We start from the raw sequence: 57,671 nt of genomic DNA, 5'->3' as shown, positions 1-57,671 counted from the left end.
TGCCGCTGCCAGTGTGCAGCCGGTGCCATGGTCGTTCTTCGTTTCGATCCGCGGCATAGCGAACTCCTGAACGGCCTGACCATCGAAGAGAAGATCCACACTCTCTTCCCCGCCACCGTGACCGCCTTTGATCAACACCGCGCGCGCGCCAAGCTTCACGATCAGTTCTGCCTGCTTCAACATGGCGTCTCGATCTTTGGCAATAGCGGTGCCGGTGAGCAGCGCCGCCTCGGGAAGGTTCGGCGTGGCAAGCGTCGACTGCGGCAACAATTCCGTGCGAAGGGTTTCGATCGCGCCTTCCTGAAGCAGCCGGTCTCCCGAGGTCGCCACCATGACCGGGTCGAGAACTACAGGCTGGGGTTGCTCACGAAGCTTTGCCGATATGGTTAGGATCGTGTCGATGCGCGATACCATGCCGATCTTGATAGCGTTGATGTCGAGATCGGAGAAGACCGCATCCATCTGTGCGGCAATCATCGTCGCGGAGATGTCTTCAACCGCACTGACACCCCTGGTGTTCTGGGCGGTGATGGCGGTAATGACGCTTGCACCATAGGCGCCAAGCGCCGAAAACGCCTTGAGATCCGCCTGAATGCCGGCGCCTCCGCCGCTGTCGGAGCCGGCGATGGTCAGAGCGATGGCCGTCATGATCGTGCTCCCACTGCGTTATCCACGGCTTTGCGAAAATCGTCTGTGGCGGCGGCGATATCGACGGCGTGAAACAGACCGGAGATCAATGCGACGCCGTCGGCCCCCGCCGCGATCACGTCTGGTACACGCGCAAGCGTAATGCCGGCAATGGCGCCGACGGGTAGATCCGGTCGCTCCTTTCGCAGGAAATCTCTCAGGCGCCCCAGTCCCTCAAGGCCCACGGGGGAATCTGGATTGAGTTTTGACGTGGTTTCGAAGACGCCGCCAATGCAGGCATAGTCTGCGGGCGCTTCGGCGACCTGACGGGCATCGGTCATCGCCTTCACAGTGAGGCCAATGATGGCGTTCTGACCGAGAAGCCGTCTTGCCGTTGTTGCATCCATATCGTCCGCCCCGAGGTGAACGCCATCCGCACCGCTTGCCAGCGCCACATCCACACGGTCGTTGATCACTAGCGGCACGCCCGTTCCGCGCAGCGTCTCTACGATGGTTATGGCTTGTTCGATCATCTGGCGTGTGGACGACGTCTTGTCACGATACTGTATGATCGTTGCGCCATGTCGTGCCGCCACTGCGGCCAGTTGCGAAAGAGGCGCGACGTCGGTGAGAGAGGCATCGACGATGGCATTAAGCCGGTAATCAATCTTCGTCATGTTCGATCCTGGCATGGGAGAGAATATCTTCGCGCGTCAGATTGAACAGCGCGTCCAGAAAGGCGACCTCGAACGATCCTGGCCCGTTTGCGTGTCTCGCGGCCATCTGCGCGGAAACGCCCGTTATGGTGAGCGCCGATGCCGCCGCCAGCATGACGTCCTCCTCTACGGCCATGAAGGCCGCGATGACGCCACCGGAAAGGCAGCCTGTTCCTGTCACCTTCGCCATCAAGGTGTGACCGTTGACGATCCGAATCTTGCGGTCTGCGTCACTCAAGCGATCGACCGCCCCGGTCTGAATGCGTAACGCGCCGTCAATATCCCCAATGACCGCCATTTCCGCCGCATTACCCCGCACGATGGAGGGGGACTGGCCGCTCAGCTCCCGTGCAAAATCCAAACGTGATGGAGAGTAGTCGCAGTGGACCGGATCTATGATCCAGGGCTTGCCGTGGCGATTGGCGATCTCCACGGCCATACGAATGACCTTGCGGCGGGCCGCGTCCAGTGTCCCCAGATTGATCGTCAACGCGTGGGTCTTGACGACGAAGCTTTCGATTTCCTCCTCGGAAGAGGTCATGGAGGGGATACCGCCAATCGCTGTGATGCCGTCCGCAGTGAACTTCTGGACCACCGTATTCATAAGGCAGTGAACACGCGGTCTGTGCTCCCGCACGCGGCTCAGGAGTTGCGCCGCTTGCTCCGCAGTGGGGATATTTGCCTTCAACAGTTCATCTCCAGATACGCATTTTGCGGATCCGGATAAACTGCGCGCATGGAAAGAAAGCTGTGCCTGGCGGCGACCGTTCCGTTCCTACGCCGGTATTAACCGGATCAGGTTCAAGGGTCCGGCTCAGCGCCGTCTCAGCATCGTTCGATGCTCCCCTCGGAATGGATCAAGCTAAATGAGAAAAGCGATGGCGTGTCAAGATTTTTGAGAGAGGCGCGTATGGCTCCTATTCCGATGCTGCCGCTTTGAACTTCGTGATTATTATCGCGTTGAACGATCTGGTAGAATAAGCTGCCACCTGAGTGAACGGTTGGCGTCGGCGTGATGTTGAAGAGCTTGGACAGCATGTGCATGGAATATCCGCAAGATGTCTGACTGGTCCTGGGCCTCATTGCGTCAGAAATATCTGACCTTTCCAACACTGCTGCGATCAATCCCGGTGGGTGTCGTCGTTGCGGCCGGTATCCTTGCCACGAGTTGGACCCATGACCTTTTGAGCGACCACTACGATATGGTGGTGCATACCTACGAAGCCATCGATACCACGAAAGATGTGTTGATTGCGCTCGACGACGCCGAAACGGGGCAAAGGGGATATCTTGTCAGTGGCGACAAGCGCTACCTTGCCCCATACGAAAAGGCGATGGAGCGCCTCCACTTGCTCCAAAATCAATTGATGACACGCATATCGGACAATTCCGGGCAGGTCGCCCGGGTCAAAGCGATGGATCAGCTGATCGAGAAGAAGCTTGAGGAGCTCAAGCATTCCATATCGCTCTACGACGACGTGGGCGCCGATGCCGCCCGTACCAATGAGATCGGCTATATGGCAGTCGGTACGATGGATCGTATTCGAGACGTCATCGGCGAAATCACTGTTACGGAGCATACGCTGCTGGACACGCGTCATGCCGAAGTCGAGGCAGACGAGTTCCGCATTCGGGTGGTGGCGATCATCGTGGGCCTGGCGTCTTTTCTGACCCGCGCGGTGGTGGAAATGTATCTTGCGCGGCGATATTCGAAAGCGCCGTAGCGCGCACACGGTTGCGAGATGGGGCAGGCATGCTTATCCCCCCGCCATGCCAGGAATCTGATTGACGGTGATCATCTGGCGGATCGTGCGGTCCGCAACGCGATCGGCTCGGGCTTTTGATTCCTGCTCGTCTTCCGGAAACGCGTAAGTCATGTAAGAGAGCGAGGTTTCCAGATCATTGTTGTTGTGGCCGAGGATGGCAGCGAAATAGCTGTTCTTCGTCACATTGGCAGGGGCGAAGTTGCGATAGGCGATTTCGGCATAGAGGTGGCGCAGGCCATACGGCTTGGGTGGCTCTTCTTTCGGCCAGATGTCTTCGAATTTCGCAATCATCGCATCGCGCAGCGGTAGCCGGGCATCACTTGAGAAGTCGTCGATCGTCATGCCGAACCATAGCTTTCCCTCGCTGCTGTCTCTCAGACGGTGATAGGCATCGAGAACGATCTTCGATTGCTCCAGCACCGGGATCTCATAGGTAACGCCGAATTTGGTGCCTTCGCCTTGCTTCGTCTTCGCTTGGCCGTTGAACAAAACGCTCCATTTGGAAATGCCGTTTCCATAGGGTGCAGGCATCAACTGGGCCTGGGTAAAGACTTCGAACGGACGTCGCCCGGTGGTGCCGATCAGGCCGATGCCGATCGTCAACGCATCCTCGGAATGTAGATAGCGTCTGCAGCGTCTCATCACTTCGGAATAGTGTTCGAAGGTTACAAGCGAGCCGTGCTTCGTGGCGATCTTGGCCATCTTGGCTTTGCGGGCTTCATCGTAAAGCTGAGGCGATCCGGCTGCGATGCGCAGCATGGGATGTTGCTCACCGAATGCCTCACGGATGGCGTTTCGATATTTCGTGATGTAGGAAATTACCGTTGCCTGCGTTCGGTCGGCCATGGCATCCATTTCCCGGTCCCATAGCGCCTGCATCTCTTCCTTGCTGCTGACGCCGTTGATGGCGGAGATGAAGTCCGAAACCCGCAGTAGGAAACGAGGTTTGCGCCCTGCGGTATTGTGCTCGGCCCGCTCGATTTTCTCCACGATGGACATCGCCACGCCGCTTTGCGGATAATCGCCACGCTGGATGAACGTATCGAGACGCTCGCGCAGTTTTTTCATGTTGCAAATAGCGAGCGGCGTCGTCTTCGGTCCGAAAGCGTCTTTCAACGCATAGCGATATTTGACGATGTAAAGCTCGAGCGTCTTGGCCGTTCTGCCATTCTCGAAATGAAATCGAACCTCGTCGTCCCAAAGCCTGCCGATCTTCTTGGTATCGAAGCTGCCATCGTCATTTCGCGTCGTTTTAATCTTCTCGACGAACTCCGCGATGCGGTCGACAAGGATTGGCGTTTTCGTTTTTCTTTTTTCGGTGGCGGGCATACGATTCTCTCCCCTAATCTGTCTGGGATAGAAAATATATAAATTTGAAGCAAGCTATGAAATATGATGATTGATAACAATCCGTGCTCACGAGAATGGCTCGACTGGTGATTTTGCGGGCTGCGTAAACCAGCGCGGGCCGCTCGCGGCCATGTAAATATGGTCCTCCAGGCGGATGCCGAACCTCTGCGGGTAGACGAGCATGGGCTCGTTTGAAAAGCACATGCCCTCTTCCAAGACCTGCATATTTCCACGCACGATATAGGGTGCCTCGTGGATTTCCAGGCCCAAGCCGTGTCCTGCGCGGTGTGGTAGTCCGGGAAGGGCGTAGTCGGGTCCAAGGCCGTGTCTGGAAAGGACTGCCCGTGCCGCATGATCGAGGGTTTCGCAAGCGCTTCCAAGCTGAGCGGCGTCGAAAACCGCCTGCTGTGCCTCTCGCTCGATTGCCCAGGCATGGGCGAAATCGGCATCCGCATCGTCCAGAACATAAGTGCGGGTCAGATCGGAATGGTAGCCATCGATCCGCGTTCCGGTATCGACCAGAATGGCGTCACCCGCCTGAAGAATCTGCTCGCCGTCAGCGCCATGGGGTAGCGATGTGGCCTGTCCGAATGACACGATGCAGAAAGAAGAGCCGCCTTCGCCGCCAAGCGCGCGGTGCTGCTCATCGATGAAGCGTACTATATCGGATGCCCGCACGCCGGGCCTCATCATGGCATGAGCGCGCTTTTGCACCTCCAGCGTCAGGTTCATCGCGTAATCTATAATGGCGATCTCGGCCGCAGATTTCTTCAATCGAAGGCTGCGGATAACGGGCGCGCCATCGACAAGACGCTGTTGTCCGACTTGGGCGGCGAGGCTGTGATAGATGAAAAGCGGTAGAGCGTCGTCCAGCGCAATAAGGCCGGACGAACCAGCAAGTCTTGCGACCAGTGCTGCCGGGCTGTCTTCCTCCTGCCAGATATGAATATCTCCCTCAATATGAGGCAGGGTATCAACGCGGCTCTTTTCGAAGCCGGGAACGATATAGTGCAATGCATCCGAAGTGATTACCGCGCCCAGCAGTCGCTCGCTTTGATGCCAAACGAGACCGGTGAAATAGCGCAGGCTTTCCGTCGAGCCGAGAAGGACCGCGCTGAGATGCTGCTCCTGCATTTTTTCTCGCAGGCGCTGGAGCCGATCCTGACGTTCGGCATTCGAAATGGCGGCGGGCTTATTGGCAATCTGCATTGTTACACACTTCGGTTGCTTTGCCTGAATGCGCGTCACCATCAATGAGACAGCGCATACGCCTCAGGTCATTGTCACGTCCATGCGTTTTGCAAACAACTCATCTGCTTGGTGCGGCATGGCTTCGAGCGTCTTTTGGATCTACGCACCCTGAGTTCCCGAAAATCGATTTCGATTCTCGGGCTGGTGCTATCTCAAGCAATACAAAGGCTGCACACTGTATTCAACATGTCGACAGCAATAGCGCGCGCGTTATTTTTGCAGCCGCTGTTTCAGTGAAGCGACGATCTTGCGGGTCAGAGCTTCGTAATCCTCGTCGAAGTGGTGCCCGCCTTCGATGGCGATCAGTTCGATCCCCTTGTCCTTCAGAGCAGGGCAGGCGCTTTCGTCATCTTCCGTGCCGTAGACGCACTGAACAATCTTGGGATTGATCTTGGCAATGTCGTTGACGGGATCTTCGGCGCCATCGGACGACACGCCAAGCCATCCGCCAACGGAAATCTCATAGGAGACTTCGTGGGAGAGCGACAGGAGGCTCATCTGCACCACGCGAGACTTCTCCTTCTCGGGCAATTGATTGTAGGTGGCGGGCAGGATGTCCGCGCCGAAGGAGTAGCCGATCAGAATGACGTTGTTGACTTTCCACTCTTTCCGATAGGTATCAATAATTCGCGCAAGGTCGTCGGCGACGTCCTGAGGCTTCTTCTGTGACCAGAAGTAGCGAAGCGAGTCGACACCGACGACGGGTATGCCGTCTTGCTGAAGAAAGTCACCGACGTCCTTGTCGATATCGCGCCAGCCGCCATCGCCGGAATAAACTATCGCCATCGTATCCATGGAAGGCTTGGCTTCGAGAATGGTCAGTGGCAGTCCAAGTGGGCTGTCTGAGTTTCCTGCTGCGTCTACGCGGTCCTGCAGCGTCCGCACGAGAGCGGTCGTGGCATCGTCCTTCACGTCCTTGACGTCGATGTCCTCGTGATCCTTCACGAGGCTGTCGACATGCGCACGGCCCTTTTGATCGGCACTGGGCGTGAAAAGCACGCTGACGGGCGCTGGAAGCGGACCATCCGTCAGCCCATAGATCGTGCGCTCGCCGTCCTTATCCTTGGTGGCAGGGGTGCAAAGGATCTTTTTCAGCGGAATGCTGGCCACTGGGTCGACGGCCACGCCCTCGCCAATGGTTGCGGCCGGGCTCTGTGCGATCATCGCCAGCACCAGCGCGCCGCCATCACCTGCGCCTGCCAGGATGGGAAGGCTGTAGTTCGATACGCCTGCCTTGCGCTGGATTTCCTGCGCCAGTTGCTCGATGTCGGAGATCATATAGACGCAATCGTCTTCATCTGCCTCGAGCGATTTGATATATTCCGGGAAATCGATGCCGACGACGGCGGCACCTTTTTCGAGAAGGGCGTCTGCCTCCTTCTGCGTGTTCTCATCCCAGCCATTCGCGCCCGACACCAGAAAGATGGTGGAGGTGATGTCGCCATCGGGCAGCAGAATATGATCGGCCGGGATCATGCCCGTCTCATATTTTTGAGCGTCCTGCGCCGGCGCCTGAGTGGGCAGTAGAACTGCCGCTGTGAGCAATGCGCCTGTGAGGCGTTTCAAAAATCTCATTTACCGATCACTCCTCTCACGCCGCCGCTGATGAGAACCGTTGCGTCCATCAATGCCAGAGCGGCGCTGGTGCCGTTCGAGACGGCAACATATCGTGGCTCCCATTTGGGATGAAATTTAGACTTGAAGGCGCGCAATCCCTTGAAGTTGTAAAAGCGTTCGCCGTGCTCGAACAGAGTGCCGCCGATGCGATCCCAGACGGGAGCCGCGTCGCGCTTGGACATGCCGGATAGCGGCGCCATGCCCAGATTGAAATGGGAGTAACCCTGCTCGCGCATGTGTTCGATGATGCTGACAAAAAGGAAATCCATGGAGCCGCGCGGCGCATCGGGTGCAAAGCGCATGAGATCCACCGTCACCTCGCTTTTGGTGTCGGTCATCAGAATATTGGCGAAAGCGGTGATCTTGCCGTCCTTGTGCAGCACCGCGACAGGTTGTGAAAGTACATAGTCGCGTTCGAACGATCCGAGCGAGAAGGTCTTTTCGCGGGTGTTGTGATGCTCCAGCCAGGAGTCGGAAACGTGCTTCAATTCGTCGTAGATCGCCGGGACGTCGGGCGTATCGACAACGGAGAAGCTGAGCCCATCACGGGCGCCACGGCTAAGAGACTGGCGAAGATTGGCAAGCTTGCCGCCTTTCAGTTCGAAGCGCTTGAGGTCGATCATGGCGAGCTCACCGAGCTTGAAGGCCCGCAGGCCCGCATCGGTGCAATAGGGTAGCGAAACGGACGAGATCTGATAAAAGACCGCCCGGCCGCCGCTGGCTCGCACGGTTTCGACGAATTGCCAGATCAGATCGGAAAACTCGCTTTCATCTCCGACAGGATCGGCGAGCGCGATCCAGGATCGGCCCCGAATACCATACATGATGAAGGCATTGCCCTTTTCCGAGAACATGATGTGCTTGTCGCCCATGCGCACGAGATTGGCGTCCGCCACATCCTGTTTGGCAACGATTGCCGTGGCTTTCTCAATATCCTCTGGCTTGATCTCCTCGGGCCGATAGGTCACGGGGCGCAACAGGCTGAAGATGGCGATGGTGGAGGATGCAAGGACCAGGCCTAGAACGGCGCGCAGTCCGCGGGGTGCCTCTTCGGAAAACTCGAATTGCCACCACAATGTCTGGCTGTAATCCGTGTCTCGATAGACGAACAGCAGAATGGTTGCGGCACCGGCGACGATCACCGCCATCGCCGCAATCCATGTGGGTCCGAGCGCCTGGCGCAGAAGCGAGGCGTGGCGGGTAAAGGCGCGCATGTTGAAAACCAGCGCGACGATGAAAATGCCAAGGAAGATCGCTTCGAAAATGGCAATCGCCTTGATCAGCGAAAGGAACAGGCCGCCCGCCGCGGCCACAAGTGCCACCCACCACGCGCCGTCCAGTCGCTGGCTCAAGCCGCGTGATGCAACGACGAGACCAAGACCCAGAATGCTGGAGAGAAAGTGCGCGGCTTCGATAATGGGAAGCGGCACGAAGTTGGACAGGAAATCCAGGTTGCTGTTCGGTGTCGGCGTCACAGAGGAGAAGATCAGCATCGCGCCGAGGATCAAGGCGAAGGCCGAAAGAAGCGATGGCGCCAGGCGTCCGGCCAGATTGCCGATGTCGGCCATCACCGGCTTGGCGGCGAATTGCTTCATCTCGGTGACCAGCATCAGGATGATGGCGAAGAGCAGCGGCAGCACATGATAGATCATGCGATATAGGACGAGGCCACCCAGCAACTGATCAAGGCTGATGGCGTTGCCAAGACCCGCGACCATCACCGCCTCGAAAACGCCGAGACCTGCCGGCACGTGGCTGAGGACACCGAGACCTACGGCGGTGGCGTAGATGGCAAAGAAGCTTGGCCAGCCGACATTGGTTTCGGGAAGCAGCACATAGAGCACGGACGCAGACGCTGCGATATCGAGAGCCGAGACAAGAAACTGGCGCGATGATGTGCGGCTGTCTGGAAGGCGAAGCTTGAGTTGTCTGATCTGAACGACGCGACCGTTGCGACCGACATACATCAGCGTGGCGAGAACGAGGATGACGATGACCGCAGCACCGCGCAGCCAGATTGCGTCTACGTCCATGATGCTGGCCACCCGTGGCGCTACGATCAGGGTTGCAAGCGCGCTAACGGAGAGGAGGCCAAGGCCGAAGGAAAGGGTGACGAAGGCGATCACGCGTGCGATATCGCTTGGCGTCAATCCCATGCGCGTGTAGGCGCGAAAGCGGATCGCGCCACCACTCAAGGGACCGAAACCAGCGGTATTGCCGACGGCGTAAGCGATGAAGGCTGTGGCGATCACCGAAGGTTTTTTCAAACGCTTGCCGATAAATTCTATCGCATTCAGATCATAGCAGATCAGCGCGGCAAAGCTTAGCGCGGTGAACAGAACGGCCAGAAACGCCGACTTCCATCTCGTGTCGAGTAGGGCGATGACGATGTCATCATAGCGCACCTCGGATGTCAGGCGGTATATCGTTACCGTCATCATGACGAAGACAGCGATGACGGCGAGCGACGTCAGATGGGGTTTGTAGCGTTCGAAAAAACCGGAAAGGCCGGCTTCAGCCTCTCCAATCGCCGTAACGTCGTTCTTCTCAGTCATTTACTATTCCACGTGAGCGGGGCTTTGTGTGCCAAACACAGGATTATGACAGTAATTCGTTGTGGTTTCACAATTACGAAGATTCGTAATACTCTTGAGATTATCTACAGTATGATCATTGGCTAAAATTGGCGCTAGAACACTCGTTCAAGCACCCCAGCTTTGCTCCAATACCCTCAGCCAGTTTCCGTGGCCGATTTTTTCGAGCGATGGCTGGTCGTAGCCTGCCTTGCGCAACTCATCGATGAGCAGCTGTAGATCCGACGCGTCGCGCATGGCGGCTGGAATGGTGGTTCCGTCGAAATCGGAGCCCAGCGCCACATGATCGATGCCGATCCGCTCGACGATATAGTCTACGTGACGGACCAGTTCGCGAATGTCGGTATCCGGATTCTTGATGCCATCCTGACGTAGGAAGAGCACGCCGAAATTGATCCCTACCAGACCCCCGGTATCACGAATGGCGTCGAGCTGGCGGTCGGTCAGGTTGCGGCTGTGGTTGCACAGCGCGTGGGCATTCGAGTGGGAGGCGACCAGCGGCGCATCGGACAATTTGGCAATGTCCCAAAATCCCTGCTCATTCATGTGGGACAGATCGATCATCACCTTGAGTTCGTTACAGGTCTTGACGAGACGTCGTCCCGCTTCCGTCAGCCCTGGGCCGATATCCGGGGAGGATGGGAAGCGGAAGGGAACGCCATAGGCAAAGATGTTTGGTCTGCTCCAGACGGGACCGAGCGTGCGCAGGCCAGCCTGGTGAAGAACATAAAGCGCCTCCAGGTCGGCATCGAAGGCTTCGACACCTTCGATATGGAAGACGGAGGCGAAAGCACCGTGTCCAATCGCGCCCCGAATATCGGCCGCGCTGCGGCAGACTTTCAAGCCGCCTTTCGACTGCGCCTCGACGCGAAACAGCAGGCCAGCCATCGCGAGTGTCGTGGCAAGTGCCGTCTGCTGAGTCGGCGCCAGTAAATCGCCATTGGCATCCGTGCCGCGGGGCGAGGGAATGTAGATGGCGCAAAGTCCGCCGGCCAATCCGCCTTTTTTGGCCTTGGGAAGGTCGATATGTCCCATACTGTCGCCTTCGATGAAGCGCGCTTCCGGATTTTGATAACCGGAGAGTTTCAATCGAAGCAGAACGTCATTATGCCCATCGAAGACAGGCAGGACGGTTTGGTCGGTCATGGGATCGCTTTCAACTGATGTCATCGTGTCCTGCTCTATCTCTGAGGACGGGGCAAAAGCAATGCAAGAATGGTGTTCGTTACACGGCACCAGGAAGAGGGTAAAAGCGATGCCAACGACAACAGGCAGAAGTGCAGGCGCGACAAACTCAACGGGCAGCAACGAGATGGACTGGAGTGCCGCTTCAAAAATCGCTGCGGATTTCGTTTCTCGCTGGGGCAGGGACGAGCCGGGAGGATGCATCGTCGGTTTCGATCTTTTAGGCATTCGTTTCGCCCATTCGGGTGGGCTTGAAAGTCTCGCGACGTTCGCTCCTTTTTCACCTGAAACGGTCGTGCGCTACGCTTCGCTGACCAAACATGTCTTCTGTGCCATGGTGCTTTCCCATGCAGACGTGATCGGCCTTGACGATCCTCTCGGGAAACATATGGAGGAGCTTCAACCTCCGCTGCGCGACGTGACGGTTGGGCAGGCGCTCGATATGAGCGCAGGCTTGCCGGACGTGCGCGAATGTCTCTCCTTGCTTGGCCTGTCTGTTTACAACGCAACCGACGCGAGATCGCTTCTGGCTTATGTGGCGCGCCAGAGGCGATTGAATTTTCCAGCGGGCAGCGAGGTCTCCTATTCGAACACGGGATACAGGCTGGTCGAAGAAGCATTGGTGCGCAAGGGTTTGCATTTTGACAATTTCGTCCGAGATCGTATCGCGGCACCCTTGGACGTTTCGCTCGTCGCACCCGAAGTATGGAACGATCCCGTGCGCGGCCTTGCGCCGGGATACTGGAAATCAAAAGCAGGTTGGCAGCTTTCCGCCGCCGGCCTCCATCTCTCCGCCTCCGGCAGTCTGGCCGGAAATGCCAGGTCTCTGGTCACATGGCTGCGTTGCCTGTTGAAGGGCGAGCATGGGTTCGCCGACGTACTCGGTCAACTCTCTGCTTTCCGCCTGCTTGGCGATGGCAGATTCAGCGAATACGGCCTTGGCCTGCGCTGGACGCATCTCGGCAACCGTCGCTTCGTCGGCCATGGCGGATCGCATCCCGGATACAAGAGTTATTTTCTGCTCGATCCTCAGAATGGTACCGGCTTTGTCGTGCTCTCCAATCGTGAAGACACCAACGGTTTCAAGATTGCACTCGAAAGCATGGCGGCGCTGACGGGATTGCCGCTGCCAAAGCCCGCGACGTATTTGCCGGACGGCCTCTACGTCACTCGGTCCGGGCCTTGGTGGCTGGAGATCAAAGGCAGCACCTGCAGTTTTCTCGATGCGGAAGAAACGCTCTATGACGATGGTGATGGATGGGTCTCGTCCCACTCAGCGTCATCGCCAATTCGTCTTCGGTCTGATGACGCGTCACTCGTGGGAGAGGTCGGCCATGCGACCCGACGGTTCCTGCCCATCGCGCCCGATGAAAAGGATCAGGCAAAGCTCGATGGACGCTGGCGCTCAGACGAAGGCGCGGAATTTGAGATTGTCGCAGGTACGCTCCTTATGGGCATCGGCCCGCTTCGCCAAAGGATGAAACTGACCACCCTTGGAAACGGGCGCTATCTGTTCACTCTTAACGATGGTCCCTGGACGAAGCGCGTCTGCCTCCACATGCTCAGTGACGACCATGTGGAGCTTGTGACCAGCCGCGCGCGAATGATAGAGTATCGGCGGGCGACTGGACCGGTCCGCTAGCTTTCAACGGACGTGCGGCTATCTCCGAAGATTGTGAAGCCAAGGCCAGGATCATCGCAGACATCGCACCGTAAAGAGTGACCCTGCCGATGCCATGCGCTAGCGCCTCTTGCGCCAGCGCGACGGACACGCCGTGGTTTTCGGTGATGGCTAGGTTTCCTGCCGATATCAAATCCGAAATGATCCCCAGCATGGCGTCCGAGGGTGCCTTGGGAAGTGCCTCCAGGACGTAGCCGGAGATGCTGCTCGACAAGATCAGGCCCATCAGCGCAACGTTGATGGATAGCGAGATCATTCGGGCGCTCATATCCATGCCCGAGGCCATCCCGCTGCGTTCCGGTGGCACTGCTGTTGTTGCCGTGTTGGTGACGGGCGTATTGGTGAGACCCAGCCCGATGCCGGCCAAGGCGCAATCAAGCAGCAAAATCACCCAACTTGCATACTCGCTGCTGATCACCAACACCAAGAGCATGAACCCCACACTGATGATGAGGAGGCCGAGCGGTATCACAAACTTCGGCCCCCGGTGAAGCAGTAGCCTTTCGGCAAGCGGCGGAGGCACGTCCGCCGTCACCGCGGCGCTCTCCGCTGGCCTTGCGGTGGTGGCATTCCCCCTGCCGGTTGGCAACGCCCGAAATGATCGAGATAGGCCAAGCGCTCGGTCTGCCGCCCAATCCCTCGCTATCGATCATGCTGCACTCCTCGCTCACCGACGCCAAAACGCGCGAGACATTGCGTGCAATCACGGCGGCCTTCAGTGAGCATCGCAAATCGAGCAACGCACGCATCAGCTGTGTGAGCGCTTGATCTTTTGAAGAATAGGCTAGTTCGCGACGGGAATGCCCGCAGCAAGCTGCTCATGGATATAGATTTCGAGCAGTTTGCCGCTAACCGGGCCCGTTTCGCCCGTGCCGATTTTCTCGCCATCAAGCCGAACCACCGGAGTTACAAAGCTGGTCGCGGAGGTCACAAACGCTTCCGAAGCGGATTTGGCCTCTTGCGGCGTAAAGGCGCGCTCTTCTACGACGAGTTCGGCCTCTCTGGCCAGGTGGAGGATTGAGCCGCGTGTGATCCCATGCAGCAGCGCGTTCGACAAGTCACGCGTGACCAAAACGCCTTCCTGCGTGACGATGTGAAAATTTGCGGAGCTCGCCTCGGTTATGTGGCCGTTTTCGACGAAGAGCACGTCGTCATAGCCTTCCCGGTTGGCTTCTGTCTTGCGAAGCGACGAATAGAGAAGCTGCACGGTCTTGATCTGCCTGTCGGACCATCGGCCCTCAGCCACGGTCTTGACGGAAAGTCCCGTCTTCCATTTCGGATTGTCCAGCACCTTCTTTTTCTGGGTGAACATGACAAAGGTCGGCTCCATCGTTTCGGGGAAGACGAAGTCGCGATCCTGGACGCCTCGGGAAATTTGCAGGTAGATGAGCCCATCTTCGACGCCGTTGCGTCGTGCGATCTGCTTGTGCAGTTCCAGCAAGTCCTCTTCTGCAACCGGCATGGCGATACCAAGCGCACCAAGCGAACGCTTCAGTCGCGCTACGTGGCCCGGATAATCGACAAGCTTGCCTTGAATGACCGCCGTCACTTCGTAAATGGCATCCGCGAAGAGGAAGCCGCGATCAAAGATCGACACTTTCGCCTCACCTTCCGCAAACCATGCGCCATTTAAGTAAACCGTTCTATCCATGATTCCGCCTCTGTATGCCTACCAGCTTTCCAATTCTGTCTGGCACTGCGGAGGGCAGGATGCAAGCCTGGCAAAGACGTCGGACTGGTTCCTGGAGACTGGCGCACGACATAACGTCGCTGACACAATTATGTATTTTCGTTCTAGAGTTGATCTTCGTCTATTGGCAGCGGTGCACCGCACTAGTCGCCGAGACGACCGTTTATCCCGGAATCGCGCGCAACACATCATTTGACCGCCGCTCCAAGCCGAATTGGACTAATGTGAATACTTGATTTGAACCTAAGATGCCCAGTGCTGCAAGCATACTACTCGTTGATCGTGAGAAGGCCGCAACTTTACTTGTGCAAGTCGATCACGCTAAAATTCGTCTATGTAATCATGGCAACTTCGGATTGGCGTTACATTTGCTTTCTCTAAAAAACAGCAAGCATAATACCATGCCAATAACTCACAGCGAGATGTATATTGTGCGTTGCAATAAACAAGAAATAAGATATTGAATTTCAATTAACTGGATTTACTCGCCGATATGAGGGGATAATATGCGCATAGTAATGGTTGGATCGGGTTATGTGGGCCTTGTTTCTGGCGCTTGCTTTGCAGATTTCGGACATGACGTCATCTGTGTCGATAAGGCGGCGGAAAAGATCGAAGCTCTGAACAACGGCGCCATTCCAATCTTTGAGCCGGGTCTCGATGCGCTGGTTGCCACGAATGTGGAGGCAGGCCGCCTCTCCTTTACTACTGAGCTCGACTCTGCCGTTGCCGATGCGGATGTAGTCTTCATCGCCGTCGGTACGCCGTCACGTCGCGGTGATGGTCACGCCGACCTCGGTTATGTCTATGCAGCAGCCCGCGAGATCGCTCTGTCGATTAAAGGCTTCACGGTAATCGTGACCAAGTCGACCGTTCCTGTGGGTACGGGTGACGAGGTCGAGCGCATCGTTCGCGAGGCAAACCCAAGCGCAGATTTCGCTGTGGTGTCCAATCCTGAATTCCTTCGCGAAGGTGCCGCAATCGACGACTTCAAGCGTCCCGATCGTATCGTCGTTGGCCATTCCGATGAGCGCGCCAAGGCGGTCATGACCGAAGTTTACCGTCCGCTTTACCTCAACCAGTCTCCGTTGCTGTTCACTTCGCGTCGTACGTCCGAATTGATCAAGTATGCAGCGAACGGTTTCCTTGCGATGAAAATCACCTTCATCAACGAAATCGCCGATCTATGTGAAAAGGTGGGCGCCGATGTTCAGGATGTGTCGCGCGGTATTGGACTGGATGGTCGTATCGGCTCGAAGTTCCTCCACGCCGGTCCCGGTTACGGCGGCTCCTGCTTCCCCAAGGACACTCTGGCACTGGCGAAGACCGCTCAGGACTATGAAGCGCCCGTGCGACTGATCGAAACAACGATTGCGATCAACGACAACCGAAAGCGCGCCATGGGCCGCAAGGTTATTGCAGCCGTCGGTGGCGATGTGCGGGGCAAGAAGGTTGCGGTACTCGGTCTTACCTTCAAGCCAAATACCGACGACATGCGTGACAGCCCGGCAATTGCTGTTGTCCAGACCTTGAAGGATGCTGGCGCTATCGTTTCTGGCTACGATCCCGAGGGCATGGAAAATGCCAAGCCTATGCTAGATATCGAATTTGCCCAGGGCCCGTACCAGGCGGCTGAAGGCGCAGATGTCGTCGTTCTGGTAACGGAATGGAACCAGTTCCGCGCATTGGATCTCGACCGCTTGAAGTCGCTGATGAAGAGCCCGGTTTTGGTCGATCTGCGAAATGTCTACCGTGCAGCCGAAGTCGAGGCGCACGGCTTTACCTATTCCGGCGTAGGCAAGGGCGCGTAATCACGGCAAAGCAGGGGGTGGAGAGCCCATCCCCTGTATTTCGACATATCGATGCCCGATGGAATTTTGCTCCAACGCCCATGATGGGCTGAAAGAACAATCTCCAAAATGAAGCGTCTGTACCAGTCATTCTTGGTTTTGTTTGGAAGTGTTACGATAGCGGCGACGGCGCAGAATTTCGACAGCCAAAAACACCCCTTAAAGATTGTCGCATTTGGCACCTCCCTAACCGCGCGAGGCGGCTGGCAAGGTCCTCTGGCTGAAAAGCTTTCCGCCTGTCTCGGCTGGTCTGCTACGGTCGAAATGGTTGCCAAAAGTGGTGCGCCATCGTCCTGGGGACTTGAGCATACCTCAGAGGTGATCCGTCTGAAGCCGGACGTGGTTCTTGTCGAATTTTACGCCAACGATGCTGCTCTCAATCGCTTCACCTCCGTTTCAACGAGCGGCGATACGATCGGCGCCATTTTCTCTTCACTTCGGCGCGGTCTGCCAGATGCGAGGATCATCATGCAGATCATGAACCCTGTATCGGGAATGGCCGGAATGGCCCGTCCCTATTTCAGCCTCTACATCGACGCCCATATCCGGCAGGCGAAGGCAAATGGTGTCGAGATCATAGATCATCGAAGCCGATGGATGTCGCTGTCTCAGAATGAGCTGGCGAAAGCGATACCGGACGGCCTTCATCCCTCACCCAAAGCCGCGACGTCCATCATGGTCGGGCCGCTCGCTGAGAAAATTGGCGGAGTAAACTGCTCGTCATAAGATGTCGTGCTGGCAAGACTTGAGCTGACTTGCTTGGGACAGTCTGCAAAAACAAGAAGGAAGCGTGTCACCACATTATCTCCGTTGTCCCTAAATTCTTTGTTGTTACATAAAATGATGATAGAGATTGACGTAATTGGTGCGTAACAGGTGGAAGATGACGACCAGACGCAAGTTGCTTCTTGGCATTTCAGGTTTCGTCTCTGCCGGCATAGTCCTGCGCAGCACGAGCCCGGCCATTGCAGCAGCGGATCGTTTAAAGCTTTCCGAAGAGGCGTGGCGGCAACGTCTCGATCCGGATGTTTTTGATGTGATGCGCAACAAGGCCACGGAAAGTCCCGGGTCGAGTGCTCTCCTTTCGGAGGTCGGCAACGGCGTATTCGCCTGCGCTGCATGCGACGCGCCATTATTTCCATCTCACCGTAAATTCGACGCAGGGTCTGGTTGGCCAACGTTCCTCGCTGCTGTTCCGGGTGCGGTGACAGAAGCAAGCATTGGTTCCCAACGGGAAGTAAGCTGCTCTCGCTGCGACGGTCATCTGGGTTATGTCTTCAGTGATGGACCCAAGCCAGCCGGTCTTCGTTACTGCATCAACGGTATTGCAATGAGGTTTTCTGCAGGAGTCAGAATGTCGTCCGAGGTATGACGGCCTTCATGACTTTACGCTGGAATTGTTATATCGCTTTTTCAATTACGTTATTCCCATCGTGCTCATCTGGCCTTCTAAGGATAGTTCGCAATGAAGATTCAAGTTCGCAAGCTGCTGGTCGCGTTCGCTTTCACCAGTCTGGCAGGCACAGTCGTGGCGTCGGCCGCCGATCTGGTGACCTCGCACCCCCATTACCGCGAATTGCCGCGTAAATCTTATGCTTATCAGCCGGCACCCCGTACGGCCTATTATGTTCGGGAGTGTTCGGTTCTCGTCGTCAGCGGACGCGATGGCAGCAGGTATACCGATATCTGCCATCCCGTGGTCAATATGTCGCCATTGTCTCCGGTCGTACCCGGTTCCGGACACTATGAAGGCGGAACTATCGTTTCGTTTCGTGCGCAGTAGAGCACGGCTTCAAATCTCCCGCTAGCTTTTCTGCTGCAAGACCACGCAGTGGGCTCCACCACGAGCCGTTCTGATCAAGCTCCTGTTCTCGAAGGCTTCTGCCATGAATGACATACTGAAGAAGCGCGTGCGTGGAGATGTGGTCGCGCACCAGTCCATTAAGGGGCCGTTCACTCAAGGGTTGCGCTATCAAGACTTTTCAGATGTCGAAATAATAGATGTGTCTCTGTCGGACGCGCCGGACGCCGAACAGGGGTTTCGGTTCCACGGTGCTCGCCATCCGCCGTCTTTGAAGGTTGAAAACCAGCTTTTCAACCTGATCATGCGTGGATGCACAGTGGAACGCGTCGGCGGAGATGGGATTTATGCAACCGGGGTCAATGGTGCATTGATCGAGAATTGCAAGGTTGTGGTGAGCAGTGGAAAAGTCGCCGATGGTTGTCAATTCGCCTATCAGAATGATGATCGTTTCATCAGTCGCGATGTCTGGCTGAGAGGAAATATTTTCACTTACGCGACGGACACGGAATCAGCCAAGGGCGCTCTGGTGTGCGCCGAGACCGAAAATTACAAAGCTGAATACTGCCTGTTGGAAGGGCATAACTTCGCCTACTCATCGATCGGCAATAATGCCATGACCCGTAGCTGCCTCATGCGGACCGGCGAGATGAACAACTATTCTTTCGGCTATGGCGTCGGCAGTTTTTCTCATCTTCATGACCATCATCTATATGATTGCTTCATTGAAAATGCCCGCCGAGCTGTTGCGATCACCGGCTTCAAGGATAAGGATATGGTGCTTGACGGCATCACGGGCGCTCAGCGCGGAGGTATGGTCATCCATGACAATATTCTGTCTGGCTGCGATATTGGCTTTTTCGCAGATCGGCCTTGGTCGGGGTCGGTTTATCGAAACATTTTCATGAAGTGCAAAGAGCCTGTCGTCATTCGAGCGTTCGGCACCCAGGTGGTGACTTCCAATGCAAGGCGTGGTCAGGTGATGGGGCCGATCTACACCAATGACGGTTCGTTTCTCTGCACGGAGGTTCCTGAGATCAAGCGGTCCGAGAACGGCGTTCTGAGCGTCACCGGGGGGCGCTGGAGCTCGCAACCGGAGCAAGTGAGCTACATCTGGCGTGAAAGCGGTATCGATCTCATGGTTCCGCAAACGCCGACCTTCAAGCCGGACAAGGCAGGAGAATATTCCTGCGTCGTTCTCGCCCGCGCCGGGTCGAACTGGATGCTTGCGGTTGCTGAAGCATCCTGGCCGAAAGATGGCTTCATTCCGAGATCCTGGAAAGACGGCAATCTGACATGGGGCAATCGCTATCACATCATTCATTGATCTTTAGCGGTTCCGGCCAGACCCGGATCGCGATTTTTCAGCGTCGCTCACGCGCCTCGGTTGCCTGTCTCACCACATAAATCGCTGTGAGGTGTTGCTCGACATGCGTTAAGCAGCCCGATCAGGATGCATCTTGCTTGGTCCGGCTCTTGTCATGGACGTATCCGAGAGAAACCAGCATATCGTCTATTTCCACCTCGCTTATGGTGGTGTGATTGTTTCCGCCCGCTCTGCGCCAGAGCCGCTCCCTGATCAACGCCTTTTCCGTGGCAGAGAGTTCTTCGTTCAGGTCTGCGGTCAGATGCTGCAGCTTTTTCTGCCGCCAAAGAAGAACAACGATGAGCATCAGCTGCACTGTGACGATCGCGCTCGCTGCGAGAAGCAGCTCATCTTTGCTCAACTGAAGCATTTGCGCGATGCCGTCACCCCAAGTGTCTGCGACGCTTTGGGTAAATTTTGTCCACGCAACATGCAGGAATTCTAAAGTATCCACAGGGCACCTTGCTGGCTTAACCGGGCGATATTCACTTCACTCGGTGTACTCTTTAATAGAGATAAATGTCATTAATAGTTAACGTCAAATCAACAATTGACATATTAAATTCTTTTGCAAAAAGAAGTTCATTACCTTTATAAAGCAAGGAATTATCGTCTTCGTAGCATTGCGCGGGCAGGTAGCCTGGGGTGAATTCTCCGGTTCAACTTGGAGATGGCGAAAATTGACGCATGCTATCATGGTTAATGCCCGAAAGTTAATCTATACGCGCCACACTGTTGCCAGACTACAACAAGCTTTCATCTGCCGAGAGATATAAGCATTGGATAGAAAATAGTTGGGTGGATTTTTTTACCGATTTGAGCGATTGGTGCAGAAGTAGACGGGGACGGATGTAGTGAGAGCCGAAAAAAGACAGATAATAGCTTTGGCGTTATCGATGATCGCCTTGAGCGGTTGCACGAGTACTCCTCAGTCGGGGCCCGGGTATAGAGCGGTTGAATCCAGTGCTGCAGTCACCGTTTCTGCTGCCAATAAAACCGTCGGTATCGATTACGCGCTGGTCGATATCAACAAGGCAGTCCTTGCCTACGCCAGCGAAACGCGGGCGCTCGCGAGTTTTGGCAGCTTTGGCGCGGCAAGCAATGTCATTCCCAATATTTCGCTGGGTGTGGGCGATGTTGTGCAAGTGTCCATTTTCGAATCGCAGCCGGGTGGATTGTTTATTCCTGCAGATGCGGGAAGCCGACCGGGCAACTTCGTAACACTACCGTCGCAGACCATTGGTCGGAACGGGTACATCAGTGTTCCCTACGCCGGCCTTGTGCGGGCCGCAGGACGTCAAACGATCGATCTGCAGCGGGATATCGAAAAAACGTTGGCCAATCGTGCGATCGAGCCACAGGTTCTCATCAACAAGGTCTCTTCCAGATCGGCCCGTGTGGCTGTGTTGGGAGACGTGAAGGCGCCGGCAAAGGTCGAGTTGAGCGAAGGCGGGGATCGCATCCTCGACGTCATTTCCCAAGCTGGCGGTCTGAATGCGCCAGGTTCGGAAACCTACGTCACGCTGCAGCGCAAGGGACGCTCTGCAACGGTGCTTTATGAGCGCCTCGTCAATACCCCAAGCGAGAACGTATTCGTCGCGCCCGACGATACGATCATCGTCGATCGGGAGCGTCGGACCTATTTGGCCTTCGGCGCATCCGGCCTGAACGGTCGCTTCGATTTCGAAGAAACCGACCTGACGCTCGGCGAGGCGCTTGGCAAGGCGGGCGGACTACTCGACTCCCGTGCAAACCCGGCACAGGTGCTGCTGTATCGCGTCGTGCCGAAACAGTTCCTGCAACGCTTGAGCGTCAACGTCGACAAATTCCCGTCCGACATGGTGCCGGTTGTGTTCCGTGCGAACCTGCGTGACCCTTCCGCATTCTTCGCGGTTCAGAAATTCCCGATGCAGGACAAGGATGTGATCTACGTCTCGAACTCGGATTCTGTCGAGATCATCAAGTTCCTCAACTTGCTTAACTCCGTAACGTCAACCGTGTCAGGTGTGGCGGGTGATGCTGCATCCACGAAGACAAGTGTTCAGCGTCTGAACTAATTTCAGTTCAGACTGCCTTGAGACAAAACGACTTTTGCAGGCTGCCGCGTTGCGGCCTCCTGCTCCACGCACCACAAGAGGTCAGCAGTTGCTCCACAATCGTAATTTATCGAACGATTTTCGTGAGGAAAGTGGCGAGAAAAGCGCGTTGAGCGACGTTCTCGACATTGACGCGCTGATCAGTGCTGCACGTCGCCAATGGCACGTGGTCGTGCTTTGCGGCGCGATCGCAAGTGTGCTTGGACTGATCTTCGTCTTCACCGCGACCCCGTATTACACATCGACAGTCAATGTCCTGATCGATCGAAACAACAGTCAGGTCGTGGAGCAGATGTCGACCATCGGCACTGTTCCGGATGACGAGACCTCCATTCTGAGCCAGGTCGAGCTGCTGCAATCCGACACAATCGCTCTTGCAGTGGTCGACAAGTTGAACCTGACGAACGACCCAGACTTTAATCGCTCCGGTTTTTCACTGGTTGCGACCATTCGCCAGACGCTGCGTGCGATCGGCTCGTTGTTTTCCAGTGATGGCGCTTCTGACGCTCAAAGCACGGATGCCGCACGGCTTGCAGCTGCCGCCCAGCTTAAGGCCAACCTGAATGTCTCGCGCGTGGGCAAAACCTACGTGTTGGAGATCGATTATCAATCGCCTTCTGCCGAACTTGCGGCCAAGATTGCAAACGCTATCGGTGACGCCTACCTCGTCGACAAGTTGAGCTCGAAATACGACGCGACCCGCCGGGCGAGCGATTGGCTTCAGGACCGCATTGCGGAACTGCGGCAAGACTCTCTGAACGCGGATCTTGCAGTTCAAAAGTTTAGAGCTGCCCATGGTCTCGTTTCGGTCGGCGATCAGCTTGTTACCGATCAGCAATTGGGAGAATTGAATACCGCTCTTCTGACGGCGGAATCCGATACCGCTAAGGCCCGCGCCCGGCTTGATCGCATTCAAGAGATCATTGCTAGCGGCCAAACAGATGCGATCGTGACCGACGTTCTGGGCAATTCCATTTCCACCGATCTGCGCAAGAAATATCTCGATGCCTCCAAGGTTGAGGCTGACATTTCAAGTCGTCTCGGGCCCGATCACGTCCAGGCTGTCCGGCTACGGCGCGAGATGAACGAATATAAGCGCCTTATGTTCGAAGAGTTGAACCGTATCGCGCAGAGCTATCGAAGCGATCTCGATGTTGCCACGGCACGCGAGAAGTCGCTGCGTGACAGCCTCGCACAGGCGACCGCGGTTAGCGCATCCGCTAGTGAAAATCAGGTCCAATTGCGAGAGCTTCAGCGCACTTCGGAAAGCTACAAAAATCAGTACCAGCTATTCCTTCAGCGCTATCAGGAAGCCATTCAGCAGCAGACATTTCCTGTGACCGAAGCTCGCGTTATCACGCAAGCAACAGTCAGCATCGCTCCAAGCTATCCGAGAAAGCCGCTGTTTCTGGCGCTCTTTGGCTTAGCGGGCGTGATGGTAGGTTGCGGACTCGGCGCGTTCAGAGAATTCCGGGACAGGTTCTTCCGCACCGGTGACCAGGTTCGCGACGTTCTCGGCGTTGAATTCATCGGAATTGCACCCGCGATCGATCCAACCAAATCGACTATGCGCGGAGGGCCTGCTGCTGTGGGTGGTGCGGTCGTTAATTACGTCGTCAACAATCCATTGTCGGCTTTCGCGGAAACAATGCGAAGTGGCAAGATTGCCGCCGACATGGCCTTTGTCGGCAAGCAATGCAAAATAATCGGGGTAACGTCTGCCATCCCCGGCGAAGGCAAATCGACAATCTCCATCAACTTCGCCAAATTGTTGGCGAGCCAAGGCGCGCGCACCATTCTGATCGATGCGGACCTTCGCAATCCCGGCGCTACCCGGGCGATGAATGTCACTGCTCAGGGTGGCCTGCTCGAGGTTCTGCTCAACGGCGAAGACCCGCGCAGTGTCATGCAGCATGACCCGGCCACCCAGCTTTCCTTCCTGCCGGCAATCATTCGCCACCGCGTACCGCATTCCTCCGAACTCTTGTCTTCCAATGCTATGGCCAATCTTCTGAATGTGCTCGGTGCCGAGGCAGACTACATCGTCATCGACTTGCCACCAGTAGGGCCGGTTGTCGATGCGCGCGCAATCGCCAGCCGCATAGACGGCTTCCTGTTTGTGGTCGAATGGGGGAAAACTGCGCGGCAAGTGGTTCGCCAAGTCATGACCAAAGAGGCACGCCTTTACGACAAGTGCTTGGGCGTTGTGTTGAACAAGGTCGACCAGGAAAAGATGAAACTGTACCGCATGTATGGCTCCAGCGAATATTACTCTGCCACTTACGCGCGCTACTATAAAGAAGGAAACGAGGCGTAGCCTTTGGCTGGCTTTAGCGTCCGTCGGAGGCTCAAGCGGAAGATTCAGGCGAGTTCTTCCGCATGACTTGGCGTGTCGGATCTAGTTCCTAAAAGCATTTCGGCCGAAGTGCCATTGCTTCGGCGCCTGCAACACGACGATATAGAGCCTCGGAAGTGATCCTGCGATCGCAGGAAATACGCTGCCTAGTGGAACTGATCGTGGCGAGGACGGCGAGCTTACGTCGATCTTCATGACGGATTTGCTTTGTGTTTTACACCGGTCTTTTCTCGACGGAGGAAGATCGAGATGGCATGCGGGCTCCATCATACGCTGTCAATTTGGGTGAAGTAAGGAAGGTACGTTCCTTCTGTTGCACCTTTCCTACATCATCGATGCAAATTCCTTGATGCCTCTATGGCGCGATCTGCGCGCTTTATCGCCTCGCCGACTGGCGTCTTTCGCTCAAGACTGCGCAGCGATCTTGCAAGAATTACACCCGCTGAGAAACAACTAGAACGTTAGCAACGAGTCAGTAAGATCGCTGCAGATTTGAGATGTGTTTGCAATTCTTTGGAATTTTTCCCGAATTCCATCCCGCGCCAAGCGTTTGAGGCAACTACCGCTCAGTTCCAGCCGGCATCTTTATTGAGTTAAACTGTAGGCAATTTCGGATCGGGCTCAAGGTGGCCCGGATGAGGATTGGTGGGAAACCACGTTTCAAGTCTGCGAAGGGAACTCGAATTAAAGTATTCCTATACTGGTAGCCCAAAATTAGTCACGGTCAATTAAGTAGAAAAAATGTACATTATATTTAAGTAAATAATAATATGACAAAAAGAGTACCGTAAAGATCAAAAATTTCACTTAAAACCATACATAAGTGTGCGTTTCTGCCTAATTTAGTAGCCTGGACTGGTGATATCCGGAACCTATGCGTGAGTTAACTATTTGTTAATTATGATAGTGACGTAAATGCGTTTTACCGCTATTGTACATTAACATTATTTAATCTGGGCTTGTGGGTTATGAATTCAATCACCGGACATGCAAACGAGAAATTCGTTGTAGGTACATTGAATAGCGCTGCAGCGCAGTCGATGGACTTAACTGACGCCTCCGCTTTACCCTTCGCTGCGCAGTCTATATCCAAGCGGACATTTGATTTTGCTTTCTCGCTCTTTGTTCTAATTCTGCTCTTTCCTGTTTTCCTCATGATTGCGATTGCAATCAAATTGGATAGTCGCGGGCCGGTATTCTTTAAGCAAACCCGATGGGGCTTTGGGCAGAAGCCGATCCAGGTCTTGAAGTTCAGGTCGATGGCAACGGATAAATGCGACGTCACGGGTGTTGCTCAGACCGTGGTAGGGGATGCTCGCATAACGCGTATCGGCGCATTCTTGCGCAAGAGCAGCTTGGATGAGCTGCCTCAGTTCATCAATGTGCTGCGCGGCGACATGTCGGTGGTTGGGCCACGGTGCCACGCTATAGGCATGCTGGCCGCTGGTCGCCCCTATGAAGACCTCGTGCCGAACTATCATGATCGTCACAATGTCCGCCCCGGCATTACTGGTCTTGCGCAGATCCGCGGTTGGCGCGGCCCGACGACAGATCCGGTTCATGCGCGCGCTCGTGTTCTATGCGACCTTTATTATATCCAGAACTACAACTTGTGGCTCGATCTCAGAATCATCCTTGCAACAATCAAGAACGAAATGACGGGCGGCACCGGTTTGTAAGTCGTGGCGATCTGTCAAGACGTTACGTGGCTGGGGCAAACTTGGTAAGCGCTACCGCACATTTTTTGTCCCAGGTGCTCGCACAGAGTGGCACTTCTCTGCTTTGGATAACCCGCAAGGTTGCCTGGTGAGTGTCACAGCACACTGTATGTCCACGTGCGAGTAAGTCGGGATCGGAATGGAACGCGGCGTCTCAATGATCTTGATTGGGTTGCGCCGATGCCGCGTTTGCTTCAGGAGGCACTTTCCCCAGCACCCTCAATGTCCAGCCATATTTCAGGCGAATTGATCTGGTTTCGGGGCGCTCCTTGACTTCGCGTCCTCCTCGCAAGGAAATCGCCAAGCTTTGGCCCGTATGAGTGAGATAACCATCGTCCAGAAACGGTTCTTCAATCTGATAGAGGCTAGTGTGTCCAAATGGCCTTTAGTCTCTTGAGAAAAGTTTTTGTCAAAGATCCGATCCACGCCGTACGGCGACCACGGCGTCGGATAAATCTTGCCGATCATCCTTCGCTCTATCCAATTTATGCAATCGGAGACGTCCACGGTTGCCTCGACCAGCTGATTGATGCCGAAGCGCGCATACTGCAGGATCTCGGAAGCAGCGGAAATAAGGGACTGGTTATTCTGCTCGGCGACTATGTCGATCGCGGCTCCAATTCTGCGGGGGTGCTGGCGCATCTTCGGCAACCGTGTGACCCCAGAGTGAAGCGCATCGCTCTTTGTGGAAACCACGATGACACGCTCTCATCGCTTCTGGACCATCCGGACAAACTGGACGCTTGGATCGCCGCAGGCGGGCGCGCAACGCTGATGTCCTATGGTCTGGATATTGACTACCTAACATCGAGATCCAGATCCAGCCTACCGAATGCGCGGCTTGCGGATCTGATCTCGGAAGCGATCCCTGAAGACGACTTTCTCTTCCTGAAAGCTCTCCCCGTAAGCGTCCAGATCGGTCGTCATCTCTTTGTCCATGCCGGTGTCCGACCGGGCGTGGAGATGGATTTGCAGAGCGACGAGGACATGATGTGGATCCGCGAGCCCTTCATCAGCAGCGGGCCGGGATTGGACATTGTGGTGGTGCACGGCCACACGGCAAGCCGCCAGCCATCGATGGGCCCAAATCGGATCGGAATCGACACGAAGGCCTATGCAACGGGCGTATTGACTGTCCTCAAGATCGATGGAAGCTCCACGGCGATATTGTAGGAAGAGGATCTTATACCTTACGATAGCGAGCGTATATCCGCTCGATGATGACATACGATGAAGTGTGTCGCCCGCTGCGTTCGCCGGCAGTTCAGGCAATTAGCAATATCGACCATAGAGCCGCTAACATATGTTCACCTTGAACTGAGTTAAGTTAGACCGCAACCCGCCGGCGCGCTTGGTCAACCGCTCACAGAGAAACGTATGTTTTCAACGCCTTGGTGGAGATCGATTCCGCGATCAAACTCGATGCCAGCCACGAATCTGCCCGCCCTAACTCGAAATATAAGTGGGAACGCAGAAACTCATAGATCGAATTTAGGAATGTCAGCGCCGACCATTTTAGTGCGATTAAGAGACCTCATTGAGGAGCAGGCGATGCCTCGTATCTATGTGATGATGTTAGGAGTGCTCATAGGTTGGACACTTCTGGTCGGTTTAGGCTGGGTCTTATGGCAACTGGTTGGTCGCATCTGGTAGAAGTGCTACCAGATGCTTAAGGTGACCGGTTCCAGAATGCGTGCAGTTACAGAACTCGGGAGTTGAAAATTCTGTTCGGCGCGCTCCGTTTCCAGCAGCGACAAACCTTGAGCGAACTTCAAAGCCGCCCGGCTATCATCCCCGCCACAAGCTTTGATCCCACATCAGTGAAATGGCCATAATCCGACTGAACCGGCACGCCATTGATGGCGTCTATGCAGTTGTTGTTTGGGCATACTGTTTTGTATAGTGAAATGTACTCAACCTTGTTCTTGTCCGCGAATGCTCGCATTGTTTCGTCAAGCTCGTTTCGCTGCTCAATTCTGTAGTCGGAGAGCTTTGCGGCGCTCCCCCATGCAATACGGGCAAGGATTAATGGTGCGCTTTGCGAATATTCTACAGTCGGGCCGAGAACCACAATTTTGCTGATTCCGCGTCCTCGCAGTTCCTCAATAGTCTTCTGCAGGCCTGGGAGATCGTCCTGTTGCCACCGCGCGCTAAAGACGACCGTATCAACTGTTTGCGGAGTAATGAAATCGCCCAGAACGCTCGTCATGAGGTTGACGCAGCGGCGCTCACCTTCAGTTTCGATTGTCGGCTTGCATCCTGATGCGGTGGCCTGCATGAGATCGATGTCGTCACGTGCGCTCTGGAGCGCGCCCCAAAGATGAGCCGCCTGGCTATCGCCTATCAGGAGATATCTTGGCTTTCCGTCCGGCTTAGCGGCGAGGCAAATGTCTCGCTTGAAAGCATTGGAGCCACCCGGAGTTCCGGATGTGATAAAGCACTGATCCTTACGATACTGCTGCTCGGCTTCAGGGGTCTTGTCGTATTCATTAAAAGCTGCAAGTCGCATGACTTCGGGAGGATAGTCATTGATCTTGTTTGAGAACTTTTGAAGTAGGACTCCCACCCCGATAAGGACCGCCAACGACACCGCTGCGCTGCCAAGAACCCGAAAATTTCCGATTCGTGCGGGCGTCCTGCGAAACGGCGTTTCGACAATGTGGTAGCTTGCAAAGGCCAGCAGAAGTGAAACAAGAGCGATGAGCACGCCAGGTAGAAACGTAATTTCCGGCGCATAGAGCAGTCGATAAAATACGATCAGCGGCCAATGCCAGAGATAGAGGGAATAGGAAATCTTGCCGATAAATACGGGTGTCGGGCGAGATAGCCACCGACCAGCAATCCCGTTTCGCCCAGCTATGATAATGCAGCAGGCTCCAACAGTTGGCAGGATCGCGGCCGGTCCCGGGAATGGCACGCTTTCTGTCAACATGAACAGCGACGCTAACAAAAACATAACGCCGACACCTGAGACAGCGTCTGCCGCTTTGCCGGTGAACTTCTGATGCAACCCGTAGAGGGCGATGATCGATCCAAGACCCATTTCCCAGTAACGTGTGGGAAGCAGATAGAATGTGGCTTTCTGAGAGATAAATATCAAAGCGACGCTGAGTATGAACGATATCAATACTGACGCCACAAATATGATTTTGACGTGCGGGCGAAAAAATCGATAGCAGATGTAGAACAGTATCGGGACTACAATATAGAATTGCTCCTCAACAGCCAGAGACCATGTATGGAGGAGCGGGTTGAATTTTGCTTCCGGGTTGAAGTAGTTTATCTCCTTGAAGAAAAATATGTTTGAGGAAAAAAGAGCTGTCCATAGGACAGATTTTCCGTAATCCTTAATTTCTTCCGGTAGAAAGACGAGTGATGCCGCTGTAGTGACCGCCAATAACACGACCATAAGCGGCGGGAGGATGCGTAGAGCGCGTCTTCTATAGAAATTCACGATACTGAAGTTATTGTCCTGCATTCCCCTGTTGATAATGTCGGTGATCAAATACCCCGAGATCACGAAGAAAATATCGACCCCTGTGAATCCCCCGGTAATATAAGGGGAGCCAAGATGGAATACCAATACAGATAAAACGGCTACCGATCTCAGGCCATCAATTTCCGGCTTATAAATCATATCAATACCTCTATTATGGAGAGCCTAAATTATACAGGATAGATTACCGGTATATTTTACTATGCGAATACGAATTTGAACCACAGCTCCCTGCATTGTAATGATAAGTTAGAGCTGTACGGGTAAGACGAGCGTTTCATCGCTAGTAGTACGTAGAGTTCTCCGTCGCAACTTGAAGTCACATTTTCCCTAATTCAGTTAGCCAAAAATCGCTTGTAAGACACACTACTAATTGGTCAAGTATCTTGATAAATATTTTGCGCCTGATTTGGAGAGATGCTGTGAGTCGCCGTAGTAGACAAGGTTGTCCTTTTTGAAGACGCAGCCGAGTTGATTGCACATCCCTGCGAACGGATCGAGTATCTGAACTTCGGGATGCTTTTCGAAAACGTTGTTAACGATATTGCGCGCCGTATCTTGTTTTACTCGTGACATGGAAATCCGGTTTGGGTCTTCAAGACTTGTTATCGGTGCGGTTGCAATAGACGTCAGCCAGCCACGAAGTGGAATAAGTTGCGCCAGCATTCCTGTGTATGGGTCGACGTCAAAACGAGGCACATCCTGGACTAAGATTATCTTTCTTCCAGGCTTCTGCAGAGATGTTATCGTCTGATTGAGGCCTTGTTCCAGATTTCTCCGGCTATCTTCTGCGGATACGAAGCTCCCGTCGGAACCTGACGGCACGTAACGGAAGCCTAGATACTCCTCATCAAATGAGGCCGCCCAATATCCAGCGACGATGACCACGTTAACTTCAGGATGCGCGTCCAAGATTTCGAAAACGGCGCTCATATACATTGAGCATTCCTTATCGTGCCCCTTCCGGTTTGACATATAGCGCGTGTAACCGTTTAGAGGCGGGCAGGACGACTTCGTGAACTGGTAGAAATCGGATGATAGAGATGCTGCGAAGTCTTTTATACCGTCTGCCAAAGCATTCGCGTGGCTATCGCCGATCAAAGCCACGGCGGCGTTGCTGGCTGCGGTCATGCATGGTGGTGTAACTCTCGGCGTTGAAACGCCGTAGGATGCAAGACATGGGTTGCCGAAAGATCCCCTTATTTCTGCTTCTATATCACGCACAGGGGGGTAGGTATAAGCGGACAGCCCAGAGGTTGCGACGAGTATACACAACGGCGATATTGTCAGGCAGACTGCAGCTGCATATTTAAGTATGGTTGTTGTATCGTTTGACGAAGGCTTGCGGAAGGGCTTTTCGACGAAGTGATAGCTTGCGATTCCGAGCATCAAGGTTGCAAATATCAACGCAATACGAGGTACATATCCGATTTTTATTTCGAGCAGATGGATCATGCTGGCGGGAAGCCAATGCCATAGATACCAGGAGTAGGAAATGATGCCGATTCCTACCAATAAGCGAGAAGCAAGCACGTGTCGGTTTGTGAACGATCTTCCCGACATGATGAGAAGGACCGTGCCAGCCACAGCACACAGGTTGCGTACGACGATAGGCACATTAGCGTCTAGAAAGAGGGCCGAGCCGATCAGTGCGACCGAGAGGAGCCCTATCACCTCAGTCTGAACTGCCGATAAGCGTTCACTCCATCTGCCTGCAGCTGAGACAGCAAGAAGGGCACCGGCTCCCAATTCCCAAGCACGAAATGGAATAAGGTAAAAGGCAGCGTCAGGCCGATATGCGTTCATTCCGGCTGCCATAACGAAGGAAAGTACGACGATTAACGCGAGAACAGGAAGGACAAATGACTTTCGTCTTGAGATAATAAATACAAGCAGTGGCGGAAACAAAAGGTAGAATTGTTCTTCTACGCCGAGCGACCAAGTCATCAGCAAAAGCTGCTTATCTGCTGTCGGTGAAAAATAGTCTACAAATTGGTAGAATGCGAAATTCGATAGTCCTGCGAGAGCTGCGATGGCTGTGACTGCATATCGTTTAAGTTCGAACGGAGGTAATATGAAGCAAGCCAGCAGCGTTGTCACCGCTACAACAACGATCAGTGCTGGTAAAATGCGTCGAAATCTGCGGGCGTAAAACTTTTTATAGGTGAAATTGCCGGCTGAGATCTCGTTATATATTATCGATGTAATCAGGAATCCACTGATAACAAAGAATACATCAACTCCTAAATAACCGTTCTGGAAATAAGGTATATTATAATGAAAAAGCACGACAGCAGATACGGCTACTGCCCGTAAACCATCGATATCGGGGCGATAATTTATCTTCATCTTTTCCTGTGCATATTTTGGTTCTGTCTTTTTGTACTTAAATTCACGAAAGTCACGCTTTTAAGCGCCAGCTTTGCCTATGTCTGCCTGTGCTGGGCGGCATAAGTGCTGAATGGAAGCATTGCGATCATGATGGCCCAACCATCCACAGGCGCCATGAAACGTCCTGCTTCGGTGAACGAACCCATCATGACCAGCGTAATGACGATGATTTCAACTGCTTGCGCACGCTGCAGTTCGAGGTCTTGAACAACTTTGATGAATTTCGTGGCCAGGCGGATGAGCAGGAAGCCCACAAAGCAGGACGTTCCGATGACGCCAATATTGAGAGCCTGCTCCAGATAGCTGTTATGGACCGATCGAACCGTGAATGTCGCTTTGACGTAGGTGTCGATAACGACTGGATCTCGAAACATCGCAAAGCCGTAACCGAGGATAGGTCTCTGTCCGATCAATGGTAGGAGTTGCTCCCATATTCCGGATCGACCCGAGAGCGTGACATCTTTGTCGAAAGCGGCGGCGATGGCCTCAGCGACAAACATATAGGTGGTTGACAATGCTGCGAGAACAAACATCACCATCACGAAGATCCCAAGCCTCGCGAGTGGAACCCTAATATTCTGAATGTGGCGCAGGAAGAAAACGCCACCACAGCCAATAACGACAAGAACGACGGCGGTCGAAGACCTAGCAAGCAATATAAGGACGATACTACACAGGACTGCCAAGATGCCGATGATGCTTCTATAGCGAAGATCAAGTCCCATCTTCCAGAAGTTCAGTATAAAAATCAGCCCGATTGCTGTCGTTTGGCCCAAACCGTTCTTATGATAGTGCAGACCTTTGACCATGCCGGCATAGGAGCCTCGCATGACCGCATATTGCGGGAAGAGGATGGTGTAGGCGACGTTTGCAAAGGCCAGGACCACGAAGAATGCCGCCAAGGTCTCCATCGTTTTCAAGACGCCGAACTTGAGCCGGTAAAACAGAACGCCCGATGTGATCAGTCCGGCCGCAAATAGGCCGCGAATAGAGCCCGCAGCGTCGATCGAAACCAGTACCGAAAGGAAACAAAATGCAATCGTGATGGAAATCAAAGCGGGCATCCGAAGAAGCGCTATACCCATATTTCGTAGATCCAAAATGATGTAAATACTGATCAAAGGAACCAGGCTGTAGAGTAAAAGCTTCATCGGCAGCGAACCTTCGCCGCTCGCCTCATCAAAGCTTGCTGGATAGCCGTACCAGACGCCTGTCGATCTCCATAAACACAGGACAAAAATCACCGTCAACAACAAGCTCACTCGTCTCTCATGCAGACGAGCATTCGAGCGGCGGAAGAGCGCCTCGCGATTATTATGAAGTGGCGTAGGACCAGCGGGATTCCCGGCGGTCCGGAACGAATATTCCATGACGTGACTTTCCGTTCCCTATTTTACCGCGCCTTCGGCATCCGGCCGATACTCTTCGTAAGCGTGTCCCATTAGCCCTGATACCGTTCCGGCGCCTCTCAACAAATGTGTAAGCGCCCGCATGCCGAGACGCGGTGAGACTGCCAAGGCGGGCAGCATGGCGGTGCCGAGTCCAACACGGGCGGCGCCGTAGGCAAAGCGGTAGGCAGCGCTCTTGCGGTTTCCGTAGAGCTTCTCAGCTACTGCAAACGTATTGCCTAGCCGATACTGGCGTTGAAGGACCCACTTCCATTTCATGCGGCTTGCCGGCACGATGTCATAAACAAGCGCGGCGTCGGCCCAGAATATCCTCACGCCTATACGCACGGCCTGGTTGAAGAACACGAAATCTGTTCCACCTGTGTAGCGCATTCTTTCTTCGAAGCGCAGTCCAAGACGGCGGAACAGGCGGTAATCAAACATGACGTTGTTCGATGCGGCATAGTTGATCTGCTCGCGGTCTTTTCTGCGTTTGCGCTCGAAGACACCGGCACGGATGAAATAATCCGCCGCCTGCTCAGGATAAACAGGTTCGACCGGACCATAGACGCAGTCCGCTGACGTCGCTTCCCGCACGTCCAACATGGCATCGAGCCAGTGATCGACCGGCCACTCATCGTCATCCAGGAAGCAGAAGAGGTCGGTGTCTTCGGGTGCTTCGTCCAGCGCGCGGTTCCTGGCGAATGGAATACCCTGCCGTTTCTCGACGCAGTATTTCAGGCATGGCTGACCGTTCGTATCGTCAGGTGCGTAAGCACCGCTGCTGATGAAGGGCTCGATAGTGCTCCAGCCACTGCCCGCGGCGTCGTTATCGACAACCAAAACCGTCAGTGCGTATGGACGCGCGGGATTTTGGTGCTGCCGTGTCAACACGTCCAGAAGTTTTGAAATGCCTTCGGGCCGCCGGTACGTGAGAACCGCCACCACGATCTTGACGGGTTGACTAGCTTTGGCCGTATCTGCCGTGGAAAGTTCATTGTCCCGGCTCATCGGATCTTACCTCCAAGACGTTTCATCGCCACCTGAGCAGCGAAATGGAGAAGGGAGAAATGTCCATCTTCAGCGCAACGGCGTGTCTGGGAAATTAGCGCAGCACCGCGGTAATCGCTTTTGGCAAGCCCGCCTGCAGCCAGCTTTTGCCCCATCGCTTTCATGCCTTCATAACGTCGGGCGAGGGAAACGCCGGTCGCAACCATAATTTTTGCGCGCAGCTGCTGCGCCTTGTCGCTGTTGGTGTAACGGTTCGCGCCGTGGATCCGCTGGAAGGTAAGGGGTGTCTCGACCATCAATCCCTTGCCAAGATAGGCAGCAGCGAATTTTAGATAGTTGTCGCTCAAGACCACATCCTTTGCCGTCGGCATGGGCAGGATGTCGGACAATATTCTGCGGCGAAATGTCAGGCCGGATGTGGGAACCGGCAGGCTTGGAAAGCCACCCTGACGAAGGCTCGCGCGTTTATCGATTTCCACGGTAGAAATCTGCGTTGCGAGGAGGATCGCGTTCTCATCCGTGGTGACCTGATCGAACACCCAGTCTGAATCATGGCTTGTATAAAGGCCGGCGATGATCGACAACTTGCGAGGCAGGAAAGCGTCGTCGGCATCGAGCAGGCAAAGGATTTCACCGCTTGAGGCGGCGAAGCCGGCGTTGAAAGAGGAGGCCTGCCCCCCATTTTCTTTCGTTACTGGTACGATCCGTGTGCCGTAGGATGCGATGATCTCTCGAGAATTGTCGCTAGAGCCATCATCGACGACGACGATCTCAAAATCTGGATAGTCCTGAGCCAGCACGCTATCAATGCAGGCTGAAAGGAAACGTGCATAATTATAGTTGTTGATCAGAACAGAGATTTTCATCTTCATGACCTTTTCTGCGAGACGTTTCCGTAGTCGCGCTTAAGCTCTTCGAGCTTTTCACGCATCTCCTCGGTCACTTTCTGAATATTTTCGTCGCGGCTGAGTTGACCGGGACTATTCGCCAGGTCTCTAAGTTGTCTGACTGTCGAAGGTAAAACAGTTTTCCCCCCCAGCAGAAAAAGACGCTGGCGCTGCTTGCGAAGCCAATAGATGACTCGCCGCGTTTTCCAGAATTTTGTCATTGTCCATTCGAGGATATTTGATGGACCAACGTTGGAAAAGACCACATCGAGATCGAGAACGCTTGCCCAATCCGCCCATTTGGCATGATGATTGGGGTCCAAAGGCCTTACCGCTCTCCATGGGATACGCAAAGCATCGGCTATAATAATTCCATGCATTGCCTCCGAAATCATGAGGCGGGAGGAGAGCATGTTTTCGAGTACTCGATCAACATCCCACCTCGGATCAATGAAATTGATGCCGAGTTTCTGGCAAATAACTTCCCAGCTACCATTCTCGGCGCTTTCGAAATGCGGCATGAAGGAAACATCATGTCGTTTTTCGTAATTGGGAAGATCCGTCAGTCTGATCAAAATCCCCGCATCACCGATTGCAAGCGCCTCGGGAACACCAACTGCTTTTGCAGTTTGCTTACCCCTGACAAATCTAAATTCCCAAGTTTCATCGATCTTTGGAAGACGTGTATATCCAGCGTATCCCGCACCAAAAACGATCTTCTTTGCGAGAGGAGGATGGTTGTCGTAAATAATCGACCCAATCCCCAGAAAGATTGTGTTGTCGTCCTCGTCAAAAAAATTCGGAAGCAATCTGCTCCATAACCAGTGGTTCAGATCATCGCCGAAGTTGGATGACTTGCCCTGGAACACAAACATTTTCATAAACTAATGACTCCGGCAGATAACTTGAATGGAAATCACGAACTGATCGGGGTACGATCAGACTGGATTGGGATGCTTCATGGTATTTCGCCGACCTTTGCGTAGGATAGACTGAAATATTTCAATAAGCCAACGAACTGATCGTCGATCGACAACGAGCAGCATTATAATATATAGAACTGCACTTTGCACTATGGCCAAAATTAAGCTAATTATGTCATTGAATTCTATTCTGTATACATAGTTCAATGAATAGTAGCATATCAGAGAAGTCATGACTGACGCGCCCAGAGGCTTGCCGATGTAGACGATAATCCTATTCACACTGCAATTTGTATGCTTCTCAATAAGTCTCAGTTGATACGGGATCATCAGATAGGCTCTCAGAAGAAATCCTATCACAACAGGATAGACGCCGAAGGGTGCCGCAATGAGTGCGAATGCTAGCGATAGAAACAGTTGGATCACCGTCATGCGCGCGGCTTTGCTGGCTTCGCCGAAGACCGTAAGAACGGGCAGAATATATAGACTGATGACGAGAGGAATGCAGATCGGTGCCAGCAGTTGTAGGATGGGTATCGCCTCATTCCACTTTGGTCCATAGACCAGAGGAACAACGACATCCGCAACTGCTGCCAGTCCAAAAAAAGCAGGAAAGGCAATGCATGAGGACACCGTGACAAGTTTCACGAACGATTGCTGAAAGCGTGTTGCATCATCTCTGACAGCCACAAAAAAATTCGTTGCTACAGTCGAGAGAGGCGTTAGCGTCGCTGTCATGAGTATGTCGATTGTCTTTTTTGCTATACGGTACATCCCCACAGCGGCGGGTCCCACAAAGGCGCCGATGACGACGTCCTGGACCCGGGATGCGATGAGCGCAATGAATTTTGTGAACGACATCTTCATGCTGAAAGGTAGAATTTCTTTCAGGTCGGTCGACGTGAAATGAAAAGTCGGAACCCAGCGGTAGGCCAACCAGGCCGTGATCAGCGTTATCAACTCCGTGACGAAGCGTTGAAGCACTAATGCCCATACGCCATAGCCTTGAAACGCGGCAGCAACCGCAACGGCTCCGCCGGCCAGACCACTCACGATTGCTCTGATTGCCAAGGCTTTATGACCGAAGCGCTTCAGGCACCGAGCCATGTGGATCGCTGATCCTGCAGATAACGGTATTGTCCATGCTAACGCTATGATGACTTCAGCGAGCCGGTCCGTTGAGACATATTTGCCTGCGGTTGCCGCGACGAGAGTTACGATGAGGGAGCACGCTATCGCGACCACCATATTGCTCCAGAAGGCCGCGCACGCCACAACTTCTTCTTGCTCAGGACTAGCCTTCGTCACGGCGTCGGCAAAACCCGATGTGGCGAATATGCGGGTCAATTCCGCAAATATCATTCCGAGTGCGAATATTCCCACATCTACAGGTCCGAGCAGACGTGCGACTACGATAAAGACCAAAAAGGAAAAAAGCTGATCGACCCCGATACGAACAATAGACCACAGGGTAGCACTGATGGCTTTTTCTTTGACCGCCTTGGTCACATCATCTCTCCGTTCTGGTAGGGAGCGTGGTATTCGTTTGAAGCGTATTGCGTGTCCTGCCCAATTAAGAAGGCGGGACGCCTGACCCCGCCCGCATTCTGCCAAAGCGCGATATGATCTCTATTTCGCTACGGATGATCTTCGCCGGATTACCTGCTACCAAGGACCGGGGCGGAACGCTTTTGGTCACGACCGAACCCGAACCGATGATGCATTCATCGCCGATTTCGATCCCGGGCAGAATGATGCTGCGTGCGCCAATAAAGCAACGCTTGCCGATACGCGTGTCGAGATAAAGACCGCGGCTTAGATCATGTGTCAGTATCGCTGCATCAAAAGCAATATAAGTTTCAGCACCGATATGAACGCCTTTGGGATTGGTACGATCAAGCTTCGCGCTCAAAGAGAAGTTCGCAGTGGGATGGATATCCATGCCCCAGATCTTGGTGAAGTAGAGCCATTTGACCTTGACGATCGCGTTGCGCAGGGGTTTGAAAGCGTTCAGTCCCCATTTCGGCTTTCGGACACGTGGCGTCATAGCGTGTTCCCCAATTTTTTATAGTCCCCGAGAACCGCGTCGTAATAGTCCTCCAGCAGTGCCGTCTGCCGGTTCAGGTCGAAGTTTTGACTGACGAAGATCGGCGCGCGCCTGCTGAATTCATTCCATAGGGCCTGGTCGCTTAGAAGATTGCCGATGGCGTTCGCCATACCGGTGACATCGCGTTCTGCAAGAAGGAAACCGGTTTCTCCGTCCTTCACTGCCTCACCAACTCCGCCCGATAGAAACGCAACAACAGGGGTTCCGACAGCCTGCGCCTCAAGATTGGCGAGCCCGAACGCTTCTGCGTGTCCGTTATCGAGTGTTACGCTGCCATGCAGATAAAGTTCGGCTTCGCTAAGAAGTTCGCGGATACGGTCTTGAGACAGGTTCTCATGGACGGTGACGTTCGGAAGCTTGCGTTTTGCCAGTTCCACTATTCTGTCGCGTTCCGGCCCTTGGCCCACCATTGCAAACTCAAGGTCGATACCTTGCTTTGCAACCCGCTCCAGGGCTTCGATCATCAGCCTGTGCCCTTTATATTCTACAAAGCGGGCAATCGACACAACGAGGCCTTTGCGACGTGTTGTGGCCGTCGGGCTGAAGCGCGATGTATCGATGCCAATGTAATGCCTGTGAATACGCGCCTCGGCAAAGCCCTTCTCCAGCAACTTTTCTTTGATGAAGTCCGAGACGGCAATCGACCAGTTGAATGCCCACGAGGCCATCTCCCGTCTGCCGTGAGAAAAGAAGCGCACCTGATTGAAGCCGCCAGGTTTTTTGGGGTCGCCATCGTATGTGGCGTCAAACCCATGAAAGGTCGTGATCAACGGCTTGTTTGCCTTCCGCGCCAGGGGACCCACGACATAGCCGTTCTTGCCAAAATGAGCATGGATCAAGTCAGCCTTACGTAGGGGCGGAAAAAGCGACGGGATAGGCAGGCGCGGGATCTTGAGAAGCAGTTCACCCGCACGCATCGTATTGGACGACCTAATATCATGCACACGCAGCTCGCTACTCTTCGTGTGAGCGGAGTTTATACGCTTGCCAGCCATTATTTCCGTGTCGAAACGATGAAAACCTTCCGCCTGATTGATAATAAATGCCTGAGATGACGGCAGGAAATTCTCAAGATAAATCAAAAGCTTCTTCATGCAATGACCCACATGATCGGTATTTCGACAGCCAGGCGACGTTTAGACGATTTTTTTTATTATGCCTATATAAAGATCGTTGATTTAACCCCTGATAATTGTTCGATGCGTGAAAATGTAATTGGGTGGTAAATTTACCGCACATAAAAGATGTTTTATATTAAGTGTAGAGGACGAAAAGAATGAACAGGAAAGCCAGTTGGGTCAGAACGGAATAAATTCTGTATTTAAGAAATCGATAATAAAAGAATCCAATATTTGGTACGTCGCTCGTTTTTTAGGGAAATTTCACTCCTGAAGAATTTTTGGCAACATTGATTCAGTGTGTTGCGCTAATAATATTGTTATCTTTTGGATTATGCTGTAAGTCAAAGTCGTGTGATCTTCTCGCGCAGGTCTGCTTGAACATTGTTGACTTCGTTATCTGGCCAGTAAGGCCAAGCATATCGCCATGTCCGCAAGTCGTCGGGAGAGTGCGCGCGCTGAGCTCACGCCGGCGTCGTGTTATGTATCTGTTGCAATGGAAACGAGGCGTATAAATCGTGTCGAAGTTTAATAAGCAAGCTTTGAACATCACCACCGGTGATGCATTGCGACGGTCTTGGTGGGCGTTCGTAGGTGTGGGGTTGGCGAGCGCGCTGATCAATATACTTTATCTGACCGGCTCGTTTTATATGCTGCAGGTTTATGACAGGGTTCTTCCAAGCAAAAGCCTCCCGACGTTGGTGTCGTTGTCTATCCTTGCTCTGCTGCTATACCTGTTTCAGGGCTGGTTCGAGATCATTCGTAGCCGCATTCTTGTGCGCATCGCCGCATCTGTGGACGAGTTGCTGAACGGGCGGGTTTTCCAGGCCATGCTGCAGATGCCATTCAAAGCTCGGATTCCTGGCGACGGGATGCAGCCAATCCGCGATTTTGACCACATCCGTAGTTTTCTGTCGGGTATGGGGCCTCCCGCATTCTTCGATCTGCCTTGGCTGCCTTTCTATGTGGCGATTTGCTTTATGTTCCACCCGGTCATTGGCTGGATGGCGATTTTCGGCGCCGTCGTTCTTGCTGGCTTGACCTACCTGACCAATGTGAGTTCGCGTACCCAGTCCAAGCTCGCAAATGAATCGTCCAACGTACGGAATGGATATGCCTCTTTGTCCCTGCGCAACGCAGAGGTCATCCGCGCTATGGGTATGGCGGGCAGGGTGGGGCAGATCTGGGAAGAAAAGAACGGTGCGCACCGCGTCCTGATGTGCTCTGCGTCGGATGTCGGCAATCAATATGCCGCGATTTCCAAAATCTTCCGAATGGCGCTGCAATCGGCTGTTCTTGCAGTTGGTGCCATTCTCGTCATGGATGGCAGTGCATCCGCCGGGATTATGATCGCTGCGTCTATCTTGACATCGCGTGCGCTTGCCCCCGTGGAGCTTGCGATAGCCAATTGGAAGGGTTTTGTGACCGCACGCGACGCTTGGCGGCGTACCAGCGATGTTTTGACTGCCACGGCTGAAAAGGCGCCTCCGCTCAAGCTCCCGCGACCAAGCCGCGTTTTGACTGTCGAAAAGCTTGCAGGGACCGCGCCTGGCAACAAGGGTTTGATCTTCATCGACGTCGATTTTACGGTTCAAGCAGGCAGTGCCGTCGGCATTATCGGCATGAGCGCTTCCGGAAAATCGGCAATGGCGCGTGTTCTTCTGCAGCTCTGGCCCACCGTTCGTGGTTCCGTACGCCTCGACGGCGCTGAGCTCAGCCAATGGAGCACGGAAGACCTTGGGAAGTATATTGGCTATCTGCCTCAGGACGTCGAATTGTTTAACGGCACCATTGCCGAGAACATAGCGCGTTTTCAGGAAGACGCTTCACCTGCCTCGATCATTGCCGCGGCGAAGGCGGCGCGTATCCATGATATGGTGATCCGCCTGCCCAACGGCTATGATACGGAAATCGGTGAGGGCGGAACACTGTTGTCCGCCGGTCAGCGTCAGCGCGTGGCACTTGCGCGCGCCCTGTATGGCGAGCCCTTCCTGATCGTTCTAGATGAGCCAAACTCCAACCTCGACGCCGATGGTGAAGAAGCCTTGAGCGAGGCTATTCTGAGCGTGAGAGCCCGCGGTGGGATCGTACTCGTCATCGCCCACCGCCCGAGCGTATTATCGAGCGTTGACCTCGTCATGGTGATGAATGGCGGCAGAATGAATGCCTTTGGCCCGAAAGATGAGGTTCTGGGGCGCGTTGTCAATAAGCCTGAGCGTCAGCTTCAGGTGGTTGTCGATACCACTAAGACGAAAAGCTAAGCGATCATGACCACATCCAAGATGCAGGAAAGAATGACTGCTGGCTGGGCCGAGAGATCCTTGCGCCGCCATTTGGTGGCAGTGCTGGCGGGGTCATTTGTTCTCGTCGGAGGGATCGGTGGCTGGGCCTATTCGCAGCAGATCGCGAGTGCCGTCATTGCCGCCGGTGTTGTTGTGGTGGATGGAAATGTAAAGAAGATTCAACACTTTAAAGGTGGTAATGTCAGCGAAATCTATGTGAGGGAAGGTCAGGAGGTCAAGGCCGGAGACGTTCTGTTCGAGCTTGATGGAACCAAGGAATACTCTTTGCGCGACCTGTACCAAGGGCAGCTGGTGCAGCTATATGTTCAACGTGCGCGGCTTATGGCGGAGATCAAGGGCGAAGACAAGATCGTAGCTCCTGAGGACATTCAGGGATTACCCGGGGTGGATGACGTTCTGGCTCGGGAGCAGGATCTTCTGACGAGCCGTCGTCTTTCTCTCGAAGCCATGATCGAGCAGTTGAACTCTCGCCAGAGCCAGCTCGATGACGAGATCAGCGGTTATGATCTGCAGCTCAAGTCAAGCGATGATGCGGTTGCCTCTGCAAACCAGGAACTGGACATCCAGGAAAAACTTCTTGCTCAAAAAGTCGTCGGATCTCAACGCATGCTTCAATTGCGGCGTGAGAAAGCAAGCTACGAAAGCGACCGTAGTAAGCTTATATCCGCACGCGCATCAGCTCTGACACGTAAGGGCGAAATCAAGGCTCAGCTGATCAATATCAGCCAGACACGACTAACGGAAACTTCCACCAGTCTTGCGGATAATCAACGTCAAATACTTGAGAACACAGAAAAGCTGAATTCGGTCAAAGACGAAATCGCTCGCCTTAAAATCACGACGCCCGTCAGCGGCCATGCTCTGCAACTATCCGTCCACACGAAGAACGGCGTGATCGCACCAGGTCAAGATCTCGTTCTGATTGTTCCTGAAGATCAACAGTTGAACGTAGAAGCTCGCATTCAGACACGGGATGTCGATCAAATCCATCCTGGCCAAGAGGTGCGGCTCCGGTTTGCGGCGTTCAATCAAAGAACGACGCCAGAGGTCGAAGGTAAAGTCATGAATATTGGCGCGGATGCCATCACCGATCCGACGACGCGGCAGCTCTATTACCCTGTCAAAATTCAACCTGTACCGGAAAGCCTGGCAAAGCTTAAAGGCCTTGACCTCTATCCAGGAATGCCTGTCGAAGCGTTCGCTCACATCGAAGAGCGCACTGTTATGTCCTATCTTCTGAAGCCATTGCGTGATCAGATGGAACACGCCTTCAGAGAGGAGTGACGATCAATCGCCAGTACGGCGAATTGTCCGTTTGAAAGCTTGCGAGTCAAAGTCGCCTATTGGAGAGTAAGGCAGGGTCTTAGCGTGCAACGCCTGCGGGAGCTGAGGCTTTGCGCGATGATGCCAGAACGTTAGCCTTGCGGCAGTGCTCCATTCGATCCTAGCTAAGCCTCGCCGTCAGCCGCTCTCTTCATCTTTGATCTCAGACCCTAAGATGCTGGGCTGGGCATGAAATAGTGACTTCGGATGATCGCAAGCAACAGCTCATGCGTCTTATACAACGTTCGTCAGACCGACGTTACGATAAGGTCTTCGCGTCGATAATGCTGGTGCAATATGCGCCAAAATTGAATATTTGGCTTTAGATTGCAATAACCAGTTCTTTTCACGGTAATTTTCGAGTTTTTGCTTAGGCTCTCATAAAAATAAAAATGATAATGGAGAGAAAAATGCAAAATCTATCGGTCAACTCTCGAATCGTAAAAGAAGTGTATTTTAGTCAGGAAGACGGGCAGTTGCGTATTCGCTTCCAGAGTGGTGATGAGCGTCGATTCACCGGAGTGCCTGAAGCGGAGGTCATCGCCATGTGCGAGTCAGAGTCCCCCGGCAATTATTACATTGCCCGCATTCGGCGGCGTTTTCAGCCTCTCGCTGCATGAGGCATAGTCGCCAACTTCATTCATATAAATCCAGTTCGCGGTGTTGGGTTGGATCAATCCATCCTGATCAACCAAGCGGCATTGCCGCTCGGGTGATAAATGAACTGACCACCAGCTATAGTAGACTGCAGGCGAAAATCCACTGACGAGTACTTTGGATTTATTGTGGTCGACTACTGCTGCCAATGAATCTGCCTATTGGCCAGTGTCAACGGCAGAGGCGATAAGACATATATCATAGTATCTTACGTAAAAGCCGCTTAGCGACGGCCGTGGAAATCCCGATCCCAGTAATTCCAGCCGAAATAATCTCAGGTTGCATCATTAGGGTTATCAAATATTGTTCACGCAGTAGTCGCAATCAAAAACCTGCGACGATATATTATGTCAGTAAAAGACAGTATAGAAATTTATTATAAATCGCTATATTTCTAAAAAAGACGATGATCTTGGTAATTGTCAAGAAGAGCTCATGGCCTCTAACCGGTGTGGAATTAGTCGAAAACTAATTTTCCCAAAATGGCACAACTTTTCCCCTCTTGAGCGGATCTGTGGCAGGATTGAAGAATATTATTCGGATAATTTTTAGATTATTCTAATATATGTCCGCTATTTAGCTAATGTCGGTTAATGAATAACCCAGAAATAGTCAGGAAATCGAGTAGAGTTTAGCTTTGTTTCTTCAGTTTGGTATTGACATTTAGTAACCTCCGATAGATGGTGAATAAGAAGTTAACTGGCATTAAAAATTGCCGGACTTTTATAAAAAATGGCCTCATGGAGAGATTATTATGGCGAAGCCTGTAGCAACAACCGACTACGATACCATCTATATCAATGACCCTGATGCAACGATTTCTGGTAACATTACGGCGAACGACTCCACCGACAATGGTCAAATTTTCCTTCGCTCTTTGAACGGCGTTAGCGTTGGCGCGAAGCAGGGCCTTGATCAGGTCACCATCATCGAAGGCACCTATGGCACCTTCAAAGTTAGCCCGAACGGCAATTATACATATACCCTCAAGGCAGACATCGGCCCGGTACCTGCCGAAGGCTTTGTCGAGAGAGTAGGATACAAGATTTCCGATAGCAGCAAGCAGACCGACTACGATTACCTCGTCATCACCATCAAGCCGGAACACACGAAGCCTGTGGCCGTCGATCAGTCCGTATCGGTCAACGGCAACTCTGTGAGCGGTGACCTGACCGCTGAGGGTTACGTTTCCGTCAGCCGTGCTGGCGCTGAAAATCTTTTGACAGCAAACCCGAACGACTACAATTTCAAGTTCGTCCAGCCGGATGGCTCAACCGTCGTTTCTGGTCACTATGGTGATCTGCACATCCAGCGCGATGGTACATATACCTATGATCTGAATGATCTCGGCAAGGGTCTGACTGAAGCCGCAAGTGAAACTTTCCAGTTCCGTGTTTACGACGACGCATTTGGCGAGTTCCCGAACTCCCAGACAACCGATGTCGGCGTCTTGAAGATTTCCATTCCCCCTCACGGCGAGCCGGTTGGTGTTTGACGCCACCATTGCCTAGTGAACAGGGATTATCCCTTGTGAACGAGGTATGATATTTACAATTCAGAGATCGTGGGCCCAACTTTAGGTCGTTCGAATTTCTGAAGTGTATTGAAGGGAAATTGGGCAAGAGCCCGCCATTTTATGGCGGGCTCTTTTTTTCAAGTGTGCGCACTAAAGTGTTGTTTCTGCCAGTACGTACAGACTGAGGAGGCGCATCAACAATGGCCGGTGATATTAGCCTTTAGCTATATAAATTGGTCTGCTGCGATCGACTTCGTTATGTGATCGGCATTGATCTCGATTGAAATATATCCGGTATCCAGAACACTGCCATTCGAAACCTTATACTGGAAAGATTCTTTAAGAGTGCCGGAGAGATGGTCGATGCGATCGGTCTTGACCGTAAAGCTGTAGTCACCATCACTTTCAATATGTAGAACTCCGTATTTCCCCTCAATGTTCATTGTAGACCCGTTCTTGAACGATGTGCCATTGAGATTGCGGAGGGATAGCACATCATTATCCGAATGATCGTTGGCGAGAACATTGCCGGAAAGAGACAGATGATGGGCGTCACTAAATTTTAGCACGTCGTTTACTGCGACGATGGCTTTAGACGGTGCCGTTGTCGGAGCCTGGCTTGGGACCGGTACGGTTATCGCATCCGCTTTTGCGATGACGAGTGCGGGGGGAAGCTCGACCTTGACCGGGACAAGCACCTGACTCGCCGTCGTTAGAAATGTGCCGGAACTCTTGATCGGGGTTGAAATATAGATATCTCGACTGACGGTCTCGGTGATCTCATTTCCGTGAAAACTGCCGCTTGCAGGACGATCTACTTTCAGCGCTGCTTCGCTCAAGTCGTCGAAGTGGTTGCCCGAAATTTCAATGCCGCTGCGGACAAGTTTGTCTGTGCCTGCCGCGGTCACCGCGACACCCCAGACACCGTCATGAATGTGATTGCCGCTAATCACGTAGTTCTTAGCGTCAACCGTTTGCCCAAGGCCGATCCCGTAAGACCAGCTGTAGCCCTTATAGTCAGAAATGTCGTTATTCTTAATCGTTATGTTCTGTCCCATGGCGCTGATGCCGAAGCCGCCACCTACGACGGTGTTTCCCTCGATAAGGGCGGTTTTCGCGTCGGCGATAACAAGAACGCCCTTCGCACTGCCATTCTCCCCCGTCATATCCAGTACGTTGTTTTTGACGACGATATCACTGCTGCCATTGATCTGGACCGCGTCGGCATTATGACCCTTTGCCTGGCCGATTGAATTGCCAGTCAGCACCGCGCCCTTGACGTTGAGCATCCAAACGCCATCGCCAGTGGTGCCGGAAATGTGGCTATTCGTGATGGTGATGTTGCTGCTGCTTTGGAAACTGATTGAGCCCGCCTTGGATGGCGTGCCAGTATCGGTGACCGTGACATTGTTGAGGGTCCAATTGCTGGCGCTACCGGCATAAACTGCGTTGCCCGCTGTCTTCTCGATCGCCAGATTTTCGATGACGATGTTGGATGTTTTGGAGCCGTAGATACCTACGGAGCCGCCCGAAAGGACTGGCGGTTCGCCAGCGCCGTAACTGCCGAAGGTAATGGGCTTTTCTGCTGTTCCTGAGTATTTGATGTCGAGCTGACCGTGATATTCGGTGCCCGCGCTGAACAGAACGACGTCGCCCGCTTTCAGTTTGAGGTTGTTTACAGCTGCCAGAGAGGCGAGGGCGCTACCTGCCGATGTGCCTGTATTTGCGTCGGAACCGGTTTCGGAATTGACATAATAGGTTTTCATAGATGCCGCCCTTGCTCGCGTTTATGGGAACATCATCGCAAGGGCCAATTTCGGCACAGTAAAAAAAATAAATTGTATTTTACACAAGCCCAAATTTTTTAAAATCATAGAGCCAGGACAGTAAAATTGAGCGATATAAACGATAATTACAAATATTTCTAAATCTAATTTTCTTATTTATATATTTCTCTATTATAGGCCGTGTGGAAATATTTTTATAGCGAATTAATTATTTTGTCTATCGGAATAAATGTGCATTTCGGTGTTAAGCGTGATCCAAATTGAGAACGTATAGATATTTTGATCTGTTTATTTATACTGCTGTGGGGGTTTATATTTTGCACGCCGCTGAAATTTATCTTTTGACCTGAGCACAGCGAAGCAGCGTGCGCGCCACCATTCGCTGCGCCATCAGGCGGAGACCGTTTTTATTATTCGAATTTCACTTAATTAGTATAGACTAATATAAATGAAACATCTGATGATGTTTTCTATAACGATGTTCTGATCTTGAATATCTTTCAGGAATCTGTTTTTTATAAAGACCAAGATATACGAGAACTTGAATCTCCGCGTGAAAATTAGACTTAGCGAAGACTCAGTGGCTTGCACGCGATGTTGAGAAATATCTTGAGCTATAGGTGAGTTTAAGTCTCGCCTTGAATTTGAGATGGGGCGAGTGGGCAGCAATTGGATAAATTCCTTTTGAAATGGGTGATTTTCGTTGAAACGTAACGCTGAAAAACTCCATGTATTTGCAATTTCTTCGGGTGGCGGACACTGGGAGCAGCTTATGTTGGTTCTCGAGTCTTTCGAAAACGCAACATTTGCGTATGCCAACACGATCGAGGGGCTTGCTGAGAAGTCAGGTGTCTCACCTGCCTACATCGTCACGGATTGCAACCGCGACAGCATGATGCAGAATGTTCGATGCGCTCTCGATGTGCTTCGGGTCATTCGAAAAGAGCGCCCTGATATCATCATATCGACTGGCGCTGCACCGGGCATCATTGCACTGGCTCTAGGAAAGTTGTTCGGCGCGAAGACCATCTGGCTGGACAGCGTCGCGAACTCCGAAAAACTGTCGCTGAGCGGCAGGCTTGCGGGCAAGATTGCCGACCTTTGGTTGACGCAATGGAGCCATCTTGCCAGCGACAGAGGCCCGAAATATTTCGGGAGTGTTCTATGATCCTCCTGACGATCGGCACTCAGTTACCTTTTGATCGGTTGGTGAGGGCGGTTGACGAACTGGCGCTTCGGCTCGATGAGCCAATTTTCGGTCAGATCGGCAGTAAGGCGGAGTATGAGCCAAAGAACTTCGAGTATTGTCGGACTATGCGTCCGACCGAGTTTGATGGAAAGTTTCGTTCTGCACGGATTATCCTTTCCCACGCCGGGATAGGCACTGTGCTCTCGTCCCGTAAACACGGAAAGCCGATCGTCATCGTTCCGCGATTGGCGAAGTTCGGAGAGCACCGCAACGACCATCAACTTGCAACATGCGCGCAGCTTAAAAACAAGCAGGGGATTTACGTCGCTTCGGAGCTTGAAACGCTTTTTGACATTTTGTCCGCTCCCGCTCTTGATGTGCCTCTACACGGTGTCGTTTCGGCGGATAGAGCGCAACTGGTAAACGGAATCAAAGGTTTCACGCGCAGCATCCTCTCTCGCTGAGCGGGGGCTTAACGCGGGTCCAACTTGCGTCGTGCTCGGCTTTTGCTCTATCCGGGGCTAGATCTTGAAGAGCAGACGATACCAGGGCAACCATAAACGCCGATCATTACTGTCTTTCCGTGCGGCATTCCGTTCGGCTGGTGCTAGCGGTCCTAGAGTGGGTAGGCTTGTGTAAGGCGAAGCGGCCGACGCCGACCCGAATGTGACATTTGAACATATCGCCCGTTGCCAGGCTGCACTCAAATTCATGCCTTTTTGACGGGAATACTCGCCCCTTGCGTCTTCGGAAGAGCATCAAAATCCGCGAAAAAGATACTGCGGATCCGTTCAGCCGACATAGAGCGTATTTGCTTCAGCTCGAAATTTATATTTTATCGCGTGCTGGCAGTCTTCAGCATATCAGGGAGCGGCTCACCGGTATTTTGAGTCAATCGTGCCACGCCGTGGATTCCTGCTGACCATACAGACAGCGAGACGACAACACTGAGTATCCAAATTTTGCTTCGATAAGTCATGTAACCCTCCTGGACCAGGAGAATTTGGCCAATAGAGGTTGCCATAGACTTAAAAACAGGAGAGTGGCGGCGGTAACGGGCGCCTGAATGCTATGATTTGCTCAGACGTGATGAAAGAAACATTAACAAAGAGAGTAAAAACTGAAAAAACTGAAAACTCTTTTTCGACTCTCAAAGCAGTCTAATCTTACTCGTTGCCGGTAGTCATCGGAGGATATCATCTCGAGACAGGTGATAATCTCGGCTGGTACACAACGAAACTGTGTTGATGGGCGCATCTTAGTCTTCCACGTGATCGAACTCCTGGACAAGGGAGAGTGGCGTGGCAGTCAGCGAGAAACAATCAAAGCCGCTTGGCACAAGCTGCTTTGATTGCTGCGTTGCAGACAAAACTGATCTGTTTCCTATGCTTCGACCGGTTCTCTCACATCATCCAGCAGAAAATGCACCGTGACATAACGCGTCGTGATCGTTTTGCCGCTGTCAGAAACGCTGTCTACGCTACCACCATCGGAAGGGTGCCACTTTTGGTAGTGCGGGTTGTTGGTAATCAACGTAATTGCCTCGCCGGTCCGCTCCCCATTCAGCCGGTAACGCGCCTCTGCCAGATGCCAGATTTTCTCGAAGTCGTCCTGCGTTATACGGGCCCGCAGGGCCTTTCTAGAAACCGGCTCTCTGGAGGTGCTGCCCTCCGCAGAGGGAATGTGCAGGTTAACCTCTTCGGCATTGTCCAGCAGAAACGAAAACTCCTCAGGCCACATCCGTCTCATCTATCTCTCCTCCCAAAGCCAATGATGTTACAGAGGCTTGATGATAGCGCTTGCGCTGCCAGAGGCAACGACCGATTTGGCGATCGGCAAAAATCATGAGCGGCTTCATTTGGACGCTGGCCGGAATTGGGGCGCCGTGCGTCCAGTTGGGCACATAAAGGGACGCGCTGTCTTTCTGAATTAACTATCATGCTTTCTTCAATTGGTGATTCCGATTTAGGTGCCAATGCTGTGGGTAGCGACCAAGACACGAAGCTGATAAATCCGGCGCAAGACTGACATGACATCAGGAGTTCGCCATGATCCAGCCCGCCGCATCCTTCAAGGAAAACCTGCAACAGTTGCCGTCGATCGAAAGCCTTGATCGTATCAATCTTGTTGGCGCCGACGGCAAGATTGTTGCGTCCATCGAAAATCAGCCAGGCAAACAGGGCTCGCTGGCAGTTTACCAATATCTCCAGCAATGCTTCGGCACGCTCAACCGGGACGCGGCGAGCCATGGCCTTGCGATTTTCGCCGAGCATACCGCCGACGCTAAAGAGCGTCCGGGCGCTCATCCCAATATCGACCGCTTGCTGGATATTATTGGCGGTGCGGCTCCATTGACTATCGAGCTCGTAGCGCGCTGACAGAGATGGGCAGCCCGTACACGAGAGCTGGGCGTCAAACGGGGCATGTCGTTTTCCGGCTTTCATTCAATCATCCCTCGCAGGGGTAGTGGCAAGTTGCGGCCACGTGCGGCTTTGGGTGCGTTCCTTGGCGCAAGCTCGTTGGAACTTGCCGGTAACGCCTCCAAGTGGACCTGACCCTTCCCTTAAGTGATGTCCGCCGCGAAAATTCCAAACTTCTTGCTTGATCTCCTGTGCGATGCCGACGCGGGTGAACGACCGTCCTACCGCGGCGCCCGCAAGCCCACTTGGACTCATCATTTCCCGCTTAGGAAGCGGTTGCCGCCGATGACTGGCCGTGTGTTGCGGCACTATTTACTGGTGGAAGTTTAATTGATAAGTGAATAGAACTAAATCGCGTTGTGCGGTTTCGTCTTCACGTCACGCTTCAAGCCAGGGGCTTCAGTCTTTCGACAGAAGCAGTGCCAATGCCCGACTAAGGGGAGGAGGCATTCACGCGAGGTCGAGACAAGCCAGCAAATCATGCCAGGGAGGTTCAATGTCATGATAAACCCAAAGAGTGCGCCCGCGGGGGCCACGAAGGTTCGTTACTTTATTCTTTTCATGTGCTTCGTTGGTATTTCGATCAATTATCTCGATCGAGCCAATATGAGCGTCGCTCTTCCCTTTATCGATCAGGAGCTTGGTCTAAATCTCACCAACACGGAAAAAGGCCTGATCCTGGGCGCATTTTTCTGGGCCTATGACGGCATGATGCTATTTGCCGGTTGGATCACCGATAAGCTTGGCGCGCGCAAAACCTTTTCGCTTGCTGCCATATGGTGGTCGGTCTTCACGGCGCTAACACCTCTGGCAAATAGCTTCTGGACCTTCTTCGCAGTTCGTTTCGCACTTGGCGCTGGTGAGGCCCCGGCTTATCCCTCTGCCACGAAAGCGGCGTCGCGCTGGTTCCCGAAAAGCGAAAGAGCCTTTGCGACTGCGGTGATCGATTCCGGCTCTCGCGTGGGAACGGTGCTTGCTCTTCCCATCGTCACTGCCATCATTGCCGTTGCGACCTGGCACTACTCCTTCATCATCCTCGGAGCAGTCGGTATCATTTGGGCTTTCTTCTGGTATGTCAGCTACCGCGATCCCACTGAGCACTCCCGCGCTAACGATCTCGAGCGGCGCTACATCATCGAAAATGGTGGGCGAACGGTCGAGAATGACGATCCGGAAGCCACCAAGATCAAGTGGGTGGATCTGTTCAGATACCGCACCATATGGGGCATGATGATCGGCTTTTTCTGCCTGAACTTCGTCATCTATTTCTTCCTGACCTGGTTCCCGAGCTATCTGAAAACCGCCCGTGGTCTCAACCTGGCTGAACTGGGTCTTTACGGAATGCTGCCGGGTCTCTCGGCCGTCGTCACAGCTTGGATCGCAGGTGCGCTTGCCGACCGAGCAATCCGCAACGGCGCCAATGTCACCACGGTGCGCAAGATCATCATGGTTGGGGGTATGCTTGGCGGCGCGGCCATTCTGCCGGCTTCGTTGACGCAATCGCTCTATATGGCACTGTTTTTCCTCGCGATTTCCTACAGCAGCCTTGCCATCGCGGCGACGGGCATATGGTCCTTGCCAGCTGACGTGGCGCCAAGCTCACGCCACGTTGCCTCTATCGGCGGCATCCAGAACTTTGCCTCGAATATCGCGGGCATCATCAGCCCGCTGCTCTTCGGTTATCTGCTGGACATGTTCGGCGGAAGCTACACGCCGTCCTTCATGATGGCAGCAGGCATGGCGCTGGTTGGCGCTTTCTCCTACGCCTTCATCGTCGGCCGCGCAGAGCCCCTCCCAATTCTGCCGCCGCGCTCCTGACGCTTATAACTCAAAAACTAATCGTGGTGGCTGTTTGGGCCGCCATGATTTTGGGAGCGGTGAATAGGCGGTCAGCGGGTACACACTGACGCCGCCTCCATGATGTTCATATCGTCACCCGCAAAGCGTACTGCGGTCATTCACCCTCCCGTCGTACTATCTGGGGCGCTCTCATCGTATAGGACAGGCATTAGCCGGAGACCGCCCCGTTTGCGCGCTTTCTTCGGAGGCGGAAATTCGCCTCAGCGGGTGGGGCCATTCCTTACTTCCAATGCGCAAGACACGATCTCTTTCATACTCTTGAACGAGACAATAAGCTTCAATGCGCATCTGCAACCACCGGGTAGCGGGTTGGATTTTTCTTGTGGCGCAACGAATTCCGCTCATTTAGAATTCCTTTGGTTTAGCTCGACCATAAAATGCAACTTCAGACCGTATTATTCTTGAAGTCACCAAAGTAGTGCTTTATAGTTTCGTTCATGGCTCATCCGTCCCACTCATCCATCATGCATTACAGGCTCATGCCTGACGAGGATGCCCAGCAGGCGCTTTGCGACACTTTGTCGGCCTATGCCGCGATGATGACGATGCTGGATGAGCTGACGCGCGGGAAGTCTGGTGCGAATCTCGTGGCCTTGCACGATCTTGCCTATGAGAAAATTCGGATGGCGACAGGTCTGCCCGCGCGGCTCGTCTCACTCGGTCTTCGTGATTTCGCCTCGGCGCGCGTGCGTCCAGCTAGCATCGATGCACTGCCGCTTGATGAAAAGCTATTCGCGATCAAAGGCCCTTCGACCCTGACCATCGCCACCGTGAGAGGACGTCACGCGGTTCATTACGAGGTACTGGGCTATTCTCGCGGCAGTCTAGACCTCTTCAACGCTCAACTCGTTGTGCGCGATGATTGTTATCAGATCGAAATCGGCGTCGATACGCGCGCCTGTCAAACGGAGGACACCATGACAGCGAATGAAAGCATTCTCTCCCGTATGGGGCGTCTGATTGCCGGTCTTGCGAACAATGCCGTCGATATGGCTGAAGGCGCGAACAAGATCGTGGTAGTGGAGCAGGCCTTGAGAGAAATCGATCAGGCTGCCGATGAGGCGCGCCTCGATCTCGGCAAGGTGAAGGCGGAAGAGTACCGCATTCTCCGACGGCGCGGTGAGATCGATCAGGACTTGAAGTTGCTGGACGACAAGATTCGCACGGCCATAGCCTCGGATCGCGATGACCTTGCCAAGGCTGGGGTGGCGCGTCAGATCGATCTTGAATCCCAGCTTGCGGCACTGGACAAGGCGTTGAGCGATGCCCATGATCAACTGGCCGAAGGTCAGCAGGCGCTTCAGGCCATTCTCGCCGCGCGCCGTGAGGCGGAGGCGAGACTCGCAGACTTGAAGCGGAGTAGCGCTCAATTTCCCACCGGTGCCGGGCCGTCTGGCGCCAAGGCCGGCTCCATGGAAAATGTTAGCCGGGCCGTTTCTGCAGTATCCCGCGTCACGGGCGTGCCAGGCGGGAGCGATGCAGGCAATAGCGCCGAACTCGACGAGCTTGACCGGCTGCACCGCGAGCAGGCGATCGCAGCAAGACTTGCAAAATTCAAGACCGGGCAGAGCTGACATCATGGAGCTCTTTCTTGCTCCTCATTCGCTGCCTTTTGCCATCGCGGCGGTGATGTTGATTGCATTGACCGTGATCGAAATGGCCTGTCTGCTGATAGGCTTTTCATTGGGTGAGGTGGTCGACAAGGCTTGGCCGGACGATATGGCCGGGCTGATGTCCTGGCTGAATGTCGGCGGGGTGCCGGTGCTCATTCTGTTGATGATCATCCTCGGCATTTTTGCTATGACCGGCTTCATCTTGCAGGCGGTTGCGAGTGCCATCTGGGCTCCGCTTCCTGCCCTCATCGCGATCCCGACCGCTCTTGCAGCATCGGTGCCGACCATCCGCGTTGCAAGCAGATGGGTCTCTCGCCTCGTTCCCCGCGACGAGAGCTATGCAGTCGATCTGGCAGACCTCGTCGGCCGGACTGCGGAGGTGACGGTCGGCCCTCTTGATCAGGCTTTGCCAGGGCGCGTGCGGTTGAAGGATCGATACGGCAACTGGCATGTCTTGCGTGCCAAAGCTGCCGCCGAGGAAGCCCCGATCGCCATAGGAGCCCAAGTCCTTCTCGTCGATCGCAACTCCGACATTTTCATTGCCATCCCGGTGCCGTCCGATCTCGACGTACCGCAGACTTCATAGCATTCTAAGGAGCTCGCATGTTTTACGATCTTTTGGTGCCAGCAGCGATAGGTGTCGTTCTCGTCCTTGGCGTCGGTTTTGTTCTGGCATCGCTCTACAGGCGATCCAGCCGCGACGAAGCCTATGTTCGCACGGGCTTGGGCGGCCAGAAAGTGGTTCTGGATGGGGGCTCGCTTGTGCTGCCGATCTTCCACTCCACTGCGCGGGTCAATTTGAAGACGCTCCGGCTTGAGGTTCGGCGTGGCGAAGGCGACGCCCTTATTACCAAAGACCGCATGCGTGTGGACATCGGCGCGGAATTCTATGTTCGCGTCAAACCGGACGCGTCGTCGATCGCGCTTGCTGCCCAAACGCTTGGCGACAGAACCAACGACGCAGAGCAGCTGCGTGTGCTGATTGAAGCGAAGTTCGTCGACGGCCTGCGTTCCGTGGCTGCCACGATGACGCTGGATGCTCTGCAGGAGCAGCGTATGGATTTCGTCAAAGCGGTACAGGAGGCGGTCGGAGCCGACCTGCAATCCAACGGTCTCGAACTTGAATCCGTCTCTCTTACGCGTCTTGACCAGACCGATATCAAACATTTCAACGCCAATAATTTCTTCGATGCGCACGGCTTGGCAGCGCTCACGCGCATCACTGAGGGCCGCAAGAAGGAGCGAAACGAGATTGTCCGCGATACGGAAGTTGCGATCGCACAGAAGGATCTCGAGGCGCGCCAGCAATCCCTGTTGATCGAGCGCACGAAACGTGAAGCCGAACTCAACCAGGAGCGCGATATCGCCAACAAGTCCGCTGCCACGCGCGCGGAGACGGCCCAGCAGGAGCAGGCCGCCAAGCGTGCAGAGGAGGAAGCAAGAATTGCTGCTGAACAGGCAATCGCAGAGCGTGAAGCTCTGGCCAAGCAGGCCCGCGAGAGCGCCAACATCGACGCCACCCGTGCCGTACAGCAGCGCGAGACTGAGGCGCGCCGCGACCTTCAGATCGTGACCCAGGAAAGCGCGATCGCAGTTGCCAATAAGAGCCGGCAGGAATCGGAGGCCAAGGCATCCGCTGAAACGGCGCGCGCCTTGGCAATTGCCGCGGAAGAAAAAGTCGGCACTGCGAAAGCGGTGGAAATCGCCGAACGCGAAAGACAGATCGCCATTATTGACGCGCGCAAGACGGCCGAAACGGACGCGACGGCCATCAAGGTCGGTGCCGAAGCGGAAAAACAGGCCGCTATCGATCAGGCCGATGCCATCAAGACGCTGGCGACAGCCGAAGCGGAAGCCGCGATTATCAAGGCCAAAGGCGTGCTGGAGACCGGCAAGGCCACGGCAGAGAGCGAGGCTTTGCTCAATGAAGCGCGAAACAAGCTCAGCTCCGCCATTATCGAATACGAAATCCTGCGCGAACGGATCCGGATCATTCCCCAGGCGCTCGCCGAGGCGGTCAAGCCGATCGAGAAAATTTCCGATATCCGCATCTTCGATACCGGCGGCATGCTTGGCCGTGGCGGGGAGGCCGGTTCCACGGGCAATATCGGTTTCGGCGAGGGGCTGGCCGGCCAGCTTCTGGCCTATCAGGCAAACAAGCCGATCGTCGACCAGCTGCTGAAAGAGGCAGGCTTCGAAGGTGAGAACGCTGTTTCCTCACTGCTTGGAAATCTGCAGAAGGAACGCCCGAAGGACGTCAAAGAGTGAATTGATTGATCGTTGGCTGGCAACATTCGCCTGAAACCGGTTGCCACCCGGCATGTGCCAGGAGCCGAGGCTGGGCTGATCGGGCGCATCGCAGAACCCGTTCGGCTTGCCTGCCATCTTGGCGGCGGCATGCTTTGCGCTCTCCTCGGTGTGCGATTGTCAAGCCGGATAGGGTTACAGCCTCACACAAGGCTTCCTCAATAATCCTGTACCGACACACCAGTATGATTGTCGCGGATATCGAGATGCGTCCCAAACGGCTGGAAAATCCGCCAATCTTTCCGAGGACGATTCTGTCGATGAACATGTTTCCAAACAGCATGGAAAAAATTCGAGACGACTCTCGCAGAGACGGCGTTGATGTTGTTATACGAACCAAAGACAGGCCGTTGTTGCTAAGGAGAGCTCTCAGAAGCGTTCTCGACCAGGAATACGAAAACTGGCACATTCATCTCATCAATGATGGCGGCTCCGTCGAGACCCTTGAGGCGCTGCTGGCCGACTTCATGGAGCAGATCCGCTCGGACAGATTGACGGTCGTTCATAATCCAACAAATCTCGGCACCAGTGCCGCAGCCAACAAGGGCGCTCGTCTGGGACATCTCCCTTTTCTCGTGATCCATGACGATGATGACAGCTGGCATCCCGCTTTTCTGGCGTCCGCAACCTCTTTTCTCCTCGATCCGGAGAACTGGCGGTTTGGAGGATTTTTGAGCAAGTGGAACCAGATCGATGAAGTGATAAACGGGACCGACGTCATCGGCGTTGGATCGACGGTCAAAGGCTACGACGGAGCCGCTCTCGATTTCCTCGATATTCTGCGAAGGCCCGAAATCCCGCCGATCGCGCTGGTCTTGAGGCGAAATGTTTGCGAGCGCATTGGCTACTTCAACGAAAACCTTCCGGTGATCGAAGACTGGGACCTCAATCTGCGCGCGTTACAGATTGCCGATATAGCTTTGACACCTGAAGCACTGGCGAACCACCACATTCGCCGGCACGATGTCGGCCATTACAACAACACGGTCACAAAATCTCTTCCGGCTCATTTTCTCTATAATACGATTTACAGAAATGCGCTTCTCCGACAGAATCTCAACCACAATCCCGATAACATCGGCATTGTGATGGGATTGGTTCGCGATACGGAAGAGGCAAGGCGAAATCTCAGCGAGCTTACCATAGCCTCCCATCAGGTTTTGCTGGCAAACCAGCAGGAGATGATGAGCAAGATCGACAAGCTCGATAACGATATTAGAGTGATCAAGGATGTTCTCGAGGCGTATATTCAGCGAGGCTAGACGTTGGCCGACAGAATGGGGCGTACGCCGATAACTCTCCATCCTTTGCTCTAAGGCGTAAATCCCGACCGGCAGCGCCTGAGCGATGGCTGGTGAGCCAACTCTAGCTGGAGGTAAGCTTTTCCTCATTCGATCGGTCTGGAACGGTCAGAAGCCAGGATAGAACAAGACCGCCGATCAGCCACGCCGTCACGACGTAGACATAGTAGAAGCTTGGCGTGAAGACCGTGTTGAACATGAAGAGAAACGCGATGTAGCCGCAGGCCACGCGGCGTACACCGAGCGCATTGCGCGGCAGGCCGGTGTGAACCCACAAATGAAGCTTGCCGAAATAGAAGCCGAACAAAGTCGCGGCAAAGATCACACCGGGAATACCGAAATTCAGATAGGCCTCGCCAAAGAGCGTCGGTCGCAGACCCGCATGAAACTCCGGGTCGAGGCCTGCAAGC

47 protein-coding genes and 1 riboswitch (2 of these 48 cut by a window edge) are annotated in these 57,671 nt (G+C 53.8%); of the genes, 23 read left to right on the top strand and 24 right to left on the bottom strand.

The annotated features are described in order from the left end of the window. The 3 genes in view from thiD to ACQZ5M_RS10785 are tightly spaced (each overlapping or abutting the next) and all read right to left on the bottom strand, a layout consistent with a single transcriptional unit that may run on beyond the window. On the bottom strand, positions 1-648 hold the 5' portion of the coding sequence (gene thiD, locus ACQZ5M_RS10795; protein WP_449079723.1) for a bifunctional hydroxymethylpyrimidine kinase/phosphomethylpyrimidine kinase. It extends 153 nt beyond the left edge of the window; the window shows 648 of its 801 coding nt (coding positions 1-648); its start codon is at positions 646-648; the stop codon falls past the left edge of the window. Continuing rightward, complete coding sequence (thiE, locus tag ACQZ5M_RS10790) at positions 645-1,304, bottom strand: thiamine phosphate synthase (RefSeq protein WP_449079722.1); 660 nt, start codon at positions 1,302-1,304, stop codon at positions 645-647. The genes thiD and thiE overlap by 4 nt, the downstream gene beginning before the upstream one ends. After that, entirely contained in the window at positions 1,291-2,031 is a 741-nt protein-coding gene (locus ACQZ5M_RS10785) for a hydroxyethylthiazole kinase (RefSeq protein WP_296017089.1), read from the bottom strand. The genes thiE and ACQZ5M_RS10785 overlap by 14 nt, the downstream gene beginning before the upstream one ends. 67 nt (positions 2,032-2,098) lie before the next feature. Then, positions 2,099-2,201: riboswitch (TPP riboswitch) on the bottom strand. 200 nt (positions 2,202-2,401) lie between these two features. On the opposite strand from ACQZ5M_RS10785, the gene ACQZ5M_RS10780 reads away from it, so the two are divergent. Next, entirely contained in the window at positions 2,402-3,067 is a 666-nt protein-coding gene (locus ACQZ5M_RS10780) for a CHASE3 domain-containing protein (protein ID WP_296017091.1), read from the top strand. Positions 3,068-3,100: 33 nt separating this feature from the next. On the opposite strand, the gene telA is transcribed toward ACQZ5M_RS10780, so the two are convergent. The 5 genes from telA to ACQZ5M_RS10755 all read right to left on the bottom strand — a co-directional run bounded on the left by telA (position 3,101) and on the right by ACQZ5M_RS10755 (position 11,067). Then, positions 3,101-4,438 carry a telomere resolvase TelA gene (telA, locus tag ACQZ5M_RS10775; protein ID WP_449079721.1) on the bottom strand — a complete coding sequence of 446 codons (1,338 nt, stop codon included), beginning with the start codon at positions 4,436-4,438 and terminating at the stop codon, positions 3,101-3,103. Between the two features lie 87 nt (positions 4,439-4,525). Further along, on the bottom strand, positions 4,526-5,668 hold the full coding sequence (locus ACQZ5M_RS10770) for a M24 family metallopeptidase (protein WP_296017095.1): 1,143 nt from the start codon (positions 5,666-5,668) through the stop codon (positions 4,526-4,528). Positions 5,669-5,920: 252 nt separating this feature from the next. Further along, a complete protein-coding gene (locus ACQZ5M_RS10765; protein WP_449079720.1) occupies positions 5,921-7,285 on the bottom strand; it encodes a virulence factor family protein in 1,365 nt (454 codons plus the stop codon). Next, a complete protein-coding gene (mprF, locus tag ACQZ5M_RS10760) occupies positions 7,282-9,882 on the bottom strand; it encodes a bifunctional lysylphosphatidylglycerol flippase/synthetase MprF (RefSeq protein ID WP_449079719.1) in 2,601 nt (866 codons plus the stop codon). Before mprF ends, ACQZ5M_RS10765 begins: the two co-directional genes overlap by 4 nt. Before the next feature lie 147 nt (positions 9,883-10,029). Then, positions 10,030-11,067 (bottom strand): dipeptidase, encoded by a 1,038-nt coding sequence (locus ACQZ5M_RS10755; RefSeq protein WP_449079718.1) that lies wholly within the window; start codon positions 11,065-11,067, stop codon positions 10,030-10,032. A 109-nt stretch (positions 11,068-11,176) separates the two neighbouring features. On the opposite strand from ACQZ5M_RS10755, the gene ACQZ5M_RS10750 reads away from it, so the two are divergent. Further along, complete coding sequence (locus ACQZ5M_RS10750) at positions 11,177-12,748, top strand: serine hydrolase domain-containing protein (RefSeq protein WP_449079717.1); 1,572 nt, start codon at positions 11,177-11,179, stop codon at positions 12,746-12,748. Here the strand turns inward: ACQZ5M_RS10750 and ACQZ5M_RS10745 are convergent. Together ACQZ5M_RS10745 and ACQZ5M_RS10740 are read right to left on the bottom strand one after the other, a co-directional pair. Further along, on the bottom strand, positions 12,669-13,322 hold the full coding sequence (locus tag ACQZ5M_RS10745) for an MFS transporter (protein WP_449079716.1): 654 nt from the start codon (positions 13,320-13,322) through the stop codon (positions 12,669-12,671). The genes ACQZ5M_RS10750 and ACQZ5M_RS10745 overlap by 80 nt on opposite strands. 249 nt (positions 13,323-13,571) lie before the next feature. After that, positions 13,572-14,438 carry a D-amino-acid transaminase gene (locus tag ACQZ5M_RS10740; protein ID WP_449079715.1) on the bottom strand — a complete coding sequence of 289 codons (867 nt, stop codon included), beginning with the start codon at positions 14,436-14,438 and terminating at the stop codon, positions 13,572-13,574. A gap of 545 nt (positions 14,439-14,983) precedes the next feature. Here ACQZ5M_RS10740 and ACQZ5M_RS10735 point away from each other — a divergent pair. The 5 genes from ACQZ5M_RS10735 to ACQZ5M_RS10715 all read left to right on the top strand — a co-directional run bounded on the left by ACQZ5M_RS10735 (position 14,984) and on the right by ACQZ5M_RS10715 (position 19,455). Beyond that, positions 14,984-16,288, top strand: a complete 1,305-nt coding sequence (locus ACQZ5M_RS10735) for a UDP-glucose dehydrogenase family protein (protein WP_296085205.1) — start codon at positions 14,984-14,986, stop codon at positions 16,286-16,288. A gap of 108 nt (positions 16,289-16,396) precedes the next feature. Further along, positions 16,397-17,053 carry an SGNH/GDSL hydrolase family protein gene (locus ACQZ5M_RS10730; RefSeq protein WP_296103498.1) on the top strand — a complete coding sequence of 219 codons (657 nt, stop codon included), beginning with the start codon at positions 16,397-16,399 and terminating at the stop codon, positions 17,051-17,053. Between the two features lie 157 nt (positions 17,054-17,210). Beyond that, on the top strand, positions 17,211-17,699 hold the full coding sequence (gene msrB / locus ACQZ5M_RS10725; RefSeq protein WP_296099629.1) for a peptide-methionine (R)-S-oxide reductase MsrB: 489 nt from the start codon (positions 17,211-17,213) through the stop codon (positions 17,697-17,699). A 93-nt stretch (positions 17,700-17,792) separates the two neighbouring features. Continuing rightward, a complete protein-coding gene (locus ACQZ5M_RS10720) occupies positions 17,793-18,110 on the top strand; it encodes a hypothetical protein (protein ID WP_296103495.1) in 318 nt (105 codons plus the stop codon). A 103-nt stretch (positions 18,111-18,213) separates the two neighbouring features. After that, complete coding sequence (locus ACQZ5M_RS10715; RefSeq protein ID WP_296103493.1) at positions 18,214-19,455, top strand: right-handed parallel beta-helix repeat-containing protein; 1,242 nt, start codon at positions 18,214-18,216, stop codon at positions 19,453-19,455. Positions 19,456-19,576: 121 nt separating this feature from the next. On the opposite strand, the gene ACQZ5M_RS10710 is transcribed toward ACQZ5M_RS10715, so the two are convergent. Then, entirely contained in the window at positions 19,577-19,864 is a 288-nt protein-coding gene (locus ACQZ5M_RS10710; RefSeq protein ID WP_296085197.1) for a hypothetical protein, read from the bottom strand. A 526-nt stretch (positions 19,865-20,390) separates the two neighbouring features. Between ACQZ5M_RS10710 and ACQZ5M_RS10705 the strand changes: the two genes are divergently transcribed. The 3 genes from ACQZ5M_RS10705 (at position 20,391) to ACQZ5M_RS10695 (ending at position 25,625) form a co-directional block, all read left to right on the top strand. Then, the gene (locus tag ACQZ5M_RS10705; RefSeq protein ID WP_296085196.1) at positions 20,391-21,551 is read left to right on the top strand and encodes a polysaccharide biosynthesis/export family protein; all 1,161 of its coding nucleotides are present in this window, start codon (positions 20,391-20,393) and stop codon (positions 21,549-21,551) included. 148 nt (positions 21,552-21,699) lie between these two features. Next, on the top strand, positions 21,700-23,907 hold the full coding sequence (locus ACQZ5M_RS10700; protein ID WP_296103488.1) for a polysaccharide biosynthesis tyrosine autokinase: 2,208 nt from the start codon (positions 21,700-21,702) through the stop codon (positions 23,905-23,907). 1,007 nt (positions 23,908-24,914) lie between these two features. Then, positions 24,915-25,625 (top strand): sugar transferase, encoded by a 711-nt coding sequence (locus ACQZ5M_RS10695; protein WP_449079714.1) that lies wholly within the window; start codon positions 24,915-24,917, stop codon positions 25,623-25,625. Positions 25,626-25,901: 276 nt separating this feature from the next. Here the strand turns inward: ACQZ5M_RS10695 and ACQZ5M_RS10690 are convergent, their stop codons facing one another. Further along, a complete protein-coding gene (locus tag ACQZ5M_RS10690) occupies positions 25,902-26,306 on the bottom strand; it encodes a hypothetical protein (RefSeq protein ID WP_296103649.1) in 405 nt (134 codons plus the stop codon). Between ACQZ5M_RS10690 and ACQZ5M_RS10685 the strand changes: the two genes are divergently transcribed. Beyond that, on the top strand, positions 26,187-26,837 hold the full coding sequence (locus tag ACQZ5M_RS10685; protein ID WP_296103643.1) for a metallophosphoesterase: 651 nt from the start codon (positions 26,187-26,189) through the stop codon (positions 26,835-26,837). The genes ACQZ5M_RS10690 and ACQZ5M_RS10685 overlap by 120 nt on opposite strands. A gap of 598 nt (positions 26,838-27,435) precedes the next feature. Here the strand turns inward: ACQZ5M_RS10685 and ACQZ5M_RS10680 are convergent. From ACQZ5M_RS10680 to ACQZ5M_RS10640, 9 genes are all read right to left on the bottom strand, one after another. After that, positions 27,436-29,301 carry an acyltransferase family protein gene (locus ACQZ5M_RS10680; protein ID WP_449079713.1) on the bottom strand — a complete coding sequence of 622 codons (1,866 nt, stop codon included), beginning with the start codon at positions 29,299-29,301 and terminating at the stop codon, positions 27,436-27,438. 228 nt (positions 29,302-29,529) lie between these two features. Next, entirely contained in the window at positions 29,530-31,509 is a 1,980-nt protein-coding gene (locus tag ACQZ5M_RS10675; protein ID WP_449079712.1) for an acyltransferase family protein, read from the bottom strand. A gap of 77 nt (positions 31,510-31,586) precedes the next feature. Then, entirely contained in the window at positions 31,587-32,813 is a 1,227-nt protein-coding gene (locus tag ACQZ5M_RS10670; RefSeq protein WP_449079711.1) for an O-antigen ligase family protein, read from the bottom strand. 126 nt (positions 32,814-32,939) lie between these two features. Then, on the bottom strand, positions 32,940-33,950 hold the full coding sequence (locus ACQZ5M_RS10665) for a glycosyltransferase family 2 protein (protein ID WP_449079710.1): 1,011 nt from the start codon (positions 33,948-33,950) through the stop codon (positions 32,940-32,942). After that, positions 33,947-34,816 (bottom strand): glycosyltransferase family 2 protein, encoded by an 870-nt coding sequence (locus tag ACQZ5M_RS10660; protein ID WP_449079822.1) that lies wholly within the window; start codon positions 34,814-34,816, stop codon positions 33,947-33,949. The genes ACQZ5M_RS10665 and ACQZ5M_RS10660 overlap by 4 nt, the downstream gene beginning before the upstream one ends. Positions 34,817-34,818: 2 nt before the next feature. Then, positions 34,819-35,718, bottom strand: coding sequence for a polysaccharide pyruvyl transferase family protein (locus ACQZ5M_RS10655; RefSeq protein WP_296099602.1), 900 nt, complete (start codon positions 35,716-35,718; stop codon positions 34,819-34,821). Positions 35,719-35,775: 57 nt separating this feature from the next. Further along, a complete protein-coding gene (locus tag ACQZ5M_RS10650; RefSeq protein WP_296099600.1) occupies positions 35,776-37,269 on the bottom strand; it encodes an oligosaccharide flippase family protein in 1,494 nt (497 codons plus the stop codon). 64 nt (positions 37,270-37,333) lie between these two features. Continuing rightward, positions 37,334-37,807, bottom strand: coding sequence for an acyltransferase (locus ACQZ5M_RS10645; protein ID WP_449079709.1), 474 nt, complete (start codon positions 37,805-37,807; stop codon positions 37,334-37,336). After that, positions 37,804-38,961, bottom strand: a complete 1,158-nt coding sequence (locus tag ACQZ5M_RS10640; RefSeq protein WP_449079708.1) for a glycosyltransferase — start codon at positions 38,959-38,961, stop codon at positions 37,804-37,806. Before ACQZ5M_RS10640 ends, ACQZ5M_RS10645 begins: the two co-directional genes overlap by 4 nt. A 542-nt stretch (positions 38,962-39,503) precedes the next feature. Here ACQZ5M_RS10640 and ACQZ5M_RS10635 point away from each other — a divergent pair. The 4 genes from ACQZ5M_RS10635 (at position 39,504) to ACQZ5M_RS10620 (ending at position 44,763) form a co-directional block, all read left to right on the top strand. Beyond that, a complete protein-coding gene (locus ACQZ5M_RS10635; RefSeq protein ID WP_449079707.1) occupies positions 39,504-41,246 on the top strand; it encodes a type I secretion system permease/ATPase in 1,743 nt (580 codons plus the stop codon). 6 nt (positions 41,247-41,252) lie between these two features. Continuing rightward, positions 41,253-42,572 (top strand): HlyD family type I secretion periplasmic adaptor subunit, encoded by a 1,320-nt coding sequence (locus ACQZ5M_RS10630; protein WP_449079706.1) that lies wholly within the window; start codon positions 41,253-41,255, stop codon positions 42,570-42,572. A 449-nt stretch (positions 42,573-43,021) separates the two neighbouring features. Continuing rightward, positions 43,022-43,231 (top strand): KTSC domain-containing protein, encoded by a 210-nt coding sequence (locus ACQZ5M_RS10625; RefSeq protein ID WP_449079705.1) that lies wholly within the window; start codon positions 43,022-43,024, stop codon positions 43,229-43,231. A 791-nt stretch (positions 43,232-44,022) separates the two neighbouring features. Further along, entirely contained in the window at positions 44,023-44,763 is a 741-nt protein-coding gene (locus ACQZ5M_RS10620) for an Ig-like domain-containing protein (protein WP_296103455.1), read from the top strand. A gap of 245 nt (positions 44,764-45,008) precedes the next feature. On the opposite strand, the gene ACQZ5M_RS10615 is transcribed toward ACQZ5M_RS10620, so the two are convergent. Continuing rightward, positions 45,009-46,550, bottom strand: coding sequence for a right-handed parallel beta-helix repeat-containing protein (locus ACQZ5M_RS10615; protein WP_449079704.1), 1,542 nt, complete (start codon positions 46,548-46,550; stop codon positions 45,009-45,011). A gap of 793 nt (positions 46,551-47,343) precedes the next feature. Here ACQZ5M_RS10615 and ACQZ5M_RS10610 point away from each other — a divergent pair. Together ACQZ5M_RS10610 and ACQZ5M_RS10605 are read left to right on the top strand one after the other, a co-directional pair. Further along, complete coding sequence (locus tag ACQZ5M_RS10610) at positions 47,344-47,739, top strand: glucuronosyltransferase (RefSeq protein WP_449079703.1); 396 nt, start codon at positions 47,344-47,346, stop codon at positions 47,737-47,739. Next, a complete protein-coding gene (locus ACQZ5M_RS10605) occupies positions 47,736-48,224 on the top strand; it encodes a glycosyltransferase (RefSeq protein ID WP_296103450.1) in 489 nt (162 codons plus the stop codon). The genes ACQZ5M_RS10610 and ACQZ5M_RS10605 overlap by 4 nt, the downstream gene beginning before the upstream one ends. A 919-nt stretch (positions 48,225-49,143) precedes the next feature. Here ACQZ5M_RS10605 and ACQZ5M_RS10600 read toward each other — a convergent pair. Then, the gene (locus ACQZ5M_RS10600) at positions 49,144-49,509 is read right to left on the bottom strand and encodes a hypothetical protein (RefSeq protein WP_449079702.1); all 366 of its coding nucleotides are present in this window, start codon (positions 49,507-49,509) and stop codon (positions 49,144-49,146) included. A gap of 299 nt (positions 49,510-49,808) precedes the next feature. Here ACQZ5M_RS10600 and ACQZ5M_RS10595 point away from each other — a divergent pair, with 299 nt between their 5' ends. The 6 genes from ACQZ5M_RS10595 to ACQZ5M_RS10570 all read left to right on the top strand — a co-directional run bounded on the left by ACQZ5M_RS10595 (position 49,809) and on the right by ACQZ5M_RS10570 (position 57,222). Continuing rightward, the gene (locus tag ACQZ5M_RS10595; RefSeq protein ID WP_296081363.1) at positions 49,809-50,138 is read left to right on the top strand and encodes a DUF2322 family protein; all 330 of its coding nucleotides are present in this window, start codon (positions 49,809-49,811) and stop codon (positions 50,136-50,138) included. Positions 50,139-50,681: 543 nt separating this feature from the next. Next, positions 50,682-51,998 (top strand): MFS transporter, encoded by a 1,317-nt coding sequence (locus ACQZ5M_RS10590; RefSeq protein WP_449079701.1) that lies wholly within the window; start codon positions 50,682-50,684, stop codon positions 51,996-51,998. A gap of 479 nt (positions 51,999-52,477) precedes the next feature. Beyond that, positions 52,478-53,614 carry a PspA/IM30 family protein gene (locus tag ACQZ5M_RS10585; RefSeq protein WP_449079700.1) on the top strand — a complete coding sequence of 379 codons (1,137 nt, stop codon included), beginning with the start codon at positions 52,478-52,480 and terminating at the stop codon, positions 53,612-53,614. Between the two features lie 4 nt (positions 53,615-53,618). Beyond that, complete coding sequence (locus tag ACQZ5M_RS10580) at positions 53,619-54,239, top strand: OB-fold-containig protein (RefSeq protein ID WP_449079699.1); 621 nt, start codon at positions 53,619-53,621, stop codon at positions 54,237-54,239. A gap of 17 nt (positions 54,240-54,256) precedes the next feature. Further along, a complete protein-coding gene (locus ACQZ5M_RS10575; RefSeq protein ID WP_296016044.1) occupies positions 54,257-55,921 on the top strand; it encodes a flotillin family protein in 1,665 nt (554 codons plus the stop codon). A 224-nt stretch (positions 55,922-56,145) separates the two neighbouring features. After that, positions 56,146-57,222 (top strand): glycosyltransferase family 2 protein, encoded by a 1,077-nt coding sequence (locus tag ACQZ5M_RS10570; protein ID WP_449079698.1) that lies wholly within the window; start codon positions 56,146-56,148, stop codon positions 57,220-57,222. 103 nt (positions 57,223-57,325) lie between these two features. On the opposite strand, the gene ACQZ5M_RS10565 is transcribed toward ACQZ5M_RS10570, so the two are convergent. Next, positions 57,326-57,671 carry the end of an oligosaccharide repeat unit polymerase gene (locus ACQZ5M_RS10565; RefSeq protein WP_449079697.1) on the bottom strand. 953 nt of this gene lie beyond the right edge of the window, so 346 of the gene's 1,299 nt are visible here — the last part of the coding sequence; its start codon lies off the right edge, out of view — the gene reads right to left on this strand; the stop codon is at positions 57,326-57,328.

The sequence above is a fragment of the Rhizobium sp. 22-785-1 genome, from assembly GCF_053521965.1.
This window is presented reverse-complemented; position numbering and strand designations above follow the sequence as displayed.

Excerpts from the sequence above, each read along its gene's own strand:
- thiE (WP_449079722.1), bottom strand. The coding sequence starts at position 1,304 with ATGACGAAGATTGATTACCGGCTTAATGCCATCGTCGATGCCTCTCTC.
- ACQZ5M_RS10780 (WP_296017091.1), top strand. The coding sequence starts at position 2,402 with ATGTCTGACTGGTCCTGGGCCTCATTGCGTCAGAAATATCTGACCTTT.
- telA (WP_449079721.1), bottom strand. The coding sequence starts at position 4,438 with ATGCCCGCCACCGAAAAAAGAAAAACGAAAACGCCAATCCTTGTCGAC.
- ACQZ5M_RS10770 (WP_296017095.1), bottom strand. The coding sequence starts at position 5,668 with ATGCAGATTGCCAATAAGCCCGCCGCCATTTCGAATGCCGAACGTCAG.
- ACQZ5M_RS10765 (WP_449079720.1), bottom strand. The coding sequence starts at position 7,285 with ATGAGATTTTTGAAACGCCTCACAGGCGCATTGCTCACAGCGGCAGTT.
- mprF (WP_449079719.1), bottom strand. The coding sequence starts at position 9,882 with ATGACTGAGAAGAACGACGTTACGGCGATTGGAGAGGCTGAAGCCGGC.
- ACQZ5M_RS10755 (WP_449079718.1), bottom strand. The coding sequence starts at position 11,067 with ATGACCGACCAAACCGTCCTGCCTGTCTTCGATGGGCATAATGACGTT.
- ACQZ5M_RS10750 (WP_449079717.1), top strand. The coding sequence starts at position 11,177 with ATGCCAACGACAACAGGCAGAAGTGCAGGCGCGACAAACTCAACGGGC.
- ACQZ5M_RS10740 (WP_449079715.1), bottom strand. The coding sequence starts at position 14,438 with ATGGATAGAACGGTTTACTTAAATGGCGCATGGTTTGCGGAAGGTGAG.
- ACQZ5M_RS10735 (WP_296085205.1), top strand. The coding sequence starts at position 14,984 with ATGCGCATAGTAATGGTTGGATCGGGTTATGTGGGCCTTGTTTCTGGC.
- ACQZ5M_RS10730 (WP_296103498.1), top strand. The coding sequence starts at position 16,397 with ATGAAGCGTCTGTACCAGTCATTCTTGGTTTTGTTTGGAAGTGTTACG.
- msrB (WP_296099629.1), top strand. The coding sequence starts at position 17,211 with ATGACGACCAGACGCAAGTTGCTTCTTGGCATTTCAGGTTTCGTCTCT.
- ACQZ5M_RS10720 (WP_296103495.1), top strand. The coding sequence starts at position 17,793 with ATGAAGATTCAAGTTCGCAAGCTGCTGGTCGCGTTCGCTTTCACCAGT.
- ACQZ5M_RS10715 (WP_296103493.1), top strand. The coding sequence starts at position 18,214 with ATGAATGACATACTGAAGAAGCGCGTGCGTGGAGATGTGGTCGCGCAC.
- ACQZ5M_RS10710 (WP_296085197.1), bottom strand. The coding sequence starts at position 19,864 with ATGCTTCAGTTGAGCAAAGATGAGCTGCTTCTCGCAGCGAGCGCGATC.
- ACQZ5M_RS10705 (WP_296085196.1), top strand. The coding sequence starts at position 20,391 with ATGATCGCCTTGAGCGGTTGCACGAGTACTCCTCAGTCGGGGCCCGGG.
- ACQZ5M_RS10695 (WP_449079714.1), top strand. The coding sequence starts at position 24,915 with ATGAATTCAATCACCGGACATGCAAACGAGAAATTCGTTGTAGGTACA.
- ACQZ5M_RS10690 (WP_296103649.1), bottom strand. The coding sequence starts at position 26,306 with ATGCGCCAGCACCCCCGCAGAATTGGAGCCGCGATCGACATAGTCGCC.
- ACQZ5M_RS10680 (WP_449079713.1), bottom strand. The coding sequence starts at position 29,301 with ATGATTTATAAGCCGGAAATTGATGGCCTGAGATCGGTAGCCGTTTTA.
- ACQZ5M_RS10675 (WP_449079712.1), bottom strand. The coding sequence starts at position 31,509 with ATGAAGATAAATTATCGCCCCGATATCGATGGTTTACGGGCAGTAGCC.
- ACQZ5M_RS10665 (WP_449079710.1), bottom strand. The coding sequence starts at position 33,950 with ATGAGCCGGGACAATGAACTTTCCACGGCAGATACGGCCAAAGCTAGT.
- ACQZ5M_RS10660 (WP_449079822.1), bottom strand. The coding sequence starts at position 34,816 with ATGAAAATCTCTGTTCTGATCAACAACTATAATTATGCACGTTTCCTT.
- ACQZ5M_RS10655 (WP_296099602.1), bottom strand. The coding sequence starts at position 35,718 with ATGAAAATGTTTGTGTTCCAGGGCAAGTCATCCAACTTCGGCGATGAT.
- ACQZ5M_RS10645 (WP_449079709.1), bottom strand. The coding sequence starts at position 37,807 with ATGACGCCACGTGTCCGAAAGCCGAAATGGGGACTGAACGCTTTCAAA.
- ACQZ5M_RS10640 (WP_449079708.1), bottom strand. The coding sequence starts at position 38,961 with ATGAAGAAGCTTTTGATTTATCTTGAGAATTTCCTGCCGTCATCTCAG.
- ACQZ5M_RS10630 (WP_449079706.1), top strand. The coding sequence starts at position 41,253 with ATGACCACATCCAAGATGCAGGAAAGAATGACTGCTGGCTGGGCCGAG.
- ACQZ5M_RS10625 (WP_449079705.1), top strand. The coding sequence starts at position 43,022 with ATGCAAAATCTATCGGTCAACTCTCGAATCGTAAAAGAAGTGTATTTT.
- ACQZ5M_RS10620 (WP_296103455.1), top strand. The coding sequence starts at position 44,023 with ATGGCGAAGCCTGTAGCAACAACCGACTACGATACCATCTATATCAAT.
- ACQZ5M_RS10615 (WP_449079704.1), bottom strand. The coding sequence starts at position 46,550 with ATGAAAACCTATTATGTCAATTCCGAAACCGGTTCCGACGCAAATACA.
- ACQZ5M_RS10610 (WP_449079703.1), top strand. The coding sequence starts at position 47,344 with ATGTTGGTTCTCGAGTCTTTCGAAAACGCAACATTTGCGTATGCCAAC.
- ACQZ5M_RS10605 (WP_296103450.1), top strand. The coding sequence starts at position 47,736 with ATGATCCTCCTGACGATCGGCACTCAGTTACCTTTTGATCGGTTGGTG.
- ACQZ5M_RS10600 (WP_449079702.1), bottom strand. The coding sequence starts at position 49,509 with ATGAGACGGATGTGGCCTGAGGAGTTTTCGTTTCTGCTGGACAATGCC.
- ACQZ5M_RS10595 (WP_296081363.1), top strand. The coding sequence starts at position 49,809 with ATGATCCAGCCCGCCGCATCCTTCAAGGAAAACCTGCAACAGTTGCCG.
- ACQZ5M_RS10590 (WP_449079701.1), top strand. The coding sequence starts at position 50,682 with ATGATAAACCCAAAGAGTGCGCCCGCGGGGGCCACGAAGGTTCGTTAC.
- ACQZ5M_RS10585 (WP_449079700.1), top strand. The coding sequence starts at position 52,478 with ATGGCTCATCCGTCCCACTCATCCATCATGCATTACAGGCTCATGCCT.
- ACQZ5M_RS10580 (WP_449079699.1), top strand. The coding sequence starts at position 53,619 with ATGGAGCTCTTTCTTGCTCCTCATTCGCTGCCTTTTGCCATCGCGGCG.
- ACQZ5M_RS10575 (WP_296016044.1), top strand. The coding sequence starts at position 54,257 with ATGTTTTACGATCTTTTGGTGCCAGCAGCGATAGGTGTCGTTCTCGTC.
- ACQZ5M_RS10570 (WP_449079698.1), top strand. The coding sequence starts at position 56,146 with ATGATTGTCGCGGATATCGAGATGCGTCCCAAACGGCTGGAAAATCCG.